Here is a 56,684-nt window from a genome sequence, read left to right as displayed (position 1 = left end):
TCGCCCACCTGGACTAGCTCGCCGGCCCATTCGGCCGCGCGCTGCTTCAGCACCGCGCGGTGACGCTGGAATTCCGCCCAGTCCGGCCGGCCCGCGCCGTTCCATGCGTGCCAGAAGCGCGCGAGGGCGTCCCGCGCGTCGGCGGGCAGGGTGCGGGCGTAGTGGGCGAGCGCGGCATCGAGCTTCGGCAGATGGGCGTCGTCGGCTTGCGGGTAGATGTGCCAGACGAAGGGTTTGGCGGCCCATTGGGCGCGCACGAACGAATCTTCACCGCGCACGAAATTGACGTCGCTGGCCCACAGTAGCGTGTCGTAACCCGGTTGCCCGGTGAAAGCGAGCGCGTGAACGCTGAGGCTGCCGCGCTCGGCATACGAACCGGCAGCGAACGCGCTCAGCCCGAAAAAGCGCGCGACCGCGCCCGAAATGCGGCCTTCCGGTACCAGTAGAACGACCGGCTCTGCGCTGTCGCGCCATTGTTCGAGCAGGCTGTCGACGGCGGGGTTTTCGTAGGCGAACAGCGAGACGATCGTGGCCGAGGACGGCGGCGGCGCGCGGCCGGCGGTTTTCAGCCACCACGCTTCGCGCGCCGGTTGCGATGCTTCGAACGCCGTGCGCGCGGCGTCGAGATACCCTTCCTTCAGCACGCCGCCGGTGCCGGGGCCGAGTCCGGGGAAAAAGAAGGTCTTGATCAGCGGGTAGCTCGGATGCGGCGACGGTCGCAGATGGAAATCCGCGACCCAGTCTTCGGCGCTCAGATATTCGAGGTTGAACCAGACCGGCGCGCGCTCGCGCCGCGCCATCGCGGCGACGTAGATCGGCGGCAATTCGCAGGCAAATGCCTCGATCACGACGTCAGCCACTTCGAGCGTATCGCCCGCGTGGGCCGGCTCGTGCCAGTGTTCGACGACGATGCCGTCAATCGCCTGACGCGCCCGATCCAGTGCCAGCGACGGGCACAGCTTCTGGAACGCGTGCAGATCATCGACGAACACGCGCATCTGCCAGCCGTGCTCGCTCGCCAGTTGGCGGGCGAGACGCCAGCACACGCCGATGTCGCCGAAATTGTCGATCACCGCGCAAAAGATATCGCAGGCGATTGCCGTGGGCGCGGCGACGGGTTGTTCGGACGGCGGCGTAGCGGTGGACATGGTGGCGTGGATCACGGAGTGGAACGGGGGCGTGCCTGGGTTCTGCAGGGCCTTGCTGGCGGGTGACGCAATCAGGCTCAGCCGCTGGCTTGCGCCGCTCTATCGCGCCATTCGATACAGCAGGGTTCGAACGTACGCGGAATGCTCTAAACTGGCGATTCTAAAGCACTCATCCGCGGTTCCGCGTCTAAGTGACTACTCAGCGCGCAGCACGCCGTCAGAGGCTTCGCGACACTGCCCCAGCCAACCGATTCTGCATGACCGAACCCGAAGCAACCGACGTTTTCGAGCCGAAAAAAGTGCTCGCCCAATTGCCGCATCTGCCCGGCGTCTATCGCTATTACGATACGCAGGGCGCGGTGCTTTACGTGGGCAAGGCGCGCGATCTCAAGAAGCGCGTTTCGAGCTACTTCACGAAGACGCAACTGTCGCCGCGTATCGCGATGATGGTGACGCGCATTGCGCGCATCGAGACGACCGTCACGCGTTCCGAGGCCGAAGCGCTGCTGCTCGAAAACAATCTGATCAAGGCGCTGGCGCCGCGTTACAACATTCTGTTTCGCGACGACAAGTCGTATCCCTATCTCAAGCTGACCGGCCACAAGTTTCCGCGCATGGCGTATTACCGCGGCTCGGTGGATCGCAAGAATCAGTACTTCGGCCCGTTCCCGAGTGCGTGGGCGGTGCGTGAGAGCATCCAGATCCTGCAGCGCGTCTTCCAGTTGCGCACGTGCGAAGATTCCGTGTTCAACAACCGCACCCGACCGTGTCTGCTGCATCAGATCGGCCGCTGCACGGCGCCGTGCGTCGGGGCAATCAGCGAAGAAGATTACGCCCGCGATGTCGCCAACGCGTCGCGCTTTCTGCTCGGCCGGCAGGGCGAGGTGATGAAGGAGCTCGAACAGAAAATGCACGCGTTCGCGAGCGAGCTGAAGTTCGAGCAGGCCGCGGCGGTGCGCAATCAGATGAGTTCGCTGTCGACAGTGCTGCATCAGCAGGCGATCGAAGTCGGCGGCGATAGCGACGTGGATATTCTTGCGGTCGTCGCGCTCGGCGGCCGTGTGTGCGTGAATCTCGCGATGGTGCGCGGCGGGCGGCATCTGGGCGACAAGGCCTATTTCCCGGCGCATGTGGAAAGCGCCTTGACGGTCGGCGAGGGCGGTCTTGAAGAGGGCGGCGACGATGAGCCGTTGGCCGACGTCGCGACCGGCGCGGGCTTGGTGTCTGACGAGGCCGCAACCGGCGCGAACGCATCGTCCGATGCAGCTGACGCCCTCGCAATCGCCGGGGAGATGCGGTCCGAAGAGGATGATGACGACGCAGATGCTGCTGTCGAGGCCGAAGATGAAGAGGATGATGCGGCCGAGTCCGAGTCCGAGTCCGAGTCCGAGTCCGAGTCCGAACCCGAAGTCGAGACTTCGGCGCCACGCAAAGGCCGTGCAACCGTCGGCGGCATCGAATCAGAAGTGCTGGAGGCGTTCATCGCACAGCACTACATCGGCAATCGCGTCCCGCCGGTGCTGGTGGTCAGCCACGCGCCGGCCACGCGCGAGCTGGTCGATGTGCTGATCGAACAGGCCGGCCACAAAGTAACGGTGTTGCGCCAGCCGCAAGGTCAACGGCGCGCATGGCTTGCAATGGCCGAGCAGAACGCGCGGCTCGCGCTCGCGCGCCTGCTCTCGGAACAAGGCTCGCAGCAGGCCCGCACGCGCGCGCTCACCGACACGCTCGGCATGGAATGCGAGGACCTCGCGCATCTGCGTATCGAGTGCTTCGACATCAGCCACACGATGGGCGAGGCGACGCAGGCGTCCTGCGTGGTGTATCACCATCACAAGATGCAGTCGTCCGAATACCGCCGCTACAACATCACCCGCATCACCCCGGGCGACGACTACGCAGCGATGCGCCAGGTGCTCACGCGCCGCTACGAGAAGATGGTCGCGCAAGCGGCTGCGAACGCCGCAGACGAAGCCGCCGAATTGCAAACAGACGCGGCCGCGGACCCGCTGCTCGCAGCGGATGCCGCGGAGCCAGCGGCGGCTGGCGGCATCCTGCCGACCATCGTGTTGATCGACGGCGGCAAGGGGCAGGTCGAAATCGCCCGCCAGGTGTTCACCGAACTGGGTCTCGATACCGGCATGCTCGTCGGTGTCGCGAAGGGCGAAGGACGCAAGGTCGGTCTCGAAACCTTGATTTTCGCCGACGGCCGTGCGCCGCTCGAACTCGGCAAGGAGAGCGCGGCGCTGATGCTGGTCGCGCAGATTCGTGACGAGGCACACCGCTTTGCGATTACCGGCATGCGCGCTAAGCGCGGCAAGACACGCCAGACCTCGCGGCTCGAAGAGCTCGAAGGGGTGGGCGCGAAGCGGCGTCAGCGTTTGCTGGCGCGCTTCGGCGGCCTGCGTGGGGTGGTCGCGGCAAGCGTCGAGGATCTGGCGAGCGTCGAAGGGATTTCGCAGGCGCTTGCCGAGCAGATCTACCGGCAGTTGCACTGATCACGGTACGCCGCGCTGCCCACGGCGCGGCAACGAGCGGTCGATAAGCGACGCTGAAGCGGCGCAGAAGCGGTCGGCAAGCGGCTGATAAGCGGTGCTCCGGCGGCGTGCGTGCCTGGCCCCGCGCGCCGCTTTGCTTGTGGCAGGCCTTGTGACACGGCACAATTGCATCTCCCTTGTCAGACGCTGCGCCTGCCCATGCCGTTTAATTTTCCGATTTTCCTGACTTGGCTGCGGATCGTCCTGATTCCGCTCGTCGTCGGCGTGTTTTATTTGCCCGACATGATGATGAGCCCGGCACACCGCAATCTGGCGGCCGCGACGATCTTCATTCTGGCGGCGCTCACCGACTGGTTCGACGGCTTTCTGGCCCGCAAATGGAATCAGACCTCGGCGTTCGGCGCGTTTCTCGACCCGGTCGCTGACAAGCTGATGGTGACGGCAGCGTTGCTGGTGCTCGTGCAACTCGCGCGGATCGATTCGGCGATAGCGCTGGTGATCGTCGGACGCGAGATCGCGATCTCGGCGCTGCGTGAGTGGATGGCGCAGATCGGCGCATCGAAGAGCGTTGCGGTGAATTCTCTCGGCAAGTTCAAGACCGTTTGCCAGATGGTCGCGATTCCGATGTTGCTGTTCTACGGGCCGTTGCCGTTTGGCAGCGGAGTCTCTGTCGATACGCGTGTGTGGGGCCTGTGGCTGATCTATCTGGCCGCGTTCCTGACGATCTGGTCGATGCTCTATTACATGAAACTCGCATGGCCGCAGATCCGCGAGCGGGGTGGCGTTGCCTGATTGCAGAACGATCGAGGCGCAACGCCGGGGTGGCTGAAGGGTGTCCGAACGTCGCGCAAGCGTGAGCGAAATCTTTTCAGTTAAAGACATTCGCAAAAGGGGTTGACACGTTTCAGTCGTTTCTCCATAATCTCGTTTCTCCGATGCACGCAGTTCGAAACGTCGGTGGCAGTAAGAGTGCAGTTGCAGTAACAAGGCAGCAGTTAGCGTAATAAAAGCAGTGCAAAAGCAGCACAATGCGGGAGTAGCTCAGTTGGTAGAGCGCAACCTTGCCAAGGTTGAGGTCGCGAGTTCGAGCCTCGTCTCCCGCTCCAATTTTTGAAGCAGCGCGTTGTTTGGCGAAGTGAAAATGCAAGGCGTTGTGAAGTAGGGCAATGCGGGAGTAGCTCAGTTGGTAGAGCGCAACCTTGCCAAGGTTGAGGTCGCGAGTTCGAGCCTCGTCTCCCGCTCCATACATAAGGGGAAGCAACGCTTCCCTTTTTGTTTGGTGGGCCGGTCCTTACGGTTACCCACCAGGCAAATCTGAGAATCTGCAGCTAGGTTCCAGTCCGCTTGCGGCGCGATAGCAAAGCGGTTATGCAGCGGCCTGCAAAGCCGTTTAGGCCGGTTCGACTCCGGCTCGCGCCTCCAGTAGTTGATGTAAAGAAAAGCCCCGACTCGTCGGGGCTTTTCTTTTTTGTGCGCCCAGCATGGGCGCACTCCAGTGGGTGCAAGTCCAAGGGTTTTTTTCTCATCCCGTTTGCTGCAAAACAGGCCAGCCATGCGTATCCCAGACCGCGAACGCCGCTCCTTCTACCTGCGCCTGGTCTACGCGCTATGCCTCTGCGGCGCCACCTGGACACATCTGCAAGTGGCCCTGGTCCACGGACTCTGGTGGGACTACGGCGGTGCGGCGCCGCTGACGCGAATCTACTGGACGTCATTGCTCTTCATCGATCCGCTAACCGCTCTACTGCTGCTGTCGAGTCCGCTCGCAGGGCTGATCCTCTGCGTCACCGTCATCGTGACCGACGTGGTGCACAATTCATGGTTCGCGTTGCACCATCCGATCCGCATGGACCTGTACGTTTCGCAGATCATCTTCCTGCTGTTCGTCGCGTTCACGGTGCAGACCGCCTGGCTAGGGACCGCAAGACGGTCTGCCGCGCTGCGCGCCGTCGATTGAATGGCCCGATTGCCTCTTTGCGCAATTGCCTGTCCTCACGAGGCTGCATGTACCTACAACTCACCGGCACCAACGTCCGTCTGCTCGGCTCGATGCATCTGTTTCCGGCGACGAGCCGCAGAACGCCGCCATGGATCACCGAAGCATATGACTGGGCCGAATCGCTGGTCTTCGAATCCGATCCACCGACGATCCTGCCGTTTCTGAAGGCGCCCCCGCGGGGCGGTGCCGATCAACTGCAGCCCTTGCTGTCCGCCGATGCCTGGAATCAGCTACACGCAGTGTGGCCCGCGGAAGGTCCGTTGGCGCCGCTCATCGATTTGCGTCCTTGGGCCGCGCTGATCGTCGCGCCAACGCTGTTCCAGCAGGTCGTCGAAGGCGTCGAGCCGCGCATGCTGCGCTCGGCGCTGACGCAAGCCAAACCGTACCAGTATCTCGAGACCGCAGAGGAAGTGGCGGCGTCGCTCGAATCGATTCCGCTCGAAGCAGTTGGCACCGCGCTCGGCATGCTCATGTCCGATCTCGACGAACCGCAGCGCACGCTCGAACGGATGCACGTTGCCTGGCTGCATGGCGATTTGCCGGCCGTGCATCAGATTGCCGTCGAATCGCCTATGTTCAACCTGCCCGGCATCCGCCACGCCATTCTCGATACGCGCAATCGCGCGTGGGCGGCGCGTGTGAAAGCGTTGCTCGGACGGCCGGAGCGGACCTTGGTGGTGGTGGGCGCGCTGCATTTGTGCGGGCCCGGTAATCTGATCGAATGTCTCGCGCAGTCCGTCGAGCCGGTTTTTGTTAGCAGCTAGCGGGTTTGCGGTCGGGCGGATTAGCCTAGGCCGCCACGCGCGGCATAATTCCGCATTGCCTCCGCCCGTTAAGGCGCGCTTCCTTTGAAGACTTTCCATGACTGAACCGCAGCAAACCGCCGCCACGCGACTGGCGCAACTCGAATGGCGCTGGAAAGCGTTCGAAGACCTCACCCCCGCCGAAGTCTATGCGATGCTGGCCGCGCGCAGCGCGGTGTTCGTGGTCGAGCAGAACTGCGTGTATGGCGATATCGACGGGCTCGATGCAGATGCCTGGCATCTGTTCGCGTTTGGTCCCGGCAACGCGTCCAACATCAAAGGTCCGCCGCTCGCGGGCTATCTGCGCGTGCTGCTGCCGGACGCCGACGACACCGATATCCGCATCGGCCGCGTCCTGACAACCGCGGAATTCCGCGGCATCGGCCTCGGCAACGCGATGCTCGAACGCTCGCTCACGCATATCCGTGCGCAGTGGCCCGCCACGCCGATCCGTTTGCATGCGCAAGCGCATCTGCAAGGCTTCTACGGCGCGTTCGGCTTTACGCCGGTGTCGGAGATTCACGTAGAGGATGGCATCCCGCACGTGTGGATGCGTTCGGCCTAATAAGCCAGGTTGCAACCGGACTCGGCGCGCGTGCGCCGGCCGGCTTCAATCGCCGCGACTTCAATAGTTTCGAAATTTCAGCGGTGGCTGCTCGCAGGCGCTGACGTGGGCTGCGCCAAGCCTTGTTTCGCCTTTGCACGCCGCTCGCTGCGCAGACGTCCGCGTGCCGACAAGCGCATCCAGTGACGCAACGCTACCAGCGCGCCGATCACGCTCATCATCGAGCCCGGAATCCACAGTAACAGCCCGCCGATCTGCTGATCGCGCATGGGGCTCAGCCACGTGAAGGCGCGGCCGCAGATCGAGTAGATCGGATACAGTTCGTGCGGCGTAAAGAAGATAAACGCGCCGAGGATGATCTGCGGCGGAATCGCGGCGATCACGACCAGTACGCGCTTGCCGGGCGACAAACGTGCCGGCGGCGCGGGCCGCGGATCGAGCACGAGCCACCAGAACAACAGGCCGTCGATCACCATGCTCCAGTTCATGACGCGATAGAGCCGCCAGTCGAGCATCGCCACGAAATGAATCGGCGACATCAGCCAGAAGTAGATCAGCCCGACGAACAACGTGACCGCAACCACCGGATGCATCACGACGTCGAGCAGCTTGCGGACTACCGGGGTCTCCAGCGCGGGCCGCACGAAGTGCTGCCGCCAGCTGAATGGAATGCCCGCGCGCAACGCGGCACCCGGATAAGAGAGCGCAATAAAGAACGGCCCGAGGTGATGCAGCACCAGATGTTGTGCGCGATGCATGAAGAACTCATGCTCGAAGAAATAATCGAGCCGCGTGTGCAGTGCGACATACAACGCGACCAGCCCGAACCAGAAAGAAATGCGCCGGAGAATCGACACCTTCGCCTTGTGCGCACCGCGCACGAACAGAATCGCCGGCACCAGCAAGGCGATAACGACGGTCGGCGAAAACTCCCAAGGGTCGAGCCAGTAGAGCAGGTTCATCGCAAGGCGTTACTTGGTCTGGGCGGGGGACTTGACGGCGAACGGCGTATCGAGTGTTTCGCCGTCGGAGAACTTCAGCGTCAGATGCACGGTGTCGCCCGGTGCGACCTTGTGCTTCGCGTCTTCAAGCATCACGTGATAGCCGCCCGGCGCGATCGCTACCTGGCCGTGGGCGGGCACGGTCAGCTTGTCGACCATCACCATCTTCTGCGTCGAACCGTTCGACACGGTTTGATGCAGCATCGCGTCGCCGTAGTCGTTGCTGGAAATATCGACGAGGTCGATCGGCTTGTCGCTCGCGTTCACCAGCGTTACGTAGCCGGCGGCGGGGAGGTTGTTCGGTAGCCAGCGCACCCACGCGTCTTTGGCTGTGATGGTGTTAGCACCGGCGGCAAGCGCTGCCGAAGCGAAACCGAACGAGAGGGCGACGGTGCAGCTCAGTGCAGCGAACGTTTTGACTTTGATCGACATGGATGAACTCGGGAAAGGTCAGGAATGGTCATCAATGATACGGCGCAGGTCTTGCGCGATCGTATCGGGAGTATCGTGATCGGTGGCGAGCAGGCGCGCGTGGCCCTGCTGATCGAACACGTAGACGGCCGAGCTATGGGTGACTTCGTAGTTGCCGTTGGGGTCGCCCTTTTCCATCTGATAGGCGACCCGGTAACGCTTGGCGAGCGATTCGATCTGCCAGTCGGTGCCGGTCAGGCCTTCGGCGTGTTGCGAATCGAAGGCGCCGATGTAATCGTGCAAGGCTTTGGGCGTGTCGCGTGCCGGGTCGACGGTGATGAACAGGATGCGCACTTTTTGCGCGTCCGGGCCGAGTTTGCCGAGAACCCGCATCAGGCGGCCCATCGTTTCTGGGCAGACGTCCGGACAATGGGTATAACCAAAGTAGACGAGCGACGTGCGGCCTTTAAACGAATCACCGGTTACGGCGCGGCCGTCGTCACTCGTTAGCGTTAAATCGAGATCCGGCAAGTGGCCGGTTACGTTGGTCAACTGGAACGGTTCGGTGCGGTGCGTGCAGCCCGCTAGCGCGCCGAGCACGCCCACCATGACGGCCAGCGCGACCAGGCGCCCGGGCCATGGCTGGCGCGGCGTCAAGAGGTTCGGCTGTTGGTGGTGGGACGAGATGATGGGGAACAAAGCAGGGTTCAAATACTCGATTGAAGAGCGGCGCGTGAAGCTGCCCGTAAATGGACGTGGCGTGGTTCGTGCAAAAGCGCGTAGCCCGTCATAGTGTGCGAATGGGTCGTCGCTGCAATGGTCCGCGTGGCTGCGACTGTATCGCAAAATATCCGCTGACGTCACCCGGCGCCCGCGGGCGCGCGGTTTGCGAGGCAATTTGACGCAGGCGGCTGAAAGTTCGCCGAAGGCGGACTGTTCTCTTTTTGAACGCAGGCGTGAGTGGCATAGGCTGCGCCGCCAGGCTGGGCTTGTGTCCCGGCTTACTTTCTCGAAAAATTGACGGATGCGCGGTAAGATGCGCACACTTTTCCGGCCGCAGAAGGCTGAAAGGCAAAATTAACCGATGCAGGCACTTCCGGCTGTTCTGTCTCCTGGTGAGACGGCATTTTTCTTCGACTTCGACGGCACGCTCGTCGAACTCGCGCCCACGCCGGACGGCGTGCTGGTGCAACCGCGCGTGATCGGCTTGCTGAGCGAGTTGCGCAGTCTCACGAACGGCGCGGTCGCGATCGTGTCGGGCCGCGGCATCGACAGCATCGACAGTTTTCTCGGCATGCCCGATTTGCCGATCGCCGGTCTGCATGGCGCCGAGCGGCGCGACGCGAACGGCGACACGCAGCGCATCGGCTTTCACGATGAGCGGCTGTTGCGCATGGAGCAGGTGCTCGCGCAGGTCGTCAACGAACACCCCGGCATGCTGCTCGAGATCAAAGGCGCGGCGCTGGCGCTGCACTACCGCAACGCACCCGACCGCGAGCCGGTGGCGCGCGAGGCGACCGGGCGGCTGGTTGCCGATTACCCCGGCTCGTATGTGTTGCAGCCGGGCAAGATGGTCTACGAAATCAAACCGAAGGATGTCGACAAGGGCCGCGCAATCCGCGCGTTCCTGGACGAGCCGCCGTTTGTCGGCCGTACGGCGGTGTTTGCCGGCGACGACCTGACCGACGAGAAAGGCTTTGCCGTCGTCAACGAGCGTGGCGGTCTGTCGATCAAGGTGGGGGCGGGCGACACGATGGCGCATACGCGCGTCGAGTCGGTAACGGCGCTGCTCGACTGGCTGGAATCGATTGTCGCGGCCGCGCGCGGAGCGTGATGGTGACGCCGCCGATGACGCCGTATCACTCAACGACCATGACTTACTGCATCGGGAATTGCGCTTCATGAGCCGACTGATCATCGTATCGAACCGGGTTGCGCCAATCTCGGAGGGCGGCCCGGCGGCGGGCGGTCTGGCGGTCGGCGTGTACGACGCGCTGAAGGAAACCGGCGGCATGTGGTTCGGCTGGAGCGGCGACGTGCTCAGCTCGGGCCAGCCGCAGATCAAGGTGGAAGAGCGCGGACCTGTGACCTTCGCGACCATCGCGCTGATGCGCCGCGACTACGATCAGTATTACCGTGGTTTCTCGAACGCCACGCTGTGGCCCGCGTTCCACTATCGCGCCGATCTGCTGCAGTACGATCGGCACGACTTCGAAGGCTATTGCCGCGTCAATGCGTGGCTCGCCCAGCAGCTCGTGCCGCTATTGCGCGAAGACGACGTGATCTGGGTCCACGACTATCACCTGATTCCGTTCGCCCAGGCGTTGCGGGCGGCCGGTGTGAAAAATCGCATCGGCTTCTTTCTGCATATTCCGTTTCCGGCTTCGCAGGTGTTGCTGGGAGTGCCGCCGCATCGCGAGCTGGTCGAAGCGCTCTGTTCATTCGATCTGCTCGGCTTCCAGACCGCGCCGGATTTACGGGCGTTCTGCGATTACATCGTCAACGAGGCGAACGGCACGGTCGACGTGTCGGCCAGCCGCCCGCTGACCGTCCATGCGTTCGGTCGCACCCTGCGTGCGGCGGCTTACCCGATCGGCGTCTACCCGGACGAAATCGCCGAGCTTGCGAAAGCGGGCGAGCGCGGCAAGCCGGTGCGCACGATGAAGACGGCGCTGCATGCGCGCAAGCTGATCATGAGCGTGGACCGCCTCGATTATTCGAAGGGGCTGGTCGAGCGGTTTCGTGCGTTCGAGCGCCTGCTGGAACATTCCACTGCGCAACGCAACAAGGTGTCGTTCCTGCAAATCGCCCCGCCGACGCGTGCCGACATGCACGCGTATCAGGACATCCGTTTGCAGCTCGAAGGGGAGTCGGGGCGTATCAATGGCCGCTTTGCCGAACTGGACTGGACGCCGATCCTGTACATCCATAAGCAGTACGAGCGCTCGGTGCTGGCCGCGCTGTTTCGCACGGCGCATGTCGGTTACGTCACGCCGTTGCGCGACGGCATGAACCTCGTCGCCAAGGAGTATGTGTCGGCGCAGGATCCGGAGAATCCGGGCGTGCTCGTGCTGTCGCGCTTTGCCGGCGCCGCGCAGGAACTGGATGGCGCGTTGATCGTGAATCCGGTCGATATCGACGGTATGGCCGAGGCGCTCGCTATGGCGCTGGAGATGCCGCTTGCGGAGCGTCAGGCGCGTCATCGCGACATGATGGTGCAGCTGCGCGAGAACAACGTGTCGGTGTGGCGCGATAACTTCATGCGGGATCTTCAAAGTGCGCATGGTGCGAAGAGCGCCAGAACCGTGAAGGTGCGTGCTGGATCGGGAAGGAAGGCCGTGCGCGAAACCACGGTCGGATAGGCGGCTATCAGGCCCGGTTTCAACTGCCCCGGAAAACAGAAAAGCCGCTCGAAAGCGGCTTTTCTGTTTGTTGCTGAAGCAGCACAGGGCAGTGCGTTGCTTAGACTACGTGCTGCTCGTCCACCTTCTTGCCGCCGATATGCAGCGTGGTGCCCTTGCCATACTGCTTCGAGAGCAGATCGCGATACAGACCCGGCCGCTGACGCAACGCTTCCGGACTGCCGTCGTCGATCACCTTGCCCTGGCTCATCACGATGATCCGGTCGAAATTGTTCAGCGTCGACAACCGGTGCGCGATCGCGATCACCGTGCGGCCCACCATCAGCCGGTCGAGCGCCTTCTGGATCGCTTCTTCCGACGCGCTGTCGAGCGCCGAGGTGGCTTCGTCGAGCAGCAGGATCGGCGCGTTCTTCAGGATCGCGCGCGCAATCGCGATGCGCTGGCGCTGTCCGCCTGACAGTTTCACGCCGCGGTCGCCAACGATCGTGTCGAACCCTTCCGGCATGGCTTCGATGAAATCGCTGCAGCGGGCTTCGCGCGCGGCAGCGACCACTTCTTCCCGGCTCGCTTCAGGGCGGCCGTAAGCGATGTTCTCGTACACCGTGCGATGGAACAGCGAGATATCCTGCGGCACCAGCGCGATCGCATGGCGCAGGCTGTCCTGGGTGATCGTGGCGATGTCCTGGCCGTCGATCTTGATTGCGCCGCCCTGCGTCTCGTAGAAACGCTGCAGCAGCGCCAGCACGGTGGATTTGCCCGCGCCCGACTTGCCGATCAGACCGACCCGCTGGCCCGGCTCGATATGCAGGTCGAAGTGATCGAGAATCGGCCGGCGGCGCGGGTAGGCAAACGTCACGCCTTCGAAATCGACCCGGCCGCCTTGCGGCACGAGTTCTGTGGCGCCGTCGCGGTCCGGCATGCCGTGCGGTTCGAGCAGGGTGCGAACGGCTTCCGCGAGCCGCGCGACGTGCTGCGTGACGTCGACCAGCGCCACGGCCAGATCACGCGTGCCGTGCAGGATCGTGAAGCCGAGCGAGCTGACCAGCACGATGTCGCCGGAGGTCGCCCGGCCTTGATCCCACAGCCACAGCGCCCAGCCCAGCAAGCCCGCCGACAGCAGCGCGGTAATCACGGCATGCAGCAGGCGGAGCTTTTCCAGATAAAGCAGGCTCTGCTGGCGCGCTTCCATTTCCGCTTTGACGGTCGCGCCGAAACGCTGCTGTTCGCGAAACGTCATGCCGAAGGCGCGCACGAGACCCATGTTGCTGATCACGTCGACCAGTTCACCGTCCACCGACGCTGCTTTGGTGGCGAAATGGTGATGCCGCGCCGAGCCACGCCCAGCAAGTTTGTACAGCACGACCGACAGAATGGCCGAGCACAGCATCAGGCCGCCCGCCATCAGCGGATTCACGGCGGTGATCATGACGATCGCGCCGAGCACCGCGATACACGGCGGCAGCACGTTCCAGGCGGTGGTGTTTTCGGCGGTGTAGACCGCGTTCGACGTTGCCGTGATGCGGCTTGCCAGCATGCCCGGCTGTTTCTCCGAGTAGTAAGTCGGCGAGTGGCCGCTCAAGTACTGGAACAAGTCGCGCCGCAAGTCGCCGGTCACGGCCACGAACGTATGCGCGGCAGCCCAGCCGCCGACCCGCCACAGCAGGTTGTCGGCGGCGATCAGGCCAACCAGGATGGCGAACGCGCCCCACAGCGGACCGGGGTGATGCCGGCCTTCGCCGAGCACGTCGATCAGGTGCTTGATCGCGTATTGCGAAGCGAGCGCACAGCCCACGGCCGCGAACACGCTGCACAGGACGATCGCATGCGCGAGCGGATGGCGGCGAATAAAGCGGAAAAGAAACGCAAGCGGCCTGTGCGCATAGCTCGCAAGCTTTGCGTTCTGGGCATTACGCTGGGCGATGGTTAAGTGTTCCAATTGATCGTGAGGTCGGTGTGTTTCAGGTTATGCATGCAAGGCATGGGCCATAGCAAAAGGCGCTCGCCGCGAAGCCGATGCTTCGCATTGTAAACATGCAAAAGCGATTGCGCCCTGTGTATCCGGGCCATGGCGCGACTGATTTCGCGATAGACGACCGCAACCTACTGTTTCTCGACCCGCCGATGGAGCGGTCGTTCATGCAGGCTGCGGAATATTTCGGGATATAATTACAAATTGCATTCAACTGCGGCGCGGCATTTCTTCAATGCCTGCCGGCAAAGTTGGCGCAGGAGCTTACAGCAGCCGTCATCGAGGTCAGCGCTGCAAGCGAGTTGTTACTGTAGAACTGTCTTATAAAACAAGGGTTTGTAAAGTGTTTCGCCTTTGTAACAACGTAAAGACTTTGAAATGTTGTGGTGCAGCGAGATCCCCGGCATTGATAATGCATGCTCTGCTGGCCCACCGAAATATCTGACAGTTTGTCAACGTAGGTGTCATGTGTGCGTTTACCGGCACATGCGCAGACAGCAAACTGCTGATCTGGGTTCACTACCCAAGCGATCCATCGCAGGATTTCTCGAAAGAATCAGGCCCGCGCCGGCATATCCGGCCAGACTGCCCTGGCGAGCAAGCGAGTCGCTTTTACCAAACGCAGTACTTTTGCCTGATTTTTTACGAGGAGTTCTTCATTATGCGAATCGCTCAAATCGCTCCCTTGCACGAGGCGGTTCCTCCCAAGCTTTACGGCGGGACGGAACGCGTGGTGTCCTACCTGACCGAAGCGCTGGTTGAACAGGGCCATGACGTCACGCTTTTCGCAAGCGGCGATTCGCAAACCTCGGCGAAGCTCGAAGCCTTCTGGCCGCAGGCGCTGCGCCTCGACCCGACCATTCGCGACGTGATGGCGCCGCATATGCTTCTGCTCGAAGAAGTGCGCCGCCGCGCGGACGAATTCGACGTGCTGCATTTCCACATCGATTACTACCCGTTTTCGCTGTTCGCCCGCCAGCCGGTGCCGTTCCTGACCACGCTGCACGGCCGTCTGGATCTGCCGGAACTGCAACCGATCTTCAACACGTTCAGCGACGTGCCGGTGGTGTCGATTTCGGACAACCAGCGCATCCCGCTGCAACAGGCGGGCTGGCTGCAAACCGTTTATCACGGCCTGCCGGAAAACGTGCTCACGCCGATCAAGGACGTCGAGCCGGGCTACCTCGCATTCCTTGGCCGCGTCTCGCCGGAGAAGGGTCTCGACCGTGCGATCCGCATCGCCGGCCAGGCGGGCATGAAGCTCAAGGTCGCCGCCAAGATCGACAAGGCCGATCGTGCCTATTACGAAGAAGTGATCAAGCCGCTGATGGCGCTCCCGCACGTTGAATACATTGGCGAAATCGGCGAAGCCGAAAAGCGTGAGTTCCTCGGCAACGCGCATGCACTGGTGTTCCCGATCGACTGGCCGGAGCCCTTCGGTCTGGTGATGATCGAAGCCATGGCTTGCGGCACGCCGGTGATCGCGTTCAATCGCGGCTCGGTGCCGGAAGTGATCGAAAACGGCGTGTCGGGTTTTGTCGTCGAAGACGAAATCAGCGCGGTTGCCGCTGTGAAGCGCCTGCACACGCTGCCGCGCGCCAAGGTGCGTGCGGCCTTCGAATCGCGCTTCTCGTCGAAGGTGATGGCGCAAAACTACGTCGCTACCTACGAAGAGCTGCTGCGTCAGAAGCATCGTACGGTGCTGCGCGAAGTCAACGCCGGCTAATGCGCGGCGAGTAAAAGCAGTCAGACCGGCGTGCCGGAGCACTTTCGGCGCCCCCGGCTCGGCGCCCCCGGCAATCAGATGGTCCGGCTGCGCCCCAGCAACGCCCCGCGCGCATCCCGCCCGCGGGGCGTTGTTGCATACGCGCCGCGTTTTTGCCCGTGGGCGGCAGAAAGTGCGGTTTTGGGACCGGCAAGCATGAGCCTGCCTCGGTAATATCCCTATAATGGCCGTGCCGCAAATTTGGCTGCGGCGCCGCAGACGACAGGAGGATGCCTTGGCGAGAACGAAAGAGACGCGTGCGAACGCGGCGCCCGGCGCCGGAACGATTTTCGCGTTGCGCGCCATCGGTCTCATGCTCCTCGCTCGCTGGCTGTTTTCGATGGCGCAGATGGATCTGGGCGCGTCGCTGTCGGCGATGGTGTCCTCGCCGTGGGCGTGCATCAACCTGGTGTTCCTGTTCCTGCTGATTTTCCTGCCGGGCGCGCGCGCCGTGGCCGAGCGCCCCTTTCATCCGCTGCCGCAATGGCTGCGGCAGGCGCTGCGTCTGTTTGCGTTCCTCGGATTCCTGTTTGCGGTCTGGTCGGTCGGCGCGTTTGCGGCGAGCGCGGGTTGGCGGCGCGCCGCGCAGGCGGTGGCGGCCACCAACGGCTGGCTGTTGGCTGCGCCGGCGTTGTACGCGGCGGTCGTATGGATCTGCCGGCCGCGCGCGCTGTGGCGAACCAATATCGCCGCGCGACGCTATGCGATCGGCCGCTATGCGGTCGCGCTCGATCCGGCCACGCGCACGGTGGTCGTCTGGGCCGAGCGTCGCAAGGTGGGGCAGTACGACGCTCGCGAATTGTCCGTGCGATGGGCGGCGGCCCCAAGCGTGAACGTGCCGCCGGCCCCCGTCGTGGCGTTCGGTGTTGCCGGCGAGCCGGGTGGGCCGGCGGCGCCGCTCGGTGCGCCTGCGTTGGCTCGCGGGGGCTTCGGCCGACGTCCGAAAATCGAATTGCTGTGGGACTCGCCCGCTGCGGCGGGCCACAATCGTCAAACTGTGTTCCGCGCCGCGCTGAATACCGAAGGCGATCGGGTCGCCGCGCGTGCGCTCGACACATCGTTGCGGCAAGTCTGAATCTGTCGCTTTGTGCATTCGACCACACCACACGGGCGAAGCAGGCATCGTAAAGTGAGCGGTAGTTGATAATAAGACGTGCCACCCGGCGTTTCAGTGGGCGGGTGAGAACTACATCGATCGTATTGCGTCGTTTCCAGGAGTCGCTATGCTGGTTCGCTGGTTGCTTGCCGCCCTTCATCTGCTCGCTTATGGCTTTGCGCTCGCGTCGATTCTCCGGCGCACGTGGTCACTGCGGCGAGCCAGCGTGCCCGCTGCATTGCGATCCGTATTCCGCTCCGACACGCGGTGGGGCATTTCAGCGCTGGTGCTGATCGTCACCGGTCTGATACGCGCCTTCGGTGGTTTCGAAAAGGGCGCCGACTACTACCTCCATGAGCCGCTCTTTCACGTCAAGATGACGCTGCTCGTGCTGATACTCATCCTCGAAGTCCCGACGATGCTCGGCCTGATGCGCTGGCGCGCCAGTATCAGAAACGGCGCACCGCCTGATTTGCGAAAAGCGCGTAGGTATGCACGTTTCAGCGTGATCCAGACCGTGCTGCTGGTATTGATGGTGTTCGCGGCTACCGGCATGGCGCGCGGTGTCGGGCTGCCTGCGGGCGTGGTTTAGTCGGGCGCAGAGAGGCGCATGCGTGACGCCAGCCGAAAGCGTCTCTTGCCGGCGGCTTCTGCATGACGCCCCGCACGCTTCTCCGCAATTTACTTCTCGACCAGCAAGCTCGAATCATCGAGCCGATTCGCCTTCGCGCCGTCGGTCTTGTGCGTGACTTCCGAATCGCCCAAGCCCTTGATCAACTCTAGCGCCTGGCGTTCGAACAGTCTCCGGTACAGGCCGTTCTCGCGTCTGATCAACGCTTCGTGATTGCCTTCCTCGATGACCTTGCCCTTGTCCAGCACCAGCAGCCTGTCCAGCGCTCGCACGGTGGAAAGACGGTGCGCCACCACCAGCGTCGTGCGGCCCATCATCAGCCGCTCCATGGCGTGCTGGATCAGCACCTCGCTTTCGCTATCGAGGCTCGAGGTCGCTTCGTCCAGAATCAGGATCGGCGCGTCCGCGAGAAACGCCCGCGCAATCGCTACGCGCTGACGTTCGCCTCCCGAGAGCTTGATGCCGCGTTCGCCCACCAGCGTGTCATAACCGTGGGGCAGCCTCGCGATAAAGTCGTGCGCACTGGCGAGCCTCGCGGCGCGTTCGATCTCGGCTCGGTTCGCACCAGGCCGCGCATAGGCGATGTTCTCCGCGAGCGAGCGGTGAAACAGCACCGGCTCCTGCTGAACGATCGCGATCTGGCTGCGCAACGACGCCTGCCGCACACGGGCGATGTCCTGACCGTCGATCGTGATCCGGCCTTCCGAAATGTCGTACAGCCGCTGGATCAGCTTGATGAAGGTCGTTTTCCCGGAACCCGAATGCCCGACAAGCCCGACGCGTTCTCCCGGCGCGATGCGCACGGAGAAGTTGTCATAGAGCGGCGTGGCTTTCGCGCCGTAGTGGAAGGTGACGTGCTCGAAGCGAATTTCGCCTTTGCCGATCGCGATCGGGGCCGCGCCTGGCCGATCTTCGATGCCCAGCGGCTGACTCTCCAGCGACACCAGTTCTTCCATGTCGTTGACCGAGCGCTGCAGGTTGCGAATGTGCATGCCCACATCGCGCAGATAGCCTTGCAGCATGAAGAACATCGTCAGCGCGAACGTGATGTCGCCGACGCCCGCTTCGCCGCGCACCCACAACAGCAATGCCGCGCCGAGAATGGCGGCCTGGATTGCCACCAGCATGCCGCCTTGCACGCCGCCGTTGATCGTGCCGCGCATCCACGTGCGGCGCGTGCGATGGCGCCACTTGACGATCACACGCTCGAGCAGGACTTCTTCACGCTCTTCGGCGCCGAACGCTTTCACCACGCCATTGCAGCTGACTGCGTCGGCGAGGGCGCCGCCCATGCGCGTGTCCCATGCGTTAGCGAGGCGCGCGGCGGGCGCAACGAAGCCGAGCGACATGGCCACGGTCACTGCGATATACAACACCGAACCGATGCCGACGACTGCACCCATCATCGGCCAGCGCCAGCCGAGCAGCACCGTTGCGCCGATCAGCATGACCAGCGACGGGAACAGCGCGATCAGCAGCGTGTCGTTGAGCAGATCGAGCGCCCACATGCCGCGCGTGATCTTGCGCACCGTGGAGCCCGCGAAGCTGTTGGCGTGCCAGTCCGTCGAAAAGCGTTGCACGCGATGAAACGCGTTCGCGGCGATCTCGCTCATCATCCGAAGCGTTAGCCGGATGATGTTGAAGAACACGCCCTGGCGAAGCAGCGTGGCGCCGAGTCCGAGCACGCCCAGTACGCAGAAGGCCGTGATCGCAGCGTGCCACGCGACGGCGTCGCCGGCGGAGCCGGATGCGATAGCGTCGACGAGTCGTCCGGCGAACATCGGCGTGAGTACGTCGGCCAATGCCGAGAGCAGCACCAGCGCCGTAATGACGAAGACGCGCCAAGGCTGTTTGGCCCAGTGAAGGAAGGTGAAGCCGAGGACGTTCTTGAAGGCCTGTCCACGAAAGTCGAGTTTTTTTCTGGTCATTTGCCACGACCCGGTGGCGCGCGAGCGCACCGAGGTTCCAGTCAGAAGCGAAAGGAAAAGACAGTCAAGCGAGCCGGACTGTGTTGACAACAATGCCGGCAATGAGACTACGGACTGTCTGGGATTTGCGCGGATGGCCTGTTCAGGCAGAACCGCGTGAGCGACGACGCGACGACTTTAAGGTCGCGAGAACGGTTGTGAAACCATCCCAGGGACGGCGATATGCACTGCGAACATGTGGCGCCTCCCTGTAGTCGAATGAAGTGAAGAAAATAGACGGGGCGATCGCCCGAAAACTGACTATATCAGCAGTATTTGGCAGCCGCAATCGTACGAAAGTTCGGTGTTGACGTCGAAGCAGAACAGGGGCTTGTGGGGGAAGGGCGTGCGGGGGGGCGTGTTATCTAACGCTCGTACACGTCAGCGATCAATCCGCCATACGCACGCAAAACAGAAGCAAAAACAAAAAAAGCCCTCGACTTACGTTCGAGGGCTTTTTCTTGCGGGTCTTCGGAAACCCGCGAATCTGGTGGGTGGTACAGGGATTGAACCTGTGACCCCTGCCGTGTGAAGGCAGTGCTCTACCGCTGAGCTAACCACCCGAAGAGAGCCGAATTATGTCAGGGATTTTTTCACTCGTCTAGTACTTTTTAAGCGGTTTGCTCATCCGCGGCTGGCGAGGGATCAAGACGCCACACGCTGGTGCCTTTGACCGCTTTGTCGAGACCGTCGAGCACGGCCTGATGTTCGGCGACCTCGTCGTCGCTCGCGGCGATCACGACCAGATTCAGCGAGTCGATCGCGATGCGCGGTGCGTGCGCGTCGCCGTCACCGTGCGAATCGCCGAGCATGTCGATGACCAGGCTTTCCTGGCCGCGCGTCATCGCCAGATACACCTCGGCGAGCAGTTCCGAGTCGAGCAGTGCGCCGTGCAAGGTGCGGTGCGCGTTGCTGATGCCGAAGCGGTCGCACAGCGCGTCGAGCGAATTGCGCTTGCCTGGGAACATCTGCTTGGCGCGCGCCAAGGTATCGATGATCTCGCCGCAGCAGGTTTTCACCGGCGGCAAACCCAGCAGCGCAAATTCGGCATCGAGAAAGCCGATGTCGAACGGCGCGTTGTGAATGATCAGGTCCGCGTCCTGAATGAAGTCGCGAATCTGATCGGCAATCTCCGCGAACTTCGGTTTGTCGCTCAGGAACTCGGTGGTCAGCCCGTGAACGGCCAGTGCACCCGGATCGCTGTCGCGTTCCGGGTTGATGTAGAAATGCAGGTTGTTGCCAGTGAGCCGGCGGTTCACCATTTCGACGCAACCGAGTTCAAGGATCCGGTCGCCGGTTCGCGCATTCAGGCCGGTGGTCTCGGTATCGAGGATGAGTTGACGCATGTCGGATTAGCCTGCTCGAAAAAAATCAGCAAAAAAGAAGGGCGCGCGCGGGGGCGCCGCGGACATCACGGCACGCATCACATTGCTGCGAGTGACGCGACGCCGCGATTGGCCAGTTGATCCGCGCGTTCGTTTTCCGGGTGGCCATTGTGACCGCGCACCCAGCGCCATTCGATGTCGTGCTGCGCGACGAGCGCATCGAGCCGCTTCCAGAGATCGGCGTTCTTCACCGGCTGCTTCGCGGCGGTGATCCAGCCTTTTTTCTTCCAGCCGTGAATCCATTCGCTGATGCCTTTCTGCACGTACTGCGAATCGGTGTGCACGACGGCCTTGCAGGGGCGTTTGAGCGCCTCGAGCGCGGCGATCACGCCCATCAGTTCCATGCGGTTGTTGGTGGTGTTGGGTTCGCCGCCGAACAGTTCTTTTTCCTGGTCGCCAAAGCGCAGCAGCGCGCCCCAGCCGCCGGGGCCGGGGTTGCCCTTGCAGGCGCCGTCGGTATAAATATCGATGAGGTCGGAAGTCATTGAGTGTGGTTGCGTGTGTTCGGGGTGGCGGCGGGCGCGAGGCCCGCGGCGAGGACAGGTTTCTTCACTTTCAGCGGGCCGACGAGGCGCATGCCGCGCACGCGCTTGATCGCCTTGATCATGTAGGTGGCGCCGAAAATCGGCCACCAGCGGTCGCCGGCGGCTTCCATGAAACCATAGCGGGACAGCCATTGATCGCTGCCGAGCGGCGGACGATAGCAGCCGAAGCGCCCGCGTTCAAGGTCGAAACCCAACAGTTTGATCCAGTCTTTCAAACGCGTGAAGGCGATCAGGTCGACTGCCGCGGGCACGAACGGTCGCCCGGTCATCTTGCCGACCGATTGGCGCGCGCCCCACAGCGACAGCGAATTGAAGCCGAGAATGATCAGTTGGCCTTCGGGCATCAGCACGCGCTCGGCTTCGCGCAGCAGCCGGTGCGGGTCGCTCGTGAATTCCAGCGTATGCGGCATCACGATCAGGTCGACGCTTTGCGCTTCGAACGGCAGGTCGAGCAGGTCGCACCAGACAGCGCTACGCCCGGCCGGCGCAGGCAAACCCGCGGGCAGACCTTGCACGGCGCCACTGCCCAAACCATTCCCCACGCCATTTCCGGCACGCCCCGGCCCGCGCGGAAAAGTGTAGGGCGCGCTCGCGCCGCTCGCTGCGTCGAGCACAAGTCCGCGGCACGGCATGCGGTTTTCGCGCAAGGCGTCGAGCTGCGGCAGGCCGAGTTGCAGCGCATGGTAACCGAACACGTCGGACACCACGCGATCGAGCTGGGTCTGTTCCCACTCGAGCACGTAGCGCCCCGGCGGCGAATTGGTCCAGGCAGGCCAGTCTATAATTGCTCGATCAGTCATATCAGAGAATACGTCACCTATGAATGCGCTCGAGTACGTACCGGTCCCGGCGTTTGAAGACAATTACATCTGGGTCGTTTCCGACGGGCATCACGCGGTGGTCGTCGATCCGGGTGAGGCCGCTCCCGTACACGCCTATCTGGCGAAACGGGGTTGGCGGCTGAGCGCTATTTTACTCACGCACCATCACCAAGACCATGTCGGTGGGGTGGCCGATCTGCTGAACGGCCAGGCCGTTCCCGTGTACGGCCCCGCCGGCGAAGCGATCCAGCACCTCACGCATCGTCTCGAAAACGGTGATCACGTGACGATTGCGGCGCCCGCACTCGAATTCGATGTACTCGACGTACCCGGTCACACGAGCGGCCATATCGCCTATTTTCAGGTGGCCGACCCGCGCGGCACGCCGCACGTGTTTTGTGGCGACACGCTGTTTGCATGCGGCTGCGGCCGCTTGTTCGAAGGCACGCCCACGCAGATGCTGGCGTCGCTGGATTCGCTTGCCGCGCTCCCTGGTGCGACCGAGGTGCACTGCGCACACGAGTACACGTTGTCGAACATCCGCTTCGCGCTCGCCTGCGAGCCGGGCAACGCTGAACTGCAAGCCTGGCGTGACAAGGCGAGCGAATTGCGCGCGCGCCATGTGCCGACGTTGCCTACCACCATCGCCCACGAACGTGCCGTGAACCCATTTTTGCGCGCCGGCAATCCGGCAGTTCAAGCAAGCTTGCAAGAACAGTTGCACGAAAAAGTGCCTGATCGTTTGGCGGCATTTACGTTGATGCGCGAATGGAAAAACCGCTTCCGTTGACCCGATCGCGATCAGGGCGTTGCTCATGCGAAGAATCGAAAAAATTCGCCAAGCCCTAGATTTCCTTGATTTTTTTCGTCATTTTCCGATTGACGTAAACGTTGCCGTTTCGTACTATCGGCTCAAATTCCAGCCCTTGTGGAAGCCGAGACGTTCATGCGATTTATCTTTAGTGCGTTGTTGGTCCTGGCACTCGCCGCTTGCGCGAGTCAGGGACCGGCGACGAATAGCGCCACCACCGCAACAAACCCCGCCAGCCAGCAAGCCGTAGCCGACGCCCTCCGCAAGACAGCCACCGCCAAGGAGACGATCAACGTCGACCAGGGCTCGGTCGATCAACTGACGAGCGCAGACGCCGACCTTTGGGGTCGTATTCGCCGTGGTTTTCAAATGCCGGATCTGCAAACCGACCTCGTCGACATGCAGGTCAACTGGTATGCGCAGCGCCCGGACTACGTGCAGCGCATGACCGAGCGCTCGCAGAAATATCTGTACCACATCGTCGAAGAGCTCGAAGCGCGGCACATGCCGACCGAGCTCGCGTTGCTGCCGTTCATCGAATCGGCGTACAGCCCGCAGGCGTTGTCGGTGGCGAAGGCCGCCGGCATGTGGCAGTTCATGCCCGGCACGGGCCGCACGTACAACCTCAAGCAGAACATGTGGCAGGACGAGCGCCGCGACGTGCTGGCCTCGACCAGCGCCGCGCTCGACTATCTGTCGCGCCTGCATGACATGTTCGGCGACTGGCAGCTGGCGCTCGCCGCCTACAACTGGGGTGAGGGCAATGTGCAGCGCGCGATCGCGCGCAACGAGGCGGCGGGGCTGCCGACCGACTACCTCAGCCTGCGCATGCCGAACGAGACGCGCAACTATGTGCCCAAGCTGCAGGCGGTGAAGAACATCGTCATGAACCCGCAGATGTACGGGCTGACGCTGCCGTCGATTCCGAACCACCCGTATTTCGTCACGGTTACGACCTCGCATGACATCGACGTGGATACGGCGGCGAAACTCGCTAATCTCTCCCCGGACGAATTCCGCTCGCTGAACCCGTCGTTCAGAAAGCCGGTGATTCTCGGCGCCACCCAGCCGCAGATTCTGCTGCCGTTCGACAACGCGAGCGCGTTCGAGCGCAATCTGAAGACGTACTCCGGCTCGCTGTCGTCGTGGACCACGTACACGGTCACCGAGCGTGCTGCACCGGCGGCGATCGCGCAAAAGATCGGTGTCGACGCGGACACGCTGATGGAAGTGAACAAGATTCCGGCCGGCATGCGCCTGAAGCCGGGCTCGACGATCGTGGTGCCGCGTGGTTCGGACGACGACGAAGACATCAGCGCCGACGTCGCCGAAAGCGCGGTGCTGGCCATGGAGCCCGACGTCCCCGATACCCGCAAGATGCTGATCCGTGTGCGCCGCAATCAATCGATGGCCGCCATTGCGGTGCGTTACGGCGTGTCGATCGGCCAGTTGAAGGCGTGGAATCGCACGCATCGCGATCAGGTTTCGCGTGGTCAGGTGATCGTGCTGCACGTGCCGGTTGGTAAGGCAATGCCGAGCGAACCGGGTCCGGAGCGCATCGCGACTGACGTGCAGGGCGGCGGCGTCGAGAAGATCGGCACCCGCGTCGCAGACACGAAGGGCGATTCGCGCTACGATAAAAAAAGGGGCCGTGGCCATTCCGCCGTGGTGAAGGTGTCTGAGCCGGTCGGTAACGCCAGCAAGCCGACAACGTCTGGCGCCAGCAAGGTCAAGGTGACGAAGGTATCGGCTTCCACGTCCAGCAAGGCGTCGAAGGCTGCGGCAGATAGCCGCCAGAAGACCGCGGCCAACGCGAAGAAGGGAAAGTAGACCAAAAAGCGGCTCCCACGGTAGTGACCACATGCGTTGCGGGGGCAGCGCATGAATTGCGCTCCGATCACGCACCGTGTTATTCCGACGCCGTCGCCTATGGTGACGGCGTTTTTCATTCTGCAGATCAATGCAGGCGAAGTTCGCGCGCTTCATTTATCTTTCGTGCTTAGGCCAACGTCGGCCGCTCATTTCAAAGCTTATGTCGTCGACCCAGTTGCGCGTTTTTCTGCTGTTTTCCGCCGGCTACTTCGTTTCTTACGTGTTTCGTGGCGTCAATCTCGGCTTTGCGCCCTTCATTACGCACGATCTCGGCTTGTCAGCCACGGATCTCGGCTTGCTGACCAGTCTGTATTTCCTCGGCTTCGCGGGCGCGCAGATTCCGGCCGGCGTGTTGCTCGACCACTTCGGCGCGCGTCGGGTGACGGCGGTCACCTTGCTGTTTGCCGCGCTGGGCATCTGGGTGTTCGGCGCCGCGCACAGCGTCGGCATGATGATGCTTGGGCGCCTGTTGATCGGCGTTGGTGTGTCCGTGTGTCTCGGCGCCGCCTTCAAGGCGCTGGCGCAGCATTTCGCGGCGGCCCGGCTGCCGCTGATGAACGGGCTGGTCATGGCGATCGGCGGATTCGGCGGCGTGATGGTCGGCTCGCCGCTCACGTGGGTGCTGAGCTTCGCCAGTTGGCGTACGGTCTGCATCGGTCTGGGTTTGCTGACGGTGCTGGTGGCGGTAGCGCAGTGGACTCTGGTGCCGGATACGAAGGAAACCCACCATCAGGCGAGTCTCGGCGTCCAGTTCAAAGGCACTTTGCACATCCTGAGGAGCGCGGCATTCTGGAAAATCGCGTCGTTTTCGGTCCTTACGCAAGGTGTGTTCTACGCGATGCAGTCGCTGTGGGTAGGCGCCTGGTTGCGCGACGTGCAGGGCTTCGAGCCGCGTGAGGCTGCCGCGCTGGTGTCGATTCTCGGCTTCGCCATGATGGCCGGCTGCGTGGGCTTCGGCGCGGCGGCACGCAGCCTCGAACGGCGCGGCGTCTCGCTGTACGTGTTTTGCGGCATCGGCATGGCGCTGTTCGTCGTCATCCAGCTGCTGATCATGTTCAGCGCGCCGCTGCCTGCGAGCCTGCTGTGGGCGGCGTACGGAATCTTCGGCGGTACCGGGATTCTCAGTTATGCGGTCATGGCGCGGCATTTCCCGGCGCAGATGATCGGCCGGGTGAATACCACGCTGACGCTGATCATCTTTCTGCTGATTTTCGGCTTCCAGATCGGCGTCGGCGCCATACTGTCGCGCTGGCCTGCCAGTGGCGGACATTATCCGGTGGCCGCGCATCTAACCGCTTGGGGCATTCTGGTGGCGCTGCAAGTGTTGAGCGCGATCTGGTACGTTTTGCCCAGCCGCACGCGGCTTCAGCCGATGCAGGTGCGTGCCGAACAGCAGGTTTAAGGCTGCCACGCGGGCGCGCGCGGGGTGACGTCAAATTTGCCGCTCCTATCCCGATTCCGGTCCGTGCAAATTTTGTCCAGCGGCTCCCGAGCCTTGCGCAACAAGGTTTCGGCGAGTTTGGGAGCGTGCTCGGCTACGCCGTCTTCCCATCTCGGATTTGGAGGGAAGGGTGGTTTCGCGCTATAATTTCAAGGTTTGAGCTTATCAACCCGCACCCTAGCGCCTACCTCTCCCACACCGTTCATCCGCCGCGCGCTTTTGACGCCCCGCACCCCAGCCGATCCGTCCACACAATGGACCCATCGCGCCCCTTGCGACGTCACTAGCAGTACGCGAGCGAGTCTGCGCGCGCATCCTGTCGATGCGTTTCGCTGCGGCTCGCAGTCGGATAGACAGGTCGGCAACAGGGTGTTCCCCAAGGAGTCTCCCGTGTTGCCGTCATTTTCTCCCGCTCTGCTCGCGCTCGCCGACGGCACGGTCTTTCGTGGTTACTCGATCGGCGCCCCCGGGCATACGATCGGCGAAGTCGTGTTCAACACCGCTATCACCGGCTATCAGGAAATCCTGACCGACCCGAGCTACGCGCGCCAGATCGTGACCCTCACGTATCCGCATATCGGTAACGTCGGCGTGAATGCCGAAGACGTCGAAGCCACGAAAGTCCATGCCGCCGGCCTGATCATCCGCGATCTGCCGGTTCTCGCGTCGAATTTCCGCATGGAGCGCACGCTCCCGCAATACCTGAAGGACGAAGGCGTGGTCGCCATCGCCGGTCTCGACACCCGCATGCTGACGCGCGTGCTGCGCGACAAGGGTGCGCAGAACGGCGCCATTCTGGCCGGTTCGGATGACGAAGCGAAGGCAATCGAACTCGCGCGTTCGTTCCCGGGTTTGTCGGGCATGGACCTCGCGAAGGTCGTGTCGACGAAGGAAACCTACGAATGGACCCAGACCGAATGGCGTCTGGGCACCGGCTACGGCACGCAGAACGCGCCGAAGTACCGCGTGGTCGCGTTCGATTACGGCGTGAAGTACAACATCCTGCGCATGCTGGCCGAGCGCGGCTGCCACGTCACCGTGCTGCCGGCAGAAGCCTCCGCGGCCGATGCGCTGGCGCTCAACCCGGACGGCATCTTCCTGTCGAACGGCCCCGGCGATCCAGAGCCGTGCGATTACGCGATTCGCGCCACCAAAGAGCTGATCGAGCGCGGCATCCCGACCTTCGGCATCTGCCTTGGCCACCAGATCATGGGTCTCGCCGTCGGCGCTAAAACCATGAAGATGAAGACCGGCCACCACGGCGCGAATCATCCGGTGAAGGATCTGGACGACGGCCGCGTGGTCATCACGTCGCAGAACCATGGTTTTGCGGTCGATGCCGACACGCTGCCGGCCAACGCCAAGGTCACGCACATCTCGCTGTTCGACGGCACGTTGCAAGGCTTTGCGCTGACCGACAAGCCGGCGTTCTGCTTCCAGGGTCACCCGGAAGCATCGCCCGGTCCGCACGACATCGCCTATCTGTTCGACCGCTTCACCGCGTTGATGGACACGAAGAAAGCTGGCAAGACCGCAGCGGCATAAATAGCTTGTAAAGCAGCTTGTGAAGCGCCCTGGCGGCGCGCGGCTCGCAACGCGATTGGCGCACTCAGCGCGAAGCATGGCGAGCCGCACACAACAGAGCGCGCGCAACGGTGAAACGACGCGCGCCGACGGAAAGAATTCAGGAATACATTAGCGAGAGCGTTATGCCCAAGCGGACAGACATCAAGAGCATCCTCATCATCGGCGCGGGTCCGATCATCATCGGCCAGGCGTGCGAGTTCGACTACTCGGGCGCGCAGGCATGCAAGGCGCTGCGTGAGGAAGGCTACAAGGTTATTCTCGTCAACAGCAATCCGGCGACGATCATGACCGACCCGAACACGGCCGACGTCACCTACATCGAGCCGATCACGTGGGAAGTGGTGGAGCGCATCATCGCCAAGGAGCGCCCGGACGCGATCCTGCCGACGATGGGCGGCCAGACCGCGCTGAACTGCGCGCTGGATCTCCACGCGCACGGCGTGCTGGACAAGTACAAGGTCGAGCTGATCGGCGCCTCGCCGGAAGCGATCGACAAGGCGGAAGACCGTCAGAAGTTCAAAGACGCGATGACCAAGATCGGCCTCGGTTCGGCCAAGTCGGGCACCGCGCATTCGATGGAAGAAGCGCTGCAGGTGCAGGCCGATATCGCTACGCAAACGGGCAGCGGCGGGTATCCGGTCGTGATTCGTCCGTCGTTCACGCTGGGTGGTTCGGGCGGCGGCATCGCGTACAACCGCGACGAATTCGAAGAGATCTGCAAGCGCGGTCTCGACCTGTCGCCCACGCGCGAACTGCTGATCGAAGAATCGCTGCTCGGCTGGAAAGAGTACGAGATGGAAGTGGTCCGCGATAAAAAGGACAACTGCATTATCGTTTGCTCGATCGAAAACCTGGATCCGATGGGCATCCACACCGGCGACTCGATTACCGTCGCGCCGGCGCAAACGCTCACGGACAAGGAATATCAGATCCTGCGTAACGCATCGCTCGCCGTGCTGCGCGAGATCGGCGTGGACACGGGCGGTTCTAACGTGCAGTTCTCGATCAATCCGAAAGATGGCCGGATGATCGTGATCGAAATGAATCCGCGTGTATCGCGTTCGTCGGCACTGGCTTCGAAGGCTACCGGCTTTCCGATCGCGAAGGTCGCGGCAAAGCTGGCAGTCGGCTACACGCTGGACGAGTTGAAGAACGAAATCACCGGCGGCCAGACCCCGGCGTCGTTCGAACCGACGATCGACTACGTCGTCACCAAGATCCCGCGTTTCGCATTCGAGAAATTCCGCGAAGCCGATTCGCGTCTGACCACGCAAATGAAGTCGGTCGGTGAAGTGATGGCAATCGGCCGCACCTTCCAGGAATCGTTCCAGAAGGCGCTGCGTGGCCTCGAAGTGGGCGTGGATGGTCTCGACGAAAAGACCAATAACCGCGACGAGATCATCCGTGAGATCGGCGAAGCCGGTCCGGACCGCATCTGGTATGTCGGCGACGCATTCCGTGTCGGCATGACGGCCGAAGAGATCTTCGAAGAAACCTCGATCGACCCGTGGTTCCTCGCGCAGATCGAACAGATCATCCTGAAGGAAAAGGCGCTGGGCGGTCGTACGCTGGCAAGCCTGTCGAAGGAAGAACTCAAGTATCTGAAGCAAAGCGGCTTCTCGGATCGCCGCCTGGCCAAGCTGCTCGGCGCGAAGCCGGCGGAAGTGCGCCAGCGCCGTATCGAGTTGAACGTGCGCCCGGTCTACAAGCGCGTCGACACGTGCGCAGCCGAGTTCGCCACGAAAACCGCCTACATGTACTCGACCTACGAGGAAGAGTGCGAAGCGAATCCCACGAACAACAAGAAGATCATGGTGCTGGGCGGCGGCCCGAACCGGATCGGCCAGGGTATCGAGTTCGACTACTGCTGCGTGCACGCAGCGCTCGCCATGCGCGAAGACGGCTACGAAACGATCATGGTCAACTGCAACCCTGAAACCGTTTCGACCGACTACGACACGTCCGATCGTCTGTACTTCGAATCGCTGACGCTCGAAGACGTGCTCGAAATCGTCGACAAGGAAAAGCCGGTCGGCGTGATCGTGCAATACGGCGGCCAAACGCCGCTGAAACTCGCGCTCGATCTCGAAGCGAACGGTGTGCCGATCATCGGCACGTCGCCGGACATGATCGACGCCGCGGAAGACCGCGAGCGTTTCCAGAAGCTGCTGCAGGACCTCGGCCTGCGTCAACCGCCGAACCGCACCGCGCGTGCTGAAGACGAGGCGCTCAAGCTCGCCGAAGAAATCGGCTATCCGCTGGTGGTGCGTCCGTCGTACGTGCTGGGCGGCCGCGCCATGGAAATCGTCCACGAGCCGCGCGACCTCGAGCGCTACATGCGCGAGGCCGTGAAGGTCTCGAACGATTCGCCGGTGCTGCTCGACCGCTTCCTGAACGACGCGATCGAATGCGACGTGGATTGCATCTCCGATGGCGAAGCCGTGTTCATCGGCGGCGTGATGGAGCACATCGAACAGGCGGGCGTTCACTCGGGCGACTCGGCTTGCTCGCTGCCGCCGTACTCGCTGTCGAAGGAAACCATCGCCGAGCTGAAGCGCCAAACCGGCGCGATGGCGAAGGCGCTGAACGTGGTCGGCCTGATGAACGTGCAGTTCGCGATCCAGCAGGTGCCGCAGGCTGATGGCTCGAAAGAAGACGTCATCTACGTGCTGGAAGTGAATCCGCGTGCATCGCGCACGGTGCCGTACGTGTCGAAGGCGACCAGCCTGCCGCTCGCGAAGATCGCAGCGCGCGCGATGGTCGGCCAGAAACTCGCCGATCAGGGCGTGACGAAGGAAATCGATCCGCCGTACTTCAGCGTGAAGGAAGCCGTGTTCCCGTTCGTCAAGTTCCCGGCAGTCGATCCGGTGCTCGGACCGGAAATGCGTTCGACCGGTGAGGTGATGGGCGTGGGCCAGACGTTCGGCGAAGCGCTGTTCAAGTCGCAGCTTGCGGCGGGTTCGCGTCTGCCGGAGTCGGGCACGGTGCTGCTGACCGTGATGGACGCCGACAAGCCGAAGGCGGTCGAAGTCGCGCGCATGCTGCATGAACTCGGCTATCCGATCGTCGCGACCAAGGGCACGGCCGCCGCGATCGAAGCGGCCGGCGTGCCGGTCAAGGTCGTCAACAAGGTGAAGGACGGCCGTCCGCACATCGTCGACATGATCAAGAACGGCGAAATCGCGCTGGTCTTCACGACCGTCGACGAAACCCGTGCGGCGATCGCCGACTCGCGCTCGATCCGCATGAGCGCGCAGGCGAACAAGGTCACGTACTACACGACGATGTCCGGCGCACGGGCCGCGGTGGAAGGTTTGCGCTATTTGAAGGACCTGGAAGTCTATGATTTACAAGGTCTTCACGCTCGCCTAAACTAAGGCTTCGAATACCTGTCCAAGATGTAAGTGCCGCGGTTAAGCGGCGTTTCGCAGGTGCTTTGGGCACCGGGTTTCCCCCGGTGCTCTGGCCCTCGCGAAATGCACTTAACCGCGGTGATTTTTTTTACGGCTGTTTTTTGCATAGAGTTGTTTATGAGCACTGTTCCATTGACGAAGCGCGGCGCGGAAATGTTGCGCGATGAATTGCAGCGCCTGAAATCGGTTGAGCGTCCCTCGGTGATCAATTCGATCGCGGAAGCGCGTGCCCAGGGCGATCTGTCGGAGAACGCGGAATACGACGCGGCGAAGGAAAAGCAGGGCTTCATCGAAGGCCGTATTGCCGAAATCGAATCGAAGCTGGCCGGCGCGCAGGTGATCGACCCGGCGGCGGTGGAAGCGGACGGCCGCGTGGTGTTCGGCGCGACCGTCGAATTGGAAGACCTGGATTCAGGTGCGTCTGTCAAATATCAGATCGTCGGCGACGACGAAGCGGACATCGATCACGGTCTGATCTCGATCAGCTCGCCGATCGCGCGCGCATTGATCGGCAAGTCGGAAGGCGACGTTGCGTCGGTGCAGGCGCCGGGCGGCGTGCGCGAGTACGAAATCATCGCGGTTAGTTACGTTTGAAGGCGGCGCCGGTGTCCTTGATGCCGCATCGACTGTTCCGTCTGCTGACGGTGGTGTGGGTCGGTAGTTTGCTGACTATCGGCTATGCCGTCGCGCCGGTGCTCTTCACATCGCTCGACCGGATGACGGCGGGCGCCGTGGCGGCGCAGCTGTTTCGCATCGAGGGCGTGCTTGGCGCGGTGTGCGGCATTTTGCTGCTGGTTCTGGCGAACGTGCTGGTTCGTCGCGGCAGCGAAGCTTATCGTCGTTTGCGCTGGTTGATCGCGGGTATGCTGGTGTGCGTGCTGGTGGGGTACTTTGCGTTGCAGCCGTTCATGAATGCAATGCGGATTGCCGCGCTGGAAGCGGGCAGCGATGTCGGGCATTCGGCTTATGCGGCACGCTTCGGCATCCTGCACGGCGTGTCGAGTTTATTTTACCTGATCGAAAGCCTGCTGGGCGTGGCGCTGGTGTGGAAGCTACCGGAGAGCGTCGGCGTCTTGACAGCGGAGCAGGGCGCTCGTAGCGCTGCGGGGAAAGTAACCAGTTGAGTGGTGCGGTTACAGCTTGCTCAAGCTGGTTTGCCTGTAGAGTTGCCCTGGCAGGGCTAACCAGGCGGCCCGAGCAGTTCACATCAAGGTGCGGACACCGCCCGCACCCTCCATCATTCGCTTACTTCGACGACTGATGCGCGCGCTTCGCGCTGGTCTGGCGCTTCTTGGCGCGCTTGATGTTGCCGCCTTGCGTGACGCGTTCATTGCCGCGCACCACGACCGCTTTTGCTTTCGGCTTGCGCATCGGAATTTCGCTGGGCTTCACCACCGTGACCACGCGCGGTGCGCGGCCTTTACCCGGTTTGGCTTCGACAGCCGCTTCGCGGGCGCTCGGCAGGGCGCCGCGCTTGGCCTTCACCGCGGGTTGTGCCGCGGCTTCCGGCTTCCAGATCACCAGCAGCTTGCCGATATGCTGGATCGGCGCAGCGTTCAGCGTGTCGCAGATCTGTTCGTAGATGGCGATGCGCTCTTCGCGTTCGTCGCCGAACACGCGGATTTTGATCAGTTGATGTGCGCCAAGGTGGACCTTGATCTCCGACAGCACAGCGTCGGTCAAGCCTTCGGCGCCGACGAGCACGACCGGTTTGAGCGCATGTGCCTGGGAGCGCAATTCGGCGCGTTGATCGGAAGAGACTTTAAGGGCTGGCATGGAAAGTGGGAGACTCGACTAAAATGGCGGCACCTGCATTTCCGAGAGATTCGGCCAATAGCGCAGGGCGGCGCGTCAGAACAACAGAATCGCGGATGACTGCCAGTTTTGGCGGTGGCCGCGCGAATTAACCGCGTATTATCCCCTAAAGCGCCACATTTCGCAGCAAGAGTTCACCTTTAATGGCAAAAAACAAGTTCAACACGGCGTGGTTGCATGATCACATCAACGACCCGTACGTCAAAATGGCGCAGCGGGAGGGCTATCGCGCCCGCGCAGCCTACAAGCTGAAGGAAATCGACGAGCAGGACAAGCTGATCCGGCCAGGCCAGGTGATCGTCGACCTCGGCTCGGTGCCGGGCAGCTGGAGCCAGTACGCCCGCAACAAGCTCGCCAAGGGGTCGCAGCGCGACGCCGAGCGTGAGGGCGGCATCGACGGCACGATCATCGCGCTGGACATACTGCCGATGGAGCCGATCGCCGACGTCCATTTCATTCAGGGCGACTTCCGCGAAGACTCGGTTCTCCACCAATTGGAAGAATTGGTCGGGGAGCGCCAGGTTGATCTTGTAATTTCGGATATGGCGCCCAACCTGTCGGGAGTGGCGGTGGCGGATGCCGCGCGAATCGAGCATCTGTGCGATATCGCGATGGAATTCGCGCAAAACCACCTGAAGCCGGATGGCGCCCTTTTAGTCAAATGTTTTCATGGCAGCGGTTATAGCCAGATTGTCGAAAAGTTCAAGCGCCAGTTCAAGGTGGTGGCGGCCCGCAAGCCGAAAGCCTCGCGGGACAAGTCGTCAGAAACATTTATTTTGGGTAAGCATCTCAAGCGGCCCGCATAGGCGCGCTGCAGGAAGGTCCCGCATCTGCCGATAAGGTGCCCATGGCGCCGGAAATTGGCGCTCCGATGGTCCGCTACGCTATTTCTGTGGTAGTGAAACCTTATGGCAGGGGTCTGCGGACTGGATTAGAATGCTTTCGTGGTGCCGCAAGGCAAATGTAGGCGCCCGTCTAAGTGAAGGAGTGGTGCTTTGAACAACAATATGTTTTCGAAGGCAGCAGTGTGGCTGGTTATCGCACTGGTGCTGTTTACGGTGTTCAAGCAGTTCGACAAGCCCCGTGTCCAGGAAGGCGTTTCCTATTCGCAGTTCATGGACGACGCGAAGAACGGCAAAGTCAAGAACGTCATTGTCCAGGGGCGGAACCTCACGGTCACTCCAGCAGACGGCCAGAAGTACCAGATCGTGTCGCCCGGCGACATCTGGATGGTCGGCGATCTGATGAAGTATGGCGTTCAGGTGAGCGGCAAGGCTGATGACGAACCGAATGCGCTGGTGTCCGCGCTGTACTACCTCGGACCGACGATCCTGATCATCGGCTTCTGGTTCTACATGATGCGACAGATGCAGGGGGGCGGGAAAGGCGGTGCGTTCTCGTTCGGTAAATCCCGTGCGCGTCTGATCGACGAAAACAACAACGCAATCAATTTCACCGACGTCGCCGGTTGCGACGAAGCCAAGGAAGAAGTCTCCGAACTGGTCGACTTCCTGCGCGATCCGCAGAAGTTCCAGAAGCTGGGAGGGCGCATTCCGCGTGGCGTGCTGCTGGTCGGGCCGCCGGGAACCGGTAAGACGTTGCTCGCGCGCGCTATCGCCGGTGAAGCGAAGGTGCCGTTCTTCAGCATCTCGGGTTCGGACTTCGTCGAAATGTTCGTCGGTGTCGGTGCGGCGCGTGTGCGCGACATGTTCGAGCAGGCCAAGAAGCATGCACCGTGTATCGTGTTCATCGACGAAATCGACGCGGTTGGCCGTCATCGCGGCGCCGGCATGGGCGGCGGTAACGACGAACGCGAACAGACCTTGAACCAGATGCTGGTCGAGATGGACGGCTTCGAAGCGAACTCGGGTGTGATCGTGATCGCTGCCACGAACCGTTCGGACGTGCTGGACAAGGCGCTGCTGCGTCCGGGCCGTTTCGACCGTCAGGTGTACGTGGGTCTGCCGGACATCCGCGGTCGCGAGCACATCATGAAGGTCCACCTGCGCAAGGTGCCGATTTCGAACGACGTCGACGCAGCGGTGATCGCGCGCGGCACGCCGGGCTTCTCGGGCGCCGATCTGGCGAACCTGGTCAACGAAGCAGCGCTGTTCGCGGCTCGCCGTGGCAAGCGCATCGTCGAAATGACCGACTTCGAAGACGCGAAGGACAAGATCTTCATGGGTCCGGAGCGCAAGTCGGCCGTGATTCGCGAAGAATCGAAGCGTGCTACGGCGTATCACGAGTCGGGTCACGCGGTTATCGCCAAGCTGTTGCCGAAGGCCGATCCGGTGCACAAGGTCACGATCATCCCGCGCGGCCGTGCGCTGGGCGTCACGTGGCAGTTGCCGGAGCATGACAACGAAACGTATTCGAAAGACTACCTGCTGGACCGCCTCGCGATCCTGTTCGGTGGCCGCGTCGCGGAAGAGTTGTTCCTGAACCTGATCAGCACCGGCGCATCGGACGACTTCAACAAGGCAACGGCTACGGCCCGCGCCATGGTGGCTCGCTTCGGTATGACGGACGCACTCGGGCCGATGGTCTACGTCGACGACGAAAACGACGCAACGCCGTTTGGCCGTGGTTTCACGCGCACCATTTCGGAAGCGACGCAGCAGAAGGTCGACGCGGAAATCCGCCGCGTGCTGGACGAGCAGTACAATCTCGCCAAGCGCCTGTTGGATGAAAACCGCGACAAGGTCGAAGCGATGACCGCCGCACTGATGGAGTGGGAAACGATCGACGCCGATCAGATCAACGACATCATGGCAGGCCGTCCGCCGCGTTCGCCGAAGAGTTCGCCGCCGTCAGCGAGCGACGCCTCATCGGGCGGCAGCCCGGGCACCGAGGTCAAGCCAGGCAGCGCGACCGCGCCGGCCTGATAGGCGACCAGTAGAAAGTGCGGGCCGGTGTGTTTCACACCGGCCCGTTTTGCATTTATCCGTTTTATGTGATTGACCACTACGTGTCGAAAGTCGAATTTCCTTCTCTCCCCATCCCCGAACCGCTGCAATGCGGCCGCTTCAAGCTGACCTTTGAACGCCCGTTGGTCATGGGCATCCTGAACGTCACCCCCGATTCTTTTTCGGACGGCGGCAAGTACGCGATGCGCGGCGATGCGCTGCGCCAGGCCGAACTGATGCTGCTCGACGGCGCGGACATCATCGACATCGGTGGCGAGTCGACCCGCCCGGGAGCGCCGCCCGTGCCGCTCGACGAAGAACTGGAACGGGTGATCCCGCTGATCGAACAACTGCGCGGCGCGAATGTGCCGCTGTCGATCGATACGTACAAGCCGGAAGTGATGCGCCGGGCGCTGGCCGCGGGTGCCGACCTGATCAACGATATCTGGGGCTTCCGGATGCCCGGTGCGGTTGACGCGGTGCGCGACAGCGAATGCGGTTTGTGCGTGATGCATATGTTCGGAGAGCCGCAGACCATGCAACTTCGTGAGCCGGACTATCAAGACGTGGTGGGCGAGGTTCGGCAGTTTCTCGAAGAACGGGTGGCGGCGCTGCAGCAGGCGGGCATTGCCCGTGCGCGGATCAGCGTGGATCCGGGCTTTGGCTTTGGCAAGGCGGTGGTCGAAGACAATTACGCGCTGCTCGCGCACCTGCCGGACACGGCGCCGCGGGCCGAGCCGCCGTACCCCATTCTCGCCGGCATGTCGCGCAAGTCGATGGTCGGCGCGGTCGTCGGACGCCCGGCGCCGGAGCGCGTCGCGGGCAGCATCGCCGCAGCGGTGTGTGCCGCCGAGCGTGGTGCGGCAATTCTGCGCGTGCACGATGTCGCGCAAACTGTAGATGCATTGAAAGTATGGGCGGCCATGCGCGACGCGGCGAACCACGGCCGCGCGCGTGGCTGAACCCAAAAGCGAAGGAGGAACATAAAAGATGGCACGTCGTTATTTCGGAACGGACGGGATTCGGGGCAAGGTTGGCGAAGGGCCTATTACGCCTGAGTTTGTATTGCGGCTCGGCTACGCTGCCGGCAAAGTGCTCGCGGGCGCGGACCGCTGGGCGAGGTCGGGCGCACGGCCCACCGTGCTGATCGGTAAAGACACGCGGGTGTCGGGCTACATGCTCGAGGCCGCGCTCGAAGCGGGTTTTTCCGCGGCCGGCGTCGACGTCATGCTGGCCGGGCCGATGCCGACCCCTGGCATTGCCTATCTGACGCGCGCGCTGCGGCTCGCCGCGGGCGTCGTGATCAGCGCGTCGCACAACCCGTACTACGACAACGGCATCAAATTCTTCTCCGCCGACGGCAACAAGCTGCCCGACGAAGTGGAATCGCAGATCGAAGAGCAACTTGATCTGCCGCTCGCATGCGCGGCCTCCGAGCAACTCGGCAAGGCACGGCGCCTTGACGACGCAGCCGGACGTTACATCGAATTTTGCAAGAGCACCTTTCCGGCAGCGTTCGACTTACGCGGGCTGAAGCTGGTGGTCGACTGCGCCCACGGTGCCGCGTACGACGTCGCGCCGCACGTGTTCCATGAACTCGGTGCCGACGTGATTCCGATCGGCGTCGCGCCGAACGGTTTCAACATTAATGACGGCGTCGGCGCGACCGCGCCGGACGCGCTGGTGCGCGCAGTGCGCGCGAACCATGCGGACCTCGGCATCGCACTCGACGGCGACGCCGACCGGCTGCAGGTCGTGGACGCGGCAGGCCGCCTGTATAACGGCGACGAGTTGCTGTACGTGCTGGTCAAGGACCGGATGGCGACCGACGGCAAAGTCGAAGGCGCAGTCGGCACCTTGATGACCAACATGGCGGTCGAAGTCGCGCTGCAGGAAGCCGGCGTGAAGTTCGTCCGCGCGGCGGTGGGCGACCGTTACGTGCTCGAGCAGTTGCGCGACCACGGCTGGCAACTGGGCGCAGAAGGCTCCGGCCATATTCTCTCTCTTGACCGCCATTCGACCGGCGACGGCATCGTGTCGGCCCTGCTGGTGCTGGCCGCGATGAAGCGCAGCGACAAAACGCTCGCCGAACTGCTCCACGGCGTCACGCTGTTCCCGCAGAAGCTGATCAACGTGCGGATGCAGCCCGGCGCGGACTGGAAGGGCAGCGACGCGATCCGCCGCGCCATCAGCAAGGCTGAGGAAGCGCTGAACGGCCGCGGCCGCGTGCTGATTCGCGCCTCGGGCACAGAGCCCGTTCTACGGGTGATGGTGGAGGCGGAAAATGTCGACGACGCGGTTCACCATGCCGAAACGATCTCCGAGGCGGTGAAGCAGGCTACTGCCTAGGCTGCACATGCCTATGGCGGTACGAGGCGGCTCTGAATAGGCCGTCCCGTACCGCCATCCTGCCGTTCCCTGCGCGGCGCCGCACCCGCACCCGCACCCGCACCCGCACCCGCACCCGCACCCCACCCGCACCCGCACCCGCACCCGCACCCGCACCCGCACCCGCACCCGCACCCGCACCCGCACCCGCAAGCAAACGTTCGCGCCCCATCTTTTTCGTCTAATCTGCAGTTCGACGCCTGCAACTCCGTTAAACCGGCAATTCGTCCGCTCGGGCGCCTTTCATATCAGTAATCAAACTGTCACATCCGTTTCACGGTTAGTCACGTTACTGTCACAAAGAGACCCTAAGCTTCGCGGTGTTCATGTTATTCGCTAACACCGCTCACACCCTTGGAGGTCTCATGAAATTGATGCAAACCGTGTTCGCTGGCGTCGCTGGCGCGCTTTTCGCGATCGCCGCGCAAGCCGCAGACATCACCGGCGCGGGCAGCACCTTCGCAGCGCCGATCTACACGAAGTGGGCTGACGCCTACCAGAAGTCGGGCGGCGGCAAGGTCAACTACCAGGGTATTGGCTCGTCGGGTGGCGTGAAGCAGATCGTCGCGAAGACCGTCGACTTCGCCGGTTCGGACGCTCCGCTGAAGGACGAGGAACTCGCCAAGGAAGGCCTGTTCCAGTTCCCGACGGTAGTCGGCGGCGTGGTGCCGGTCATCAACGTGCCGGGCGTGAAGGCGGCTGAACTGACGCTGTCGGGCGAAGTGCTCGGCGACATCTATTTGGGCAAAATCAAGAAGTGGAACGATCCGGCGATCGTTGCGCTGAACCCGAAGATCAAGCTGCCGGATACCGACATCGCCGTGGTTCGCCGCGCCGACGGTTCGGGCACCAGCTTCATCTGGACGAACTACCTGTCGAAGGTCAACGCTGACTGGAAGTCGAAGGTTGGCGAAGGCTCGACGGTCAGCTGGCCGACGGGTACGGGCGGCAAGGGCAACGACGGCGTCGCCGCCTTCGTGCAACGTCTGCCGGGCGCAATCGGCTACGTCGAATGGGCGTACGCGAAGCAGAACCACATGACGTACGTCGCGCTGAAGAATTCGTCGGGTGCAGTGGTCGAGCCGAAGACTGACACGTTCAAGGCAGCGGCAGCGGGCGCGGACTGGTCGAAGTCGTTCTACCAGATCCTTACGAACGAGCCGGGCAAGAACGCATGGCCGATCGTCGGCGCAACGTTCGTGCTGCTGCACACGACGCAGGACAAGGCGCCGCAAGGTACCGAAACGCTGAAGTTCTTCGACTGGGCGTTCAAGAACGGCACGCAAGCCGCGAACGATCTGGACTACATCTCGCTGCCGGATTCGGTTGTGTCGGAAATCCGTACGCAGTGGAAGTCGAAGGTGAAGGACGCTGCGGGCAAGCCGATCGCTGAATAAGCGACGTAACAGGCAGTAGGCATCTCGCGACACATTGGCCGTCCTCAGTCGAGGACGGCCAATGGCATTACCCCAGCACCATCCGCCGCACGATAAGTGTCATACGGCAACTGGAAACAGGTCCATCAGGCTCTCATGTCCGATATCCAATTAGCGTCTGGCGCGGCGAGGTCGACACCGCCCGGCAGCGCGTCGCAGCAGAAAGCGCCTAGCCGCACCGGCGACATCATTTTCGGCGGCCTTGCCCGTCTCGCCGCCATCGTCACGCTGTTGCTGCTCGGCGGCATCATCGTGTCGCTGATCGTCGCCTCCATGCCATCGATCAAGCAGTTCGGCCTCGCGTTCCTGTGGACCGCCGACTGGGATCCACCTAGCAAGCAATTCGGCGCATTGGTACCCATTTACGGCACGATCGCGACCTCGCTCATTGCGCTCATCATCGCGGTGCCCGTCAGCTTCGGCATCGCGCTTTTCCTAACCGAACTCGCGCCCGCATGGCTGCGCCGTCCGCTCGGTGTCGCCATCGAACTGCTCGCCGCGATCCCGTCGATCGTCTACGGCATGTGGGGTCTGCTGGTGTTCGCCCCGATATTCGCGACGTGGTTCGAAAAGCCCCTCGGCACGGTGTTGGGCGGCATTCCGTTCGTCGGCGCGCTGTTTCAGGGGGCGCCGATCGGCATCGGTATTCTGTGTGCGGGCGTCATTCTCGCGATCATGATCATTCCGTACATCGCCGCGGTGATGCGCGACGTGTTCGAAGTCACGCCCGTCCTCCTGAAGGAATCGGCGTACGGCATCGGCTGCACGACCTGGGAAGTGATGTGGAAGATCGTGCTGCCTTTCACCAAGAGCGGCGTAATTGGCGGCGTGATGCTCGGCCTCGGCCGCGCGCTCGGCGAAACGATGGCGGTGACCTTCGTGATCGGCAACACCAACCTGCTCGATAACGTCTCGCTGTTTTCGCCGGGCAACAGTATTACCTCGGCGCTCGCCAACGAATTCGCGGAAGCGGATCCGGGCCTGCATACGTCGGCGCTGATGGAACTCGGGTTGATCCTGTTCGTGATTACTTTCATCGTCCTGGCGATCTCGAAGATCATGCTGCTTCGTCTCGAAAAAGGGGAGGGCGCGAAATGAGCCGGCCCACCTTGAATATGCCGGGTTCGAACGACCCCGCCGTGCTCGAAGCGATGCGCGTGCGTCTGCAAGGACGCCGCCGCGCGAAGAATGCGATTGCGCTGACCATGTCGCTCGCGGCCATGGCGTTCGGCTTGTTGTGGCTGGTGTGGATTCTTTATACGACGCTGCGTCTCGGCATCGGCGGCTTGTCGGTCGAATTGTTTACGCAATCCACACCGCCGCCGAACACCGATGGCGGCGGTCTCGCCAACGCGATCGTCGGCAGCGTGATGCTGGTTGCGCTCGCAACGTTCGTCGGCACGCCGATCGGCATTCTGGCGGGGGTCTATCTCGCGGAGTACGGTCAGAAGGGCTGGCTTGCGAGTGTCACGCGGTTCATCAACGACATCCTGTTGTCGGCGCCGTCGATCGTCGTGGGTCTGTTCGTCTACGCGCTGGTCGTCGCAAAGATGGGTCACTTCAGCGGTTGGGCCGGTGTGTTCGCGCTCGCGCTGCTGCAGATTCCGATCGTGATCCGTACCACCGAGAACATGCTGAAGCTGGTGCCGAATGCCCTGCGCGAAGCTGCTTTCGCACTCGGCACGCCAAAGTGGAAGATGGTGCTGTCGATCACGCTGAAGGCTTCGATCGCCGGCATCGTCACGGGCGTGCTGCTCGGCGTTGCACGCATTGCCGGTGAAACCGCGCCGCTGCTGTTCACCGCGTTGTCGAACCAGTTCTTCTCGCTGAACATGGGCCAGCCGGTTGCGAACCTGCCGGTCACGATCTACAAGTTCGCAATGAGCCCGTTTGCGCAATGGCAATCGCTTGCATGGGCCGGCGTCTTCCTGATCACGCTCGCGGTGCTGGGATTGAACATCCTCGCGCGCACGATCTTTTCGAATAAGTAAGGGCGGAGTGTAATCCGATGAATATGGCAGAAACTCAAATCAATCCGACCGCACGTCCGACAGCGCCCGCCGGCTTCGATCCCGCCCAAAGCGGCCAGGCGCAAGCGCCGTCGCGTCCGAAGATCGAGATCAACGACCTGAACTTCTTCTACGGCAAGTATCACGCGCTGAAGAACATCAACCTGCGGATTCCCGAAGGCAAGGTGACCGCGTTCATCGGCCCGTCGGGCTGCGGCAAGTCCACCTTGCTGCGCACGCTCAACAAGATGTACGCGCTCTATCCGGAACAACGCGCCGAAGGCGAGATCCTGATGGACGGCGAAAACCTGCTGACCTCCAAGCGCGATATTTCGCTGCTGCGCGCGCGGATCGGCATGGTGTTCCAGAAGCCGACGCCGTTTCCGATGTCGATCTACGACAACATCGCGTTCGGTGTGAAGATGTTCGAAACGCTGCCGCGCTCGGAAATGGACGACCGCGTGGAATGGGCGCTGACCAAGGCCGCGCTGTGGAACGAAGTGAAGGACAAATTGGGCCAGAGCGGCTACGGTTTGTCCGGCGGCCAGCAGCAGCGTCTGTGTATCGCACGCGGTATCGCGATCCGTCCCGAAGTGCTGCTGCTCGACGAGCCGTGCTCCGCGCTCGACCCGATTTCCACGGGCCGTATTGAAGAGTTGATCGCTGAATTGAAGAGCGATTACACGGTGGTGATCGTCACTCACAACATGCAACAGGCCGCACGCTGTTCGGACTACACTGCCTATATGTACCTCGGTGAATTGATCGAATTCGGCGACACCGAAAAGATCTTTATCAAGCCGGTCCGCAAGGAAACCGAGGACTACATCACTGGCCGCTTCGGCTAAGCCGCCGCGCAAAAACAACGGAGTACGACATGTCCGATAAACATCTGTCCAGCCAGTTCGACGCCGACCTGAACCTCGTTTCTTCGAAGGTGCTGGAAATGGGCGGCCTGGTCGAGTCGCAGATCGTCAACGCGATGATCGCGCTCAACAACTTCGACCTCGAAGTCGCCGAACAGGTCATCGCGGCCGAAGAGCGCCTGAACACGATGGAAGTCGAAATCGACGAAGAGTGCAGCAACATCATCGCGCGCCGTCAGCCGGCCGCGCGCGACTTGCGCCTCCTGATCGCGATTTCGAAGACCATCACGAATCTCGAGCGCGCCGGCGACGAAGCCGAAAAAATCGCCAAGCGCACCAAGCGTCTGATGGAAGACGGCGCCTCGCGCAGCATCAATATCGCCGAAATCAAATTGTCGGGAGAAATGGCGGTGTCGATCCTGCGCCGCGCGCTGGACGCATTTGCGCGTCTCGACACGGTCGCCGCCGCGCAGATCATGCGCGACGACAAGGCGATCGACGAAGAATTCCGCGCTTTCGTTCGCAAGCTGATTTCGTACATGACCGAAGATCCGCGTTCGATTTCGGTGGGCCTCGACTTCCTGTTCATCGCCAAGGCGATCGAGCGGATCGGCGACCATGCGAAGAACATTGCCGAATTCATCATTTACATCGTCAAGGGCACCGACGTGCGGCACAAGTCGCGCGATGCGCTCGAACGCGAAGCACTCAGTTAATCCAGATATAAGGAACAGAGGTGCCGATGCCCAGCAGCATTCTCGTCATTGAAGATGAGCCCGCCATTTCCGAACTGATTTCGGTCAATCTTCAACACGCCGGACACTGCCCGATTCGCGCGTACAACGCGGAGCAGGCGCAGAACCTGATCAGCGACGTACTGCCCGATCTCGTCCTGCTCGACTGGATGTTGCCGGGCAAGTCGGGCATTGCGTTCGCTCGCGATCTGCGCAACAACGAGCGCACCAAGCACATTCCGATCATCATGCTGACCGCGCGCGGCGATGAACAGGACAAGGTGCTCGGCCTCGAAATCGGTGCCGACGACTACGTCACCAAGCCGTTCTCGCCGAAGGAACTGATGGCGCGTATCAAGGCGGTGTTGCGCCGCCGCGCGCCACAGCTGACCGAGGACCTGGTGGCGATCAACGGTCTGAAGCTCGATCCGGCGACGCACCGCGTAGCGGCCCATGCGGAAGGCAGCGAAATCAAGCTGGACCTCGGCCCGACCGAATTCCGCCTGCTGCACTTCTTCATGACGCACCCGGAGCGCGTGCACAGCCGCACGCAACTGCTCGATCAGGTGTGGGGCGATCACGTGTTCGTCGAAGAGCGCACGGTGGACGTGCACATCAAGCGTCTGCGCGCCGCGCTCAAGCCGGCCGGGTGCGATGCTATGATTGAGACGGTGCGCGGCAGCGGCTACCGGCTCGCGAAGAGCGCCTGACTTGGCGGTAGCGCGAGTGGCGGTGTTTGAGCCACACGCGCCGTGAATGTCGCATACGCCACATCTGCCATATCGGTTTGGCTAAGCGCCGCGTTTTTCAGATCCCGGCGTGAACGGTTTCCTCTTCGATCGCTAGAACATGAACATCATCTGGGCGCGCTCCATCGTGTCGGTCGTGCTGCTGGCTGTTCTGTGCGTGGTCGTCGGCGCACTCCTGAACGTCAAGGCTGGGCTCGTCCTCGCGATCGTCATGCTGCTCGCGCAGAGCCTCTTCAGCACCTTCCACAAGCAGCGTTTATGGCGCTTGCTCGACGCACCGGTCTACGGTGAAGTGCCGAGCGCTCCCGGCATCTGGGGCGAAATCTACTACCGTCTGCACAAGCTTGCGAAGCGCTGGCATGCGCAGGTGCGGCAGGTCGAGCAGCAGCATTCGCGTTTCATCCAGGCGATCCAGGCTTCGCCGAACGGCGTGGCGATGCTCGACGACCACGATCAGATCGAGTGGTGCAACGCGATCTCCGAACTTCATTTCGGGCTCGATGCGAAACGCGATCTGCGCCAGCACATCACGCATCTGGTGCGTCATCCCGATTTCGTGCGCTATCTGAATTCGCAGCGCTACGAGCAGATGCTGATCATGCGCGGCATGGGCGACAAGCGCCAGAACGTGCTGTCGGTGCAGGTGTTTCCGTACGGTGCAAATCGCAAGCTGGTGCTGTCGCAAGACATCACCGAGCTGGAGCGTACCGACGCGATGCGGCGAGACTTCGTCGCCAATGTCTCGCATGAACTGAAGACGCCGCTGACCGTGCTCTCAGGTTTTCTGGAGACGATGCGGGAATTGCCGTTGAGCGAAGCCGAGCGCGGACGCTACCTCGAATTGATGGAGCAGCAGGCCTCGCGGATGCGTCATATCGTCAATGACTTGCTGGTGCTCGCGAAGCTCGAAGGCGACAACAAGCCGCCGAGCGATCAGATGATCGATATGCGCGCGGTGTTGCGGCATCTGAAGGACGACGCGGCAAGCCTGTCGAGCGACCATCACAAGATCGTGTTCGACGCTGACGAAGGGCTCACTGTCACCGGCGTGGAAACGGAAATACTCAGTGCGCTTGGCAACCTCGTGACCAATGCGATCCGCTACACGCCGGACGGCGGTGCAATCATGGTGACTTGGCACACCTACGGCGGCAGTGCGGTTTTCTCGGTCACGGACAGCGGCCTGGGGATCCCGGCAGCCGATATTCCGCGTCTGACCGAGCGCTTCTATCGCGTCGACCGCAGCCGCTCGCGGGATACGGGCGGTACGGGCCTCGGCCTCGCCATCGTCAAGCATGTGCTGCAGCGGCACGATGCTCAGCTCGACGTGAAGAGCGAAGAGGGACGTGGCAGCACCTTCACCGTGCGCTTCCCGGTGTATCGCACGGCGCGCCGGCAACCGGCGCCGGTCTAGCAAAAGTGGCGTGAAACAAAGCCCGCCTGTAGCCAAGGCGGGCTTTTTTCATGGGCGTCGCCGCTTCAGCGGCGCGCGAGCATGATCAGAAAAGCGCGAACTTACGAACAGAATTTCCCCAGCAGACTCATCTGCGCATTGCGCGAGGATTTCCCCGGCCGCCGGCGCCGATAGTGACCGTCGCTTTGCATCAACCAGGCGGACTGGTTGTCGCCGAGAAACGCTGACAGGCCTTCGGCAATCACACGCCGCTTCAAGCGGCGGTTGTTGACCGGAAACGCCACTTCCACACGCCGGAAGAAGTTACGGTCCATCCAGTCGGCGCTCGACAGATACACCAGTTCCTTGCCGTCGTCGTGGAAATAGAAGATGCGATGATGCTCGAGAAAGCGCCCAACGATCGAACGCACCGTGATGTTCTCCGACAAACCCGGCACACCCGGTTGCAACGAACAGACGCCACGCACGATCAGATCGATCTTCACGCCGGCCTGCGATGCTTCGTACAGCTCGGCAATCACGGTGGGTTCGAGCAGCGCGTTCATCTTCGCGACAATGCGGGCCTTCTTGCCGGCGCGCGCGTGAGCGGCTTCCGCGCGAATCGCCTCGACCAGTTTCGGGTGCAGCGTGAACGGCGACTGCCAAAACTCATGCAGCTTTAGCTCACCGCCGATGCCGGTCAGTTGCTGGAACACGTGGTGCACGTCTTCGCAGATCTTTTGATCGGCGGTCATCAGGCCGAAGTCGGTATAAAGACGCGCCGTGCGCGGATGATAGTTGCCGGTGCCCAGGTGCACATAGCGCTTGAGCGTGGTCTTGCCGCCCGACGACACACGCCGCACGATCAGCATCATCTTCGCGTGGCACTTGTGGCCCACCACGCCGTACACGACATGCGCGCCCACCGCTTCCAACTGCGACGCCCAGTTGATATTGGTTTCTTCGTCGAAGCGCGCGAGCAGTTCAACCACCACTGTCACTTCCTTGCCGTTGCGCGCCGCCTGCATCAGCGCGTCCATCAGCGGGGAGTCGGTGCCGGTGCGATAGATGGTCTGCTTGATGGCCACCACATTCGGGTCTTTAGCTGCCTGCAGCAGCAGTTCGAGCACCGGCTGAAAGCTCTCGTAAGGATGATGCAGCAGCACGTCGCCCTGATCGATCACGTCGAACATGTTCGCGCTGTTGGCGATCTGCGGCGGAATCGCAGGAATATGCGGCACGAACTTCAGGTCGGGCCGGTCCACCATCTCCGGCAATTGCATCAGCCGAACCAGATTGACGGGACCGTCGACGAAATAGCAATCCTTGGTGCTCAGGCTGCTTTCGTCGAGCAGGCGCCGCACGACATGCGCGGGCGTGTCCGCCGACACTTCGAGCCGCACCGCATTGCCCAGATGCCGCGCCGGCAGTTCGCCCTGCAAGGCGACACGCAGATTGGTGATTTCGTCTTCGTCGACGAACAGTTCGCTATTGCGCGTGATGCGAAACTGGTTGCAGGTGCGCACCACCAGATTCGGAAACAGCTCGCCGACAAAGCGCTGCAGCAACGAGCTCAGCAGCACGAAACCATGCGGATAACCCGACAGTTCCTGTGGCATGCGCACGAGCCGCGGCAATGCACGCGGCGCCTGCACGATGCCCATCATCGCCTGGCGGCCGAACGCATCCTTGCCTTCCAGTTCGACGACGAAGTTCAGGCTCTTATTGAGCACGCGCGGAAACGGGTGCGCCGGATCGAGGCCGATTGGCGTGAGCACCGGCAGCAGTTCGTCGAAGAAGTAATTGCGCGCCCATTGGGTCTGCGCTTCGTTCCACGCTTCAGTGCCGTGAAAATAGATGCCTTCTGCTTCGAGCGCGGTGAGCACCGTGTCGTGCAGCATGGTGTACTGGCGATGCACGAGCCTCTGCGCGCGTTCGACCACGAGGTCGTACACGTGCTGCAACGACATACCGTCCGGCGACGGCGCGCCGGGGTTGTCGCGCATCTGTTCCTGCAGGCCGGCCATGCGGACTTCGAAGAATTCGTCGAGGTTGCTACTGGTGATGCAGATGAAGCGCAGGCGTTCGAGCAAAGGGACGGCTGGGTCGGCAGCTTGTGCCAACACACGCTCGTTGAAACCCAGAATGCCCAGCTCGCGATTCAATAAGGGGTAGCGGATGGACATCGGCAGCGAGAGTGGAGTGTCAGGAGGGGAGACAGAAAGACGCTCGGAAATTCTCACAGTATGATGACGTTGTTATGACATTCAGGTCTTACAAATTGTACGCCGTATTCGTCGCGTGTCGTAATTATGACGCAGTGCATATGGGACCATAGGGCACCCCATCACTGCGAGGCGACATCGTGAGGTCCGCTACGCTTAGAATGGCGTCTTTGAACAGCGCGGTTGGCCATAAGGCGCCCAAGGCGCCGAGTGGATATCCGGCACCTTCCGCATCCAACGCCGCCGCGCACGCGCGCATGGAGTCCGCTTACTCGATGGCCACTACTCCACAACTCCTTGCTGCCGTCGACCTCGGCTCGAACAGCTTCCGGCTGATCGTGGGCCGGGTCGAGGAAACCGACGCCGGCAGCCAGATCTATCAGGTCGACGCATTGCGCGAGCCGGTGCGCCTTGCCGCCGGTCTGTCGCGCGACAAGATGCTCGACCGCGCCTCGCAGGTGCGTGGCTGGGATGCGCTCAAGCGCTTCGGCGAGCGGCTGCGCGATTTTCATCCCGATCATGTTCGCGCCGTCGCCACCAACACGCTGCGCATCGCCAAGAACGCGGGCGAGTTTCTCGGCGAGGCGCAAGCCGCGCTCGGCTTCCCGATCGAAGTGATCGCCGGGCGTGAGGAAGCGCGCCTGATTTATGCAGGGGCTGCACACTCCGTGCCCGCGAGCGCGGGCAAGCGTCTCGTGGTGGATATCGGCGGCGGCTCGACGGAATTCATCATCGGTTCGCACTACACGCCGATCAAGATGGAGAGCCTGTATATCGGCTGTGTGAGCCATAGCCGCGCGTTCTTCCCCGCAGGCAATGTCGACGAATACACGATGCGCCAGGCCGAACTCGCCGCGGGCCGTGAAATCCAGATCATTTCCGCCGAATACAAGAAAACCGGTTGGGAACAAGCCATCGGTTCGTCCGGCACTGCACGGGCGCTCGCCGAGCTGGTCGAGGCAAACGGCTTCAACGATGCGGGCGTCACGCACGGCATCTCGCGCGGCGGCCTCGAGCGCCTCAAGCGCGCGCTGATCAAGGCGGAGAACGTCAATCGTCTGAAGCTGGTCGCGCTGAAGGCCGATCGCATTCCGGTGCTGGCCGGCGGCCTGTCGATCATGATGGCGGTGTTCGACGAACTCGGCGTCGATTACGTCGATACGACAGATGGCGCGCTGCGCCTCGGCGTGCTGTACGACTTGCTGGGCCGTTCGCAGCACGAGGACATGCGTACGGTGACGGCGGAAGGTTTCATGCGCCGTTATGGCGTGGACCGCGCGCAGGCCGGGCGTATCGGTGAACTCGCGGTGCGCTTTTACGACCAGTTTGCCGAGCCGGATGAGGAGCGCCGCGCCGAGAATCGCATGTTCCTCGGCTGGGCTGCGGCCTTGCACGAAATCGGGCTGTCGATTTCCCACAGCGCTTATCACAAGCATTCGGCTTATATCGCCAGCAACGCCGACATGCCGGGTTTTTCGCGCACCGACCAGGCGCGGCTCGCCGCGCTGGTGCTCGGCCACGCGGGGAAGCTCGGCAAGCTGTCGCAAACGCGCGAGGTGGAATGGCCGCTGTTGTTCTGTCTGCGGCTCGCGGCGCTGCTGTGCCGCCGGCGTGCCGATGTCGGCTTGCCGGGCATCGCGGTCGCGCAGGTCAATGGCGGTTACGAGGTGCGTCTGCCGAACGAATGGGTAGCTAACAACCCGCTGACCGATTACAGCCTGATCCAGGAGGCGGCGGAGTGGGAGAAGGTTGGCATCCCGTATCGCGTGGTCTACACGGACGATTGAGAATCCTGCGTTGTAATTGAAAAGCCCGGCGGAAATGCCGGGCTTTTTTTACGCGCATCGTCAGCCGGCTGAATTGGCCGGGTGGTTTGCGCGGGTTTGCGTGCTAATCAGCGCGGCGACGCGTCGCCGAGGAAGTGCCGCGCGTAACGTGCGTTGATATCCGTCAGGCGCAACAGCGTCAGAAAGTCCGCCGTGTTGAAGTCGGGATCCCAGGCCGGCGCGCCGCAAATCTTCGCACCGAGGCGCAGATAGCCTTTCACCAGCGGCGGCGGTGCGACGTTGGCGCCGGTTTGCAATTCTTCCACCGGCAGCGGCGTGTGCGGGAACGCCCGATATTCCGGCGCCGTCAGCGCGTTGTCGCGCAGCGAGCAGTAAAGATTCGCCGCGTAGTGGCCACCGTCGACCATCGCGACGCTCGCGCAGCCGAGCATCGTTTCGTAGCCGTTGTGCTTCATGTAGGCGGCAAGCCCTGCCCACAGCGACATGATTACCGAGCCGCTGCGATAGTCCGGGTGCACGCACGAGCGGCCCACTTCGACCATCTTCGCGCGCAGGTGCGTGAGACGCGACACGTCGAATTCGCTTTCGGCATACAGGCGTCCGATACGGGCGGCCTGATGCGGTGGCAGCGCGCGATAGGTGCCGACCACCTTCAGCGTGTCGAGATCGCGCACCAGCAGGTGATCGCAGTATGAATCGAACGAATCGACGTCGAGGCCGGCAGGGCCCGTCAGACGTGCGCCCATTTCATCGGCGAATACACGGTAGCGCAGACGCTGGGCCTCGCGCAGTTGCTCGTCGGTGCGTGCCCACGTCACTTGCAGGCGATGCTGGGCGGTGACCGTCTCTTCGGCGCGCGGCAGGCGGCGCGTTTCGAAGATCGAAGCCAGGGGCAGGGTGGGCGTCGGCAGTTCTCGCATGTGGCGTCCTGGTCGAAAAAAGGGAGATTTCTTTTTTCGCCAATGTAGTAACGCCGGGTGACGCTCGCATGGCAAACCCATGACGATTGGATGACTGCCCGTAAGCTGCGTGCGCGCGGCCTGTCATATCGCGGGCCGGGCAGGGCGTGTGTTGTTTCTGCGCGACCGGTGCGCTCGAGCGCGTTGTTGGACCTCTTTGATCGCCAGGCTGTGCGCCCGGTTCAGATCAGGTCGGGGCTCATCGCCGCGCGCAGCACAGCCTGGTCGTCGCCGTTGCGTTCACGGCTTTCGATCCACCACAGGCCAGCTTTCTTCAGCGGCCAACTCGCTTCGCTATTGCCAAGCAAACGTGCGGTGACGTGGCCGAGCGTCGGTTGATGGCCGACGATCACGACGGTCTGTGAGATGCCTTTGGGCCAGCCGACGGCCTTGAGCACGTCGTCCGCGCTGGCGTTGGGCGCGAGTTCGCGCACCACGCGATACTGGTCGCTCAAGGTTTCGGCGGTCTGGATGGTGCGCACCGCGGGACTTGCGAGGATCACAGCGTCCTCAGGGAGGCGGGTGCGCAGCCATTTGGCGACGTTTTGCGCCTGTTTGCGGCCCTTCGTGGTCAGCGCGCGGGCGAGATCGCTGGCGGCGAAATCTTCGGCTTCGGCGTGACGCCAGAGGATCAGATCCATGCGTGCCTCCTTGACTCTGGTTGCGGCGTGGACAGCGGCGCCGGGTTTCAATCACTGTCGCATGCGCGCTCATGCGGGCGCAAGGCCGAGCATCAATCAGTTTGCTTGAGCCCGCTTGAGCCCGCTTGAACCCGCTTGAACCCCGTGGCGCCGATAGCCCAAAAGCAAAAACCCGCGAAGCCAGAGGCGACGCGGGTTTCGTATTGCTTTTTCGTGGTCGGAGCGAAAGGATTCGAACCTTCGACCCTCTGATCCCAAATCAGATGCGCTACCAGGCTGCGCTACGCTCCGACGAATCCGAGATTCTACGTGGCATTGTGTGCCAGAGTCAATCACGAATTGCGTCGGGATGAAAAAAAGGTCTCGGACGTCGGCAGCGGACAGCATAAGCTTGCGCGTCACTGCGCGCTCGGCGGTCCTTGGTGGCAGGATCGTTGCGGCGATCAACACACGCGGCAAGCGCGAGAATCGCACCGTCGAAGGTTAGCGCGTCGCCTTTGTGCAGAGCGACGCGCCGATTTATCCCCTCAATGCCGGCGGCGCATCCAGTGCGGCATGTTCATGTGCGGCATGTGCTGGTGTGTGATCCAGTGATGCAGCATGCCTTCGCCGTCGTGTTCGCGCCTGTAGGTTCTGGCCTCAAAAATCGACAGGGCGAGCAGCACGAGCAGACCTATTGCAAGTCCGATCAGACCTGCGATCGATTCAGCGTCCATGGCAGTCTCCTATGACACGTAACCGTGCCTTTATAGTAGCGCACGCGTAACGAAATGGGGTGCCTCGCGCGACATCGTCGAATGCGAATTGCGGGTAAACTCTGGGCGCTTCTTTGCCGTTTTTGTCTTTATCGAGAGTCTATGAATCGCGTTTTGTTGATTGCGTTGATGCTGGCTGCCGGACTCGCCGGCTGTGCCAACGATCCTTCCGGGCATCATGGCGGGCCGCCGCCGAAGGATCCCGTCGACTACCACGGCGTACCGACCGACGACCGGCCGCCTGTCATGGCCCCCGCGCCCTGAGCGTCTGCTGGGATTGAAAGCGAAGCCCCGGCGCATGCACACCGGGCGCCGACGCAAAGGCTAGGCGCCCACGCCTGCCATGCCTCGTACGACGCCTGGCAGAAAGCGCGCGAGGGTTATGCCGCGCGCGGCCATGAAGATCAGCATGGCGGCCCACAAACCGTGATTGCCGTACAGCGCCAGCAAGGCCCACGAAGCCACGACGAACACTGCAAACGACACCATCATCGACGTCATCAGCTCATGCGTGCGAGTGGCGCCGATGAACACGCCGTCGAGCAGAAAACCCCATACGGAGATCACCGGCAGGAGCGCGGCCCATGGCAGATAAGTCTCGGCCGTCGCGCGCACCGCGGCCTGATTGGTCAGACCTTCGATGATCCATGAGCCCGCGCCCCAGTACACCAGCGAGAAGCCCAGTGCGCTGAGCGCGGACCACAGCGCCGTCACCTTGATGGCCTGCGTTAAAGCGTGCCGGTCGCGCGCGCCGATCGCAGCGCCTACCAGCGCTTCGGCAGCGTGCGCGAAGCCGTCGAGTCCATAGGCCATGAAGGTCTGAAAATTGAGCAGCAGCGCGTTGGCGGCAAGCGTGGTGTCACCCTGCCTCGCGCCGAGATGCGCGAACCAGCCGAACGACGACAGCAGACAGAGCGTGCGCACGAAGATATCGCGATTCAGTACCACCAGACGCTTGAGCGCCGCAGCGTCGAAGAGGGCGGCGCGGCTCGGTGCAGGCAGGCCGCGCGGCCTGCCGTGCCACAACAATGCGGCGCCGAGTACGAAGCCGAGTGCGTCGGCGGTGGCCGTGGCCGCGCCGATGCCGGCCACGCCCCAATCGAATACATACACGTACAACAGCACCGCTACGATGTTCACGCTGTTGATGAACACTTGCGAGAGCAGCGCGAGCCGCACCTTCTGCGTACCGAGCAGCCAGCCGAGCACGACATAATTGCCGAGCGCGAGCGGCGCGGCCCAGATGCGCGCGTGGCAGTAGAGCTGTGCGTGGCGCTGCACCGCGTCGCTGCCACCGATCGCGCGCAACGCATAGCCGATCATCGGCACTTGCAGCAGAAGCACCGCTGCGCCGATCGCCGCCGCCAGCAACAGCGCGCGTACGACGTTATTGCGCAACCCGGCATGGTCGTCCGCGCCATGCGCTTGTGCGACGAGGCCCGTGGTGCCCATGCGCAGGAAGCCGAAACCCCAGAACACGAAGTTGAAGAACAGGCCGCCGAGCGCCACGCCGCCGAGATAGGATGCACCGTCCAGATGGCCGGCAACGGCGGTGTCGACTGCGCCGAGAATCGGCTGCGTGAGATTGGCGAGGACGATCGGGAACGCCAGCGTCAGCACCCGGCGGTGCCAGCGCGCGGGGACCGCGGGTGCCGTCGCCGCCGCATCGTCCACCAAGGTGACTTCCTCCGCGCCGTGCCCTAAGGGGACTTCCTTCGGCGCGCCTTCCAAGGGGACTTCCTTCGGGGCGCCCGCAGGGTCGCTCAATTACGTTCCTGCACGCACACCCATGGCGAGACGACCACCGCCCACAGATCGGGATCGCGCGCGGCGAGATCCGCGGCGGTTTCCGCCTGCACGCGTTCGACAAGGCCGGAAGACAGCCATTGTGCGACCTGCGTGGTGTCGTCGCTGGCGATGGCCTCGGCGACGCTCACCAGGTCGATATCGCGCGCGACGCGCAGCAACATGCCGCGCGCGAAAAAGCGCTCGAGTTCGGTCCAGCCGATTTTGGCAGTTTCGGCGAGCAGCTTGGCGTACAGCGGGCTATGCGTAGCGTTGTTGGAAGTCATCGTAAGCGGGTTCTGACGGGGCCGTTACTATAAACCATCGGCGCGGACCGCCCGGGCGGCGCGCATTCCGGTACGCTTGAGGTCTTTCGAAATTCATTCTGAACCTTCATGTCACTGGATTCAACGGCGCCGGCATCGGGCACGCAAGCTCGCGTGGTGACCAGCGCCACGCTCACACGCACCGACGTGGAGCGCCTCATCGCTGCGAATAGCGCGGCAAATGAGGCGGGGAATAAAGAGCCGCTCCATTTCACCGACTGCGATTTCGAAGGCGCCGATCTGTCGCGACTCGATCTGCGCGGCGCTGAATTTCATCGTTGCACGATCGTCGAGACGTCGTTTTTCGGCGCGATGCTGTCGCATACCCGCTGGGTCCGTTGCCGCGGCCGCGAGGCGGATTTCGCGTCGGCCGATCTGGTCGACGCGGCGTTCCAATCGAGCGATCTGAACAACACCAGCTGGCGGCGCGCCAAGCTTGCCTCGGCGTCATTTCACAGTTGCAAGCTGACCGGCGCCAATTTCGAAGCCTGCGCGGCGCTCGGTTTGAGCTTCGTCGAAACCTTGCTGGTGGGCGCGCATTTGCGCGGCTTGTCGTTTCGCAAGGCCACGCTCCAGCAACTCGATTTCTCAGACGCCGATCTGGCCGGTGTCGATTTCCGCGAAGCGATCTTCGCTGGCGGCAGTCTGAAGGATGCCCATCTGAAAGGCGCGCGCTTTGACGGCGCGGATCTGCGCGAGGCTGACCTGAGCGGCGTACGGCTCGTCGATGCGGCGCTTTTCAAGGGCGCGACGATTTCGCATCACCAGGCGGCGGTGCTCGTGACCGAACTGGGTCTGCGAGTCATGTGACCGCTGTTTCAAGCTGGCTGGTTTTGACATTCGGCCAGCTTGAACGAATGACTGAATGTGCTTATCATCCGATTTATCGGCTCATTAACCGCAGTCGATTTTGAACTTCACAATTCGTCAGTTGATCTGAGGATTTTAATATATTCGCCATTCGCGAATGAGTTATGAATAAGCGTGGCTGCTTATTCGTATCGCTCAATATCGGCTAATAGATCGGTATGGTGCGCTGGCGCACTAAAGGTTCGCAATGCATTAAGCGTCCGGATTATACTGGGCGCGATTGGCGGGAGCCGGCCAGAGGGCTTTCCTCAGGTTTTTCAGTGTCGTGCTGGCAGGTGTTTGATTCATAAGGCATTGCGAGCGGTGCGTGGATTTTAGACTCGCCGTTTGTATGGCGTTTCGCACTGAGCGGATAAGGGTATTTGCCCGTCTATTTCAGACATTTTCCTTCACGTAGTGCGGATTCCGTACGCCGCGTCACATTGCTTACGAAATTAATAGATTGCACTTGTAAAAGCGGGTTGTTAGATTCCGTTCTGGCGCATGGTGAACCGGTCCTTTGCCGATATGCGCCGAACCCCCGTTAGCCCGGCTTCGTGCCGGGCTTTTTTTCGGCCCGATTGCACTCGGTGTGCTGTTCGCCTTCGCGGAACGCATCGATCCGCACTCCGCACTCCGCACGCTGGCGCCGCTACTAGCGCGGGCGGCGCCGCGCTTTGCACTATCGCGTGGCTACCTTGCCTTCACTGTTTGCAGTGAATCACCATCGACCGGTTCTTGACGTTCGCTCCGAAAATCCCGCCGACCGAGCCGCCTGCGGTGGCGCCATTGTCGACGTCCTTCGAAACGACGTCATAGCCATAGTTGCCGCAGACTTCGCCTGCGCGCTTGTAGCACTCGGCCCAACTGGAGCTCGCGTCACTGCCGCTGCAGTTGATCGCGAAGCCCGTATCGCCGCTCGGCAGATAGGTCATGGTGGTGGTGCTGGAGCAGCCGCCGAGCGTCAGCAGGCCGAGGCCGATCGCCGCGGCCGTTGCTAAGGACGCCAATGCGCTCTTCATTGCAGATTCCTTATAGATATAACAGGGGCAGACGTGGCGCGAGGCCACGTCATGCATTGGAGTGAGCGTTTTATAGTACGCCCGGTTCCCTCGGCTGCTGCAGGGCGCGTGCCTGGATCTGGGCGGTTAGCGCGCCGGCAGCGCCCGCGACGGGTCGATCGAGCGGCCCTGATAACGCAGTTCGAAGTGCAGCATGACCCGATCGGTGTCGGTGTCGCCCATTTCGGCGATTTTCTCGCCGCGGGCGACCGACTGACCTTCCTTCACCAGCAGCACGCGGTTGTGCGCGTAGGCAGTCAGATACTCGGCGTTGTGTTTGACGATCAGCAGGTTGCCGTAACCGCGCAAGCCGTTACCTGCATAGACCACCGTGCCGGGCGCCGCGGCAACCACCGGGGTGCCCGCTGCCGCCGAAATGTCGATGCCCTTCGAATTGGCGCCGTCGAAGCGCCGGATCACCGTGCCGTCAGACGGCCACACCAGCGAGATCGTCGAAGCCGGTGCGGACGACGGCGCGCTATCGGCGGGTACCGGGCGCGGCGCAGCCGAAGCGCTCGCGCTGCCTGCGCCATTGTTGCGTATTGAACCACCTGCGGCACCACCTGTGGATGCCGCATTGCCCGGCGGCGCGACACGCAGCACCTGCCCGACCTCGATACTGTCCGGGTTGGTCAGATTGTTCCAGCGCACGATGCTTTGCACCGACTGCCGATTGCTGCGCGCGATTTTCGACAGCGTATCGCCCCGTTCGACGCGGTAAAAACCTGGCCCCACCGGAACGGACCCGCAGGCGGCGAGTACCGCCAGCAACGACGCCCAGGCGAGCCGTTTCATCATTCTTGTTGTGTTAAGCATTGGACCTCGCAAAGCGCTGCCACGCGCCGATCCCGATCACGCGACAGGTAGATGCAAAGCGTCCGATTCTAACGGTTTTGCGCCGCAGCATCCG

Annotated in this window: 49 protein-coding genes and 5 tRNA genes (1 of these 54 cut by a window edge); 34 read left to right on the top strand and 20 right to left on the bottom strand. The window is 62.4% G+C overall.

Annotation, left to right across the window (positions count from 1 at the left end; genetic code table 11):
* A protein-coding gene (gene earP / locus AYM40_RS14605) for an elongation factor P maturation arginine rhamnosyltransferase EarP (RefSeq protein ID WP_063496834.1) crosses the window boundary here: on the bottom strand, positions 1 to 1,148 show its 5' portion. 46 nt of this gene lie to the left of the window's left edge; only the first 1,148 of its 1,194 coding nucleotides appear in the window; its start codon is at positions 1,146 to 1,148; the stop codon falls past the left edge of the window.
* Between the two features lie 257 nt (positions 1,149 to 1,405).
* Here earP and uvrC point away from each other — a divergent pair, with 257 nt between their 5' ends.
* The 8 genes from uvrC to AYM40_RS14565 all read left to right on the top strand — a co-directional run bounded on the left by uvrC (position 1,406) and on the right by AYM40_RS14565 (position 7,013).
* The gene (gene uvrC, locus AYM40_RS14600; RefSeq protein ID WP_063496833.1) at positions 1,406 to 3,646 is read left to right on the top strand and encodes an excinuclease ABC subunit UvrC; all 2,241 of its coding nucleotides are present in this window, start codon (positions 1,406 to 1,408) and stop codon (positions 3,644 to 3,646) included.
* Positions 3,647 to 3,844: 198 nt separating this feature from the next.
* Entirely contained in the window at positions 3,845 to 4,438 is a 594-nt protein-coding gene (gene pgsA, locus AYM40_RS14595; RefSeq protein WP_063496832.1) for a CDP-diacylglycerol--glycerol-3-phosphate 3-phosphatidyltransferase, read from the top strand.
* Between the two features lie 238 nt (positions 4,439 to 4,676).
* Positions 4,677 to 4,752, top strand: a tRNA-Gly gene (locus tag AYM40_RS14590).
* 62 nt (positions 4,753 to 4,814) lie between these two features.
* Positions 4,815 to 4,890, top strand: a tRNA-Gly gene (locus tag AYM40_RS14585).
* A 104-nt stretch (positions 4,891 to 4,994) separates the two neighbouring features.
* Positions 4,995 to 5,068, top strand: a tRNA-Cys gene (locus AYM40_RS14580).
* Positions 5,069 to 5,198: 130 nt separating this feature from the next.
* A complete protein-coding gene (locus tag AYM40_RS14575; RefSeq protein WP_063496831.1) occupies positions 5,199 to 5,603 on the top strand; it encodes a hypothetical protein in 405 nt (134 codons plus the stop codon).
* Between the two features lie 47 nt (positions 5,604 to 5,650).
* Positions 5,651 to 6,409: a TraB/GumN family protein gene (locus tag AYM40_RS14570; RefSeq protein WP_063496830.1), complete on the top strand. Its 759-nt coding sequence runs from the start codon at positions 5,651 to 5,653 to the stop codon at positions 6,407 to 6,409.
* A gap of 97 nt (positions 6,410 to 6,506) precedes the next feature.
* Complete coding sequence (locus AYM40_RS14565) at positions 6,507 to 7,013, top strand: GNAT family N-acetyltransferase (RefSeq protein ID WP_063496829.1); 507 nt, start codon at positions 6,507 to 6,509, stop codon at positions 7,011 to 7,013.
* 77 nt (positions 7,014 to 7,090) lie between these two features.
* On the opposite strand, the gene AYM40_RS14560 is transcribed toward AYM40_RS14565, so the two are convergent.
* The 3 genes from AYM40_RS14560 to AYM40_RS14550 are packed head-to-tail and all read right to left on the bottom strand — an operon-like array spanning position 7,091 to position 9,034.
* Positions 7,091 to 7,975: a cytochrome c oxidase assembly protein gene (locus AYM40_RS14560; RefSeq protein ID WP_063496828.1), complete on the bottom strand. Its 885-nt coding sequence runs from the start codon at positions 7,973 to 7,975 to the stop codon at positions 7,091 to 7,093.
* 9 nt (positions 7,976 to 7,984) lie between these two features.
* On the bottom strand, positions 7,985 to 8,446 hold the full coding sequence (locus AYM40_RS14555; protein WP_063496827.1) for a copper chaperone PCu(A)C: 462 nt from the start codon (positions 8,444 to 8,446) through the stop codon (positions 7,985 to 7,987).
* A gap of 18 nt (positions 8,447 to 8,464) precedes the next feature.
* On the bottom strand, positions 8,465 to 9,034 hold the full coding sequence (locus tag AYM40_RS14550) for an SCO family protein (RefSeq protein ID WP_063498028.1): 570 nt from the start codon (positions 9,032 to 9,034) through the stop codon (positions 8,465 to 8,467).
* A 475-nt stretch (positions 9,035 to 9,509) separates the two neighbouring features.
* On the opposite strand from AYM40_RS14550, the gene otsB reads away from it, so the two are divergent.
* Positions 9,510 to 10,259 (top strand): trehalose-phosphatase, encoded by a 750-nt coding sequence (gene otsB / locus AYM40_RS14545; protein WP_063496826.1) that lies wholly within the window; start codon positions 9,510 to 9,512, stop codon positions 10,257 to 10,259.
* A 67-nt stretch (positions 10,260 to 10,326) separates the two neighbouring features.
* Positions 10,327 to 11,787, top strand: coding sequence for an alpha,alpha-trehalose-phosphate synthase (UDP-forming) (gene otsA, locus AYM40_RS14540; RefSeq protein WP_063498027.1), 1,461 nt, complete (start codon positions 10,327 to 10,329; stop codon positions 11,785 to 11,787).
* A 100-nt stretch (positions 11,788 to 11,887) separates the two neighbouring features.
* Here otsA and AYM40_RS14535 read toward each other — a convergent pair whose 3' ends face one another.
* On the bottom strand, positions 11,888 to 13,723 hold the full coding sequence (locus tag AYM40_RS14535; protein WP_063496825.1) for an ABC transporter ATP-binding protein: 1,836 nt from the start codon (positions 13,721 to 13,723) through the stop codon (positions 11,888 to 11,890).
* 694 nt (positions 13,724 to 14,417) lie between these two features.
* On the opposite strand from AYM40_RS14535, the gene AYM40_RS14530 reads away from it, so the two are divergent.
* From AYM40_RS14530 to AYM40_RS14520, 3 genes are all read left to right on the top strand, one after another.
* Positions 14,418 to 15,482, top strand: coding sequence for a glycosyltransferase family 4 protein (locus AYM40_RS14530; protein WP_063498026.1), 1,065 nt, complete (start codon positions 14,418 to 14,420; stop codon positions 15,480 to 15,482).
* 274 nt (positions 15,483 to 15,756) lie between these two features.
* The gene (locus tag AYM40_RS14525; RefSeq protein ID WP_063498025.1) at positions 15,757 to 16,596 is read left to right on the top strand and encodes a hypothetical protein; all 840 of its coding nucleotides are present in this window, start codon (positions 15,757 to 15,759) and stop codon (positions 16,594 to 16,596) included.
* A 148-nt stretch (positions 16,597 to 16,744) separates the two neighbouring features.
* Entirely contained in the window at positions 16,745 to 17,209 is a 465-nt protein-coding gene (locus tag AYM40_RS14520; protein WP_063496824.1) for a DUF2214 family protein, read from the top strand.
* 89 nt (positions 17,210 to 17,298) lie between these two features.
* Here AYM40_RS14520 and AYM40_RS14515 read toward each other — a convergent pair whose 3' ends face one another.
* From AYM40_RS14515 to AYM40_RS14495, 5 genes are all read right to left on the bottom strand, one after another.
* Complete coding sequence (locus AYM40_RS14515; protein WP_063498024.1) at positions 17,299 to 19,176, bottom strand: ABC transporter ATP-binding protein; 1,878 nt, start codon at positions 19,174 to 19,176, stop codon at positions 17,299 to 17,301.
* Between the two features lie 527 nt (positions 19,177 to 19,703).
* A tRNA-Val gene (locus AYM40_RS14510) sits at positions 19,704 to 19,778 on the bottom strand.
* Positions 19,779 to 19,826: 48 nt separating this feature from the next.
* Entirely contained in the window at positions 19,827 to 20,561 is a 735-nt protein-coding gene (gene dnaQ, locus AYM40_RS14505; RefSeq protein ID WP_063496823.1) for a DNA polymerase III subunit epsilon, read from the bottom strand.
* A gap of 77 nt (positions 20,562 to 20,638) precedes the next feature.
* Positions 20,639 to 21,085 carry a ribonuclease HI gene (gene rnhA / locus AYM40_RS14500; RefSeq protein ID WP_063496822.1) on the bottom strand — a complete coding sequence of 149 codons (447 nt, stop codon included), beginning with the start codon at positions 21,083 to 21,085 and terminating at the stop codon, positions 20,639 to 20,641.
* Positions 21,082 to 21,945 (bottom strand): class I SAM-dependent methyltransferase, encoded by an 864-nt coding sequence (locus AYM40_RS14495; protein WP_063496821.1) that lies wholly within the window; start codon positions 21,943 to 21,945, stop codon positions 21,082 to 21,084. Before AYM40_RS14495 ends, rnhA begins: the two co-directional genes overlap by 4 nt.
* A 19-nt stretch (positions 21,946 to 21,964) precedes the next feature.
* On the opposite strand from AYM40_RS14495, the gene gloB reads away from it, so the two are divergent.
* The 7 genes from gloB (at position 21,965) to AYM40_RS14460 (ending at position 32,214) form a co-directional block, all read left to right on the top strand.
* Positions 21,965 to 22,756, top strand: coding sequence for a hydroxyacylglutathione hydrolase (gene gloB / locus AYM40_RS14490; RefSeq protein ID WP_063496820.1), 792 nt, complete (start codon positions 21,965 to 21,967; stop codon positions 22,754 to 22,756).
* A 156-nt stretch (positions 22,757 to 22,912) separates the two neighbouring features.
* Entirely contained in the window at positions 22,913 to 24,607 is a 1,695-nt protein-coding gene (locus tag AYM40_RS14485; RefSeq protein ID WP_063496819.1) for a transglycosylase SLT domain-containing protein, read from the top strand.
* A gap of 202 nt (positions 24,608 to 24,809) precedes the next feature.
* Positions 24,810 to 26,051 (top strand): MFS transporter, encoded by a 1,242-nt coding sequence (locus tag AYM40_RS14480; protein ID WP_063498023.1) that lies wholly within the window; start codon positions 24,810 to 24,812, stop codon positions 26,049 to 26,051.
* A 429-nt stretch (positions 26,052 to 26,480) separates the two neighbouring features.
* Complete coding sequence (carA, locus tag AYM40_RS14475; RefSeq protein ID WP_063496818.1) at positions 26,481 to 27,635, top strand: glutamine-hydrolyzing carbamoyl-phosphate synthase small subunit; 1,155 nt, start codon at positions 26,481 to 26,483, stop codon at positions 27,633 to 27,635.
* Between the two features lie 164 nt (positions 27,636 to 27,799).
* Positions 27,800 to 31,054 (top strand): carbamoyl-phosphate synthase large subunit, encoded by a 3,255-nt coding sequence (gene carB / locus AYM40_RS14470; protein ID WP_063496817.1) that lies wholly within the window; start codon positions 27,800 to 27,802, stop codon positions 31,052 to 31,054.
* 153 nt (positions 31,055 to 31,207) lie between these two features.
* Positions 31,208 to 31,684, top strand: coding sequence for a transcription elongation factor GreA (gene greA / locus AYM40_RS14465; protein ID WP_012433846.1), 477 nt, complete (start codon positions 31,208 to 31,210; stop codon positions 31,682 to 31,684).
* Between the two features lie 20 nt (positions 31,685 to 31,704).
* Positions 31,705 to 32,214, top strand: a complete 510-nt coding sequence (locus AYM40_RS14460) for a DUF4149 domain-containing protein (protein WP_063498022.1) — start codon at positions 31,705 to 31,707, stop codon at positions 32,212 to 32,214.
* 121 nt (positions 32,215 to 32,335) lie between these two features.
* Here the strand turns inward: AYM40_RS14460 and AYM40_RS14455 are convergent, their stop codons facing one another.
* A complete protein-coding gene (locus tag AYM40_RS14455; protein WP_063496816.1) occupies positions 32,336 to 32,866 on the bottom strand; it encodes a YhbY family RNA-binding protein in 531 nt (176 codons plus the stop codon).
* 182 nt (positions 32,867 to 33,048) lie between these two features.
* Here AYM40_RS14455 and AYM40_RS14450 point away from each other — a divergent pair, with 182 nt between their 5' ends.
* The 11 genes from AYM40_RS14450 (at position 33,049) to phoR (ending at position 45,407) form a co-directional block, all read left to right on the top strand.
* Positions 33,049 to 33,711 (top strand): RlmE family RNA methyltransferase, encoded by a 663-nt coding sequence (locus tag AYM40_RS14450; RefSeq protein ID WP_063496815.1) that lies wholly within the window; start codon positions 33,049 to 33,051, stop codon positions 33,709 to 33,711.
* Between the two features lie 189 nt (positions 33,712 to 33,900).
* Positions 33,901 to 35,790: an ATP-dependent zinc metalloprotease FtsH gene (gene ftsH, locus AYM40_RS14445; RefSeq protein WP_028199161.1), complete on the top strand. Its 1,890-nt coding sequence runs from the start codon at positions 33,901 to 33,903 to the stop codon at positions 35,788 to 35,790.
* Positions 35,791 to 35,873: 83 nt separating this feature from the next.
* Positions 35,874 to 36,773: a dihydropteroate synthase gene (gene folP, locus AYM40_RS14440; protein WP_063498021.1), complete on the top strand. Its 900-nt coding sequence runs from the start codon at positions 35,874 to 35,876 to the stop codon at positions 36,771 to 36,773.
* Positions 36,774 to 36,801: 28 nt separating this feature from the next.
* Positions 36,802 to 38,160 carry a phosphoglucosamine mutase gene (glmM, locus tag AYM40_RS14435; protein WP_063496814.1) on the top strand — a complete coding sequence of 453 codons (1,359 nt, stop codon included), beginning with the start codon at positions 36,802 to 36,804 and terminating at the stop codon, positions 38,158 to 38,160.
* A 404-nt stretch (positions 38,161 to 38,564) separates the two neighbouring features.
* Positions 38,565 to 39,596 (top strand): phosphate ABC transporter substrate-binding protein PstS, encoded by a 1,032-nt coding sequence (gene pstS / locus AYM40_RS14430; RefSeq protein WP_063496813.1) that lies wholly within the window; start codon positions 38,565 to 38,567, stop codon positions 39,594 to 39,596.
* Positions 39,597 to 39,731: 135 nt separating this feature from the next.
* The gene (pstC, locus tag AYM40_RS14425; RefSeq protein WP_063496812.1) at positions 39,732 to 40,733 is read left to right on the top strand and encodes a phosphate ABC transporter permease PstC; all 1,002 of its coding nucleotides are present in this window, start codon (positions 39,732 to 39,734) and stop codon (positions 40,731 to 40,733) included.
* A complete protein-coding gene (gene pstA, locus AYM40_RS14420) occupies positions 40,730 to 41,626 on the top strand; it encodes a phosphate ABC transporter permease PstA (protein WP_063496811.1) in 897 nt (298 codons plus the stop codon). The genes pstC and pstA overlap by 4 nt, the downstream gene beginning before the upstream one ends.
* A gap of 17 nt (positions 41,627 to 41,643) precedes the next feature.
* Positions 41,644 to 42,492, top strand: a complete 849-nt coding sequence (pstB, locus tag AYM40_RS14415; RefSeq protein ID WP_063496810.1) for a phosphate ABC transporter ATP-binding protein PstB — start codon at positions 41,644 to 41,646, stop codon at positions 42,490 to 42,492.
* Between the two features lie 29 nt (positions 42,493 to 42,521).
* Positions 42,522 to 43,226, top strand: coding sequence for a phosphate signaling complex protein PhoU (gene phoU, locus AYM40_RS14410; RefSeq protein WP_063496809.1), 705 nt, complete (start codon positions 42,522 to 42,524; stop codon positions 43,224 to 43,226).
* A 26-nt stretch (positions 43,227 to 43,252) separates the two neighbouring features.
* Complete coding sequence (gene phoB, locus AYM40_RS14405; protein WP_028199153.1) at positions 43,253 to 43,954, top strand: phosphate regulon transcriptional regulator PhoB; 702 nt, start codon at positions 43,253 to 43,255, stop codon at positions 43,952 to 43,954.
* 139 nt (positions 43,955 to 44,093) lie between these two features.
* A complete protein-coding gene (phoR, locus tag AYM40_RS14400) occupies positions 44,094 to 45,407 on the top strand; it encodes a phosphate regulon sensor histidine kinase PhoR (protein ID WP_063496808.1) in 1,314 nt (437 codons plus the stop codon).
* A gap of 101 nt (positions 45,408 to 45,508) precedes the next feature.
* On the opposite strand, the gene ppk1 is transcribed toward phoR, so the two are convergent.
* On the bottom strand, positions 45,509 to 47,572 hold the full coding sequence (gene ppk1, locus AYM40_RS14395) for a polyphosphate kinase 1 (protein ID WP_063496807.1): 2,064 nt from the start codon (positions 47,570 to 47,572) through the stop codon (positions 45,509 to 45,511).
* Between the two features lie 200 nt (positions 47,573 to 47,772).
* On the opposite strand from ppk1, the gene ppx reads away from it, so the two are divergent.
* A complete protein-coding gene (ppx, locus tag AYM40_RS14390; RefSeq protein ID WP_063496806.1) occupies positions 47,773 to 49,398 on the top strand; it encodes an exopolyphosphatase in 1,626 nt (541 codons plus the stop codon).
* Positions 49,399 to 49,505: 107 nt separating this feature from the next.
* Here ppx and AYM40_RS14385 read toward each other — a convergent pair whose 3' ends face one another.
* The 4 genes from AYM40_RS14385 to AYM40_RS14370 form a co-directional block, all read right to left on the bottom strand.
* On the bottom strand, positions 49,506 to 50,318 hold the full coding sequence (locus AYM40_RS14385) for a GNAT family N-acetyltransferase (protein WP_063496805.1): 813 nt from the start codon (positions 50,316 to 50,318) through the stop codon (positions 49,506 to 49,508).
* Positions 50,319 to 50,539: 221 nt separating this feature from the next.
* A complete protein-coding gene (gene sixA / locus AYM40_RS14380; RefSeq protein WP_063496804.1) occupies positions 50,540 to 50,998 on the bottom strand; it encodes a phosphohistidine phosphatase SixA in 459 nt (152 codons plus the stop codon).
* 214 nt (positions 50,999 to 51,212) lie between these two features.
* A tRNA-Pro gene (locus AYM40_RS14375) sits at positions 51,213 to 51,289 on the bottom strand.
* Positions 51,290 to 51,525: 236 nt separating this feature from the next.
* A complete protein-coding gene (locus tag AYM40_RS14370) occupies positions 51,526 to 51,714 on the bottom strand; it encodes a hypothetical protein (protein WP_063496803.1) in 189 nt (62 codons plus the stop codon).
* A 141-nt stretch (positions 51,715 to 51,855) separates the two neighbouring features.
* Between AYM40_RS14370 and AYM40_RS41915 the strand changes: the two genes are divergently transcribed.
* A complete protein-coding gene (locus tag AYM40_RS41915) occupies positions 51,856 to 52,017 on the top strand; it encodes a hypothetical protein (RefSeq protein WP_181448377.1) in 162 nt (53 codons plus the stop codon).
* A 60-nt stretch (positions 52,018 to 52,077) separates the two neighbouring features.
* On the opposite strand, the gene AYM40_RS14365 is transcribed toward AYM40_RS41915, so the two are convergent.
* Both AYM40_RS14365 and AYM40_RS14360 read right to left on the bottom strand, forming a co-directional pair.
* A complete protein-coding gene (locus tag AYM40_RS14365; RefSeq protein WP_420488479.1) occupies positions 52,078 to 53,430 on the bottom strand; it encodes an MATE family efflux transporter in 1,353 nt (450 codons plus the stop codon).
* Positions 53,431 to 53,516: 86 nt separating this feature from the next.
* The gene (locus tag AYM40_RS14360; protein ID WP_063496802.1) at positions 53,517 to 53,825 is read right to left on the bottom strand and encodes a DUF2288 domain-containing protein; all 309 of its coding nucleotides are present in this window, start codon (positions 53,823 to 53,825) and stop codon (positions 53,517 to 53,519) included.
* Between the two features lie 108 nt (positions 53,826 to 53,933).
* Here AYM40_RS14360 and AYM40_RS14355 point away from each other — a divergent pair, with 108 nt between their 5' ends.
* Positions 53,934 to 54,674 carry a pentapeptide repeat-containing protein gene (locus AYM40_RS14355; protein WP_063496801.1) on the top strand — a complete coding sequence of 247 codons (741 nt, stop codon included), beginning with the start codon at positions 53,934 to 53,936 and terminating at the stop codon, positions 54,672 to 54,674.
* Positions 54,675 to 55,417: 743 nt separating this feature from the next.
* Here the strand turns inward: AYM40_RS14355 and AYM40_RS14350 are convergent.
* Positions 55,418 to 55,735, bottom strand: a complete 318-nt coding sequence (locus tag AYM40_RS14350) for a hypothetical protein (RefSeq protein WP_063496800.1) — start codon at positions 55,733 to 55,735, stop codon at positions 55,418 to 55,420.
* Between the two features lie 126 nt (positions 55,736 to 55,861).
* Positions 55,862 to 56,590: a peptidoglycan DD-metalloendopeptidase family protein gene (locus AYM40_RS14345; RefSeq protein WP_063496799.1), complete on the bottom strand. Its 729-nt coding sequence runs from the start codon at positions 56,588 to 56,590 to the stop codon at positions 55,862 to 55,864.
* Between the last annotated feature and the right edge of the window lie 94 nt (positions 56,591 to 56,684).

Origin of the sequence: Paraburkholderia phytofirmans OLGA172 (assembly GCF_001634365.1) — a bacterium.
Taxonomy (GTDB): domain Bacteria; phylum Pseudomonadota; class Gammaproteobacteria; order Burkholderiales; family Burkholderiaceae; genus Paraburkholderia.
Note: the sequence above shows the minus strand (reverse complement) of the source record. Positions and strands in the feature narration are given on the sequence as shown.

What these genes read in the sequence shown, in the direction of transcription:
- uvrC (WP_063496833.1), top strand. Translation starts at nt 1,406, where the DNA reads ATGACCGAACCCGAAGCAACCGACGTTTTCGAGCCGAAAAAAGTGCTC.
- pgsA (WP_063496832.1), top strand. Translation starts at nt 3,845, where the DNA reads ATGCCGTTTAATTTTCCGATTTTCCTGACTTGGCTGCGGATCGTCCTG.
- AYM40_RS14575 (WP_063496831.1), top strand. Translation starts at nt 5,199, where the DNA reads ATGCGTATCCCAGACCGCGAACGCCGCTCCTTCTACCTGCGCCTGGTC.
- AYM40_RS14570 (WP_063496830.1), top strand. Translation starts at nt 5,651, where the DNA reads ATGTACCTACAACTCACCGGCACCAACGTCCGTCTGCTCGGCTCGATG.
- AYM40_RS14565 (WP_063496829.1), top strand. Translation starts at nt 6,507, where the DNA reads ATGACTGAACCGCAGCAAACCGCCGCCACGCGACTGGCGCAACTCGAA.
- AYM40_RS14560 (WP_063496828.1), bottom strand. Translation starts at nt 7,975, where the DNA reads ATGAACCTGCTCTACTGGCTCGACCCTTGGGAGTTTTCGCCGACCGTC.
- AYM40_RS14555 (WP_063496827.1), bottom strand. Translation starts at nt 8,446, where the DNA reads ATGTCGATCAAAGTCAAAACGTTCGCTGCACTGAGCTGCACCGTCGCC.
- AYM40_RS14550 (WP_063498028.1), bottom strand. Translation starts at nt 9,034, where the DNA reads ATGGTGGGCGTGCTCGGCGCGCTAGCGGGCTGCACGCACCGCACCGAA.
- otsB (WP_063496826.1), top strand. Translation starts at nt 9,510, where the DNA reads ATGCAGGCACTTCCGGCTGTTCTGTCTCCTGGTGAGACGGCATTTTTC.
- otsA (WP_063498027.1), top strand. Translation starts at nt 10,327, where the DNA reads ATGAGCCGACTGATCATCGTATCGAACCGGGTTGCGCCAATCTCGGAG.
- AYM40_RS14530 (WP_063498026.1), top strand. Translation starts at nt 14,418, where the DNA reads ATGCGAATCGCTCAAATCGCTCCCTTGCACGAGGCGGTTCCTCCCAAG.
- AYM40_RS14520 (WP_063496824.1), top strand. Translation starts at nt 16,745, where the DNA reads ATGCTGGTTCGCTGGTTGCTTGCCGCCCTTCATCTGCTCGCTTATGGC.
- AYM40_RS14515 (WP_063498024.1), bottom strand. Translation starts at nt 19,176, where the DNA reads ATGACCAGAAAAAAACTCGACTTTCGTGGACAGGCCTTCAAGAACGTC.
- dnaQ (WP_063496823.1), bottom strand. Translation starts at nt 20,561, where the DNA reads ATGCGTCAACTCATCCTCGATACCGAGACCACCGGCCTGAATGCGCGA.
- rnhA (WP_063496822.1), bottom strand. Translation starts at nt 21,085, where the DNA reads ATGACTTCCGACCTCATCGATATTTATACCGACGGCGCCTGCAAGGGC.
- AYM40_RS14495 (WP_063496821.1), bottom strand. Translation starts at nt 21,945, where the DNA reads ATGACTGATCGAGCAATTATAGACTGGCCTGCCTGGACCAATTCGCCG.
- gloB (WP_063496820.1), top strand. Translation starts at nt 21,965, where the DNA reads ATGAATGCGCTCGAGTACGTACCGGTCCCGGCGTTTGAAGACAATTAC.
- AYM40_RS14485 (WP_063496819.1), top strand. Translation starts at nt 22,913, where the DNA reads ATGCGATTTATCTTTAGTGCGTTGTTGGTCCTGGCACTCGCCGCTTGC.
- AYM40_RS14480 (WP_063498023.1), top strand. Translation starts at nt 24,810, where the DNA reads ATGTCGTCGACCCAGTTGCGCGTTTTTCTGCTGTTTTCCGCCGGCTAC.
- carB (WP_063496817.1), top strand. Translation starts at nt 27,800, where the DNA reads ATGCCCAAGCGGACAGACATCAAGAGCATCCTCATCATCGGCGCGGGT.
- greA (WP_012433846.1), top strand. Translation starts at nt 31,208, where the DNA reads ATGAGCACTGTTCCATTGACGAAGCGCGGCGCGGAAATGTTGCGCGAT.
- AYM40_RS14460 (WP_063498022.1), top strand. Translation starts at nt 31,705, where the DNA reads ATGCCGCATCGACTGTTCCGTCTGCTGACGGTGGTGTGGGTCGGTAGT.
- AYM40_RS14455 (WP_063496816.1), bottom strand. Translation starts at nt 32,866, where the DNA reads ATGCCAGCCCTTAAAGTCTCTTCCGATCAACGCGCCGAATTGCGCTCC.
- AYM40_RS14450 (WP_063496815.1), top strand. Translation starts at nt 33,049, where the DNA reads ATGGCAAAAAACAAGTTCAACACGGCGTGGTTGCATGATCACATCAAC.
- glmM (WP_063496814.1), top strand. Translation starts at nt 36,802, where the DNA reads ATGGCACGTCGTTATTTCGGAACGGACGGGATTCGGGGCAAGGTTGGC.
- pstS (WP_063496813.1), top strand. Translation starts at nt 38,565, where the DNA reads ATGAAATTGATGCAAACCGTGTTCGCTGGCGTCGCTGGCGCGCTTTTC.
- pstC (WP_063496812.1), top strand. Translation starts at nt 39,732, where the DNA reads ATGTCCGATATCCAATTAGCGTCTGGCGCGGCGAGGTCGACACCGCCC.
- pstA (WP_063496811.1), top strand. Translation starts at nt 40,730, where the DNA reads ATGAGCCGGCCCACCTTGAATATGCCGGGTTCGAACGACCCCGCCGTG.
- pstB (WP_063496810.1), top strand. Translation starts at nt 41,644, where the DNA reads ATGAATATGGCAGAAACTCAAATCAATCCGACCGCACGTCCGACAGCG.
- phoU (WP_063496809.1), top strand. Translation starts at nt 42,522, where the DNA reads ATGTCCGATAAACATCTGTCCAGCCAGTTCGACGCCGACCTGAACCTC.
- phoB (WP_028199153.1), top strand. Translation starts at nt 43,253, where the DNA reads ATGCCCAGCAGCATTCTCGTCATTGAAGATGAGCCCGCCATTTCCGAA.
- phoR (WP_063496808.1), top strand. Translation starts at nt 44,094, where the DNA reads ATGAACATCATCTGGGCGCGCTCCATCGTGTCGGTCGTGCTGCTGGCT.
- ppk1 (WP_063496807.1), bottom strand. Translation starts at nt 47,572, where the DNA reads ATGTCCATCCGCTACCCCTTATTGAATCGCGAGCTGGGCATTCTGGGT.
- ppx (WP_063496806.1), top strand. Translation starts at nt 47,773, where the DNA reads ATGGCGTCTTTGAACAGCGCGGTTGGCCATAAGGCGCCCAAGGCGCCG.
- AYM40_RS14385 (WP_063496805.1), bottom strand. Translation starts at nt 50,318, where the DNA reads ATGCGAGAACTGCCGACGCCCACCCTGCCCCTGGCTTCGATCTTCGAA.
- sixA (WP_063496804.1), bottom strand. Translation starts at nt 50,998, where the DNA reads ATGGATCTGATCCTCTGGCGTCACGCCGAAGCCGAAGATTTCGCCGCC.
- AYM40_RS14370 (WP_063496803.1), bottom strand. Translation starts at nt 51,714, where the DNA reads ATGGACGCTGAATCGATCGCAGGTCTGATCGGACTTGCAATAGGTCTG.
- AYM40_RS41915 (WP_181448377.1), top strand. Translation starts at nt 51,856, where the DNA reads ATGAATCGCGTTTTGTTGATTGCGTTGATGCTGGCTGCCGGACTCGCC.
- AYM40_RS14360 (WP_063496802.1), bottom strand. Translation starts at nt 53,825, where the DNA reads ATGACTTCCAACAACGCTACGCATAGCCCGCTGTACGCCAAGCTGCTC.
- AYM40_RS14355 (WP_063496801.1), top strand. Translation starts at nt 53,934, where the DNA reads ATGTCACTGGATTCAACGGCGCCGGCATCGGGCACGCAAGCTCGCGTG.
- AYM40_RS14350 (WP_063496800.1), bottom strand. Translation starts at nt 55,735, where the DNA reads ATGAAGAGCGCATTGGCGTCCTTAGCAACGGCCGCGGCGATCGGCCTC.
- AYM40_RS14345 (WP_063496799.1), bottom strand. Translation starts at nt 56,590, where the DNA reads ATGCTTAACACAACAAGAATGATGAAACGGCTCGCCTGGGCGTCGTTG.